We start from the raw sequence: 54061 nt of genomic DNA, 5'->3' as shown, positions 1-54061 counted from the left end.
GGGGAAAACCGCGCGCCCGCCCTCATTGTATGCCGGTCGGTTCAGGCGGCGATCTGGCCGAAGGGATCAAGCACGAACTTCTGTGCCGCCCCCTTGTCGAAGCTGTCATAGCCCTGCGGGGCATCCTCCAGCGAGATGATCTTGGCGTTGACGATGTCGGCGATGGGCAGCCGATCATGCAGGATGGCCATCAGCAATTGGCGATTGTAGCGCAGCACCGGCGTCTGCCCGGTGTGGAAGGACTGCGCCTTCGCCCAGCCGAGCCCGAAGCGCATGGAGAGGCTGCCCCGCTTCGCCGCCGGATCCACCGCGCCGGGATCATCGGTGACATAGAGGCCCGGAATGCCGACGGATCCGGCGGCCCGGGTGATCTCCATCATCTGGTTCAACACCGAGGCCGGCTGCTCGCCGCCGGAATGCCCGCGCGCCTCGAACCCCACCGCATCGATGGCGGCATCCACCTCATCGGTATCGATGATCTGGGCGATGAGATCGCCGAGGCGATCGCTCTTGGTCAGGTCGACCGGTTCGAAACCCACCTTCTTGGCATGGGCCAGACGCTCGGGATTGAAATCCCCCACCATGACCACCGCCGCCCCCAGGATGCGCGCGGATGCAGCGGCCGCCAGCCCCACCGGCCCGGCGCCGGCCACATAGACCGTGGAGCCCACCCCCACGCCCGCCTTCACCGCCCCATGAAACCCCGTGGGCAGAATGTCGGAGAGCATGGTGATGTCGCGGATCTTGGCCATGGTGCGGTCGCGGTCCGGCAGCTTCAGCAAGTTGAAGTCCGCATAGGGCACCAGCACATATTTGGCCTGCCCGCCGATCCAGCCGCCCATGTCCACATAGCCGAACGCGCCGCCGGCCCGCGAGGGATTGACCGTCAGGCACACGCCGGTGTCCTGCGACCGGCAGGTCCGGCAGCGGCCGCAGGCCACGTTGAACGGCACCGAGACCAGATCGCCCACCTGCAGCATCTCAACATCGGCGCCCTTTTCGATCACCTCGCCGGTGATCTCATGGCCCAGCACCAGGCCGGCCTGCGCGGTGGTGCGGCCGCGCACCATGTGTTGATCGGACCCACAAATATTGGTGGTGAGAACCTTTAAAATGACTCCATGATCAATACGACGTCCATCGGGTGCCTCGAACTTGGGATCGGGGATGTTTTGAACCTCGACCTTGCCCGGTCCGAGATAAACCACGCCTCTGTTTCCTGACATGTCAGTCCTCCCGTCGGCCGGTTATGGCCGCCGGATCCAGGCTCCGGCGGCTGCGCCAGCCCGGCCGCTGGCGATGGGTGCGACATGGGCGGCCGCGAGCAGGCACGGGGCCGCTCTGCGCCGGGCGAGGCCCGGCGGGCCAGATCACCTCATGTCGAAAATGGTCATGTCGCGTCAGGAGCCGCCGCGGCGATGCGCCGGCCGTCACATCGTGCCCCGAAACCTCTCAGGGCGCGGAAATACGGCATGCATCTGGCCGGGCGGCCAGAATGCTTTCTCTGCACTTATATTGCCATGCCCGACAAAGCATTTCGTCAGTGTTCGCAGGTGCAAGACCGGGTCTATAACCCCATTGAGTATGTATCTTGAGGCCACCCGCGACCACAGACCCTGAGTTGATCGGAAAAACTATTTCCAGAATCACGTGCCCCAGGGGGACACCATCGCGTGCATCACCGTCGCACGCCTGAGAGGCACAGTGTTCGTGACCATTTGCGATCCATCGCTCTCGGGGCGAACACCGCGGCAGAGCGGTAGACACATGCGGGACAATGGCAGGCGATACAACTTTAGCGGGATTTTCCGGCCGCTTTCGCATCTGCGAGCATGCCAAGACGCGCCGCGGCATGCCGCATGGCAAAACGGGGTTTCAGGACGCCGGCGCGTCCGCCTGCGGGCGCTCCACCGGCACCACGTCCACGCCCACCGCCAGAACCTGGTCGCCGGACGAGACCACCACCCCATCCACCGGGGAGACGTCCGCATAATCGCGGCCGACCGCCAGGATCACATGGTCCTCGCAGGCGGCGATGGCGTTGGTGGGATCCAGCCCGATCCAGCCCACCTCCTCGCCGCACCACACTTCCACCCAGGCATGGGTGGCGTCCGCGCCTTCCAGGCGGGGCTGGCCGGCGGGGGGCACGGTGCGCAGATAGCCGGACACATAGCGCGCCGGCAGGCCGAGGCCGCGCAACCCGGCGATCATCACATGGGCGAAATCCTGGCACACGCCGTGGCGGGCGGCGAAGGATTCGCTCGGCAGCGTCGAGACGCTGGTGGCATCGGGATCATAGGTGAAATCCGTATGGACCCGGCGCATCACATCCATGGCGGCCACCAGGATGGGCTGGTCGCCGGCGCAGGAACTGGCGGTCCATTCGGTGATGGCGGGATCCAGCGGCACGCTGCGGCTGGCGAACAGGCCGTGCACCGGGGACGCGGGGCCGAGATCCATGCTGGCCACCGCGGTGGCGCGCACCAGTTCTACCACCGGCGTCGCCTCAGGGTCCGGCAGCGGGCTGACGGTCACGTCGACGCGGCTGCGGGTGGAGATGGTCAATTGGTCATGGGGCGCATCCACCACCAGCCAGGCCACGCCATTGCCGAAGAAGTCCCGGCCGCGCTCGATCTCGCTGGGGATGGGATCGATGTCCAGCACATGGGCGATCACATGCTGGTGGCCCTTGCGGTCCACCGGCGACATGCGCAGCACCTGCTTGGCCGCGCGCACCTGGCCCGCATAGCTGTAGGTGGTGATCTGGCGGATATCGTAAAGCATGGCGGCCTCAGGAGACGCCGGGCCAGGAGACGGCCTGTTCCGGCCCCTGGATGAAATAATGCGCGCTGATCTCGTCCGACAGCCGCAGCAGGTCGCCCTCCATGGCCTCGAAATCCTTCAGCTCGAATGAATCCGCGGTGCGGGCGATGAGATCGGACAGGATGCGCGCCACCAGCCGCTCCGACAGCGAGGGCGGCGCATCGGGGTCGCGGCCCGGCAGCACCCGCAGATGGTCGGCGATGCGCTGGATCTGGAACATCAGCGAGCGCGGATTGTCCGGGTCCAGCAGCACCAGATCCAGCACCGGCCCGCGTGCCTCCATCATCACATAGCGGGTGCGATAGGTGATCTGACTGTCCGCCAGTTGCAGCAGCACGTTGAGCGCCCCGCGCGGCGCTTCCGGCTCGGCGAAGGTGCGGGCGAAGCGCAAAAGGGCCACCGAGCGCTCAATGCGCCGGCCGATCTCTAGGAAGCGCCAGCCGGCGAGGCGGTTCATGTTCTCGCTGGCCAACCCTGAGAAGGCCGCAACGATGCGCAGCCCGGCATCGGCGCGCTCATGGGCATCGGCCTCGGAGGCGGCGGCGGGGATGGCGGCGGTGAGGCAGCTTTCCAGGTCCAGCAGCGCCCGCCAGGCATCGGGCGAGAAGCGGTCGCGGATCACCGAGGCGGCGGTGCGGGCATTGCGCACCAGTTGCGGCAGCGCCCCCGGCAGATCGGCGCGGGTCAAAGCGGCGATGGCATAGCGGCCGGGATTGGCGCGGGCGAGGTCGCGCGGCATCGCCCCCCAGCCGGACAGGAGGCTGAGCAGGCGCGTCACCAGCGGGCCGGCGGACGGCTCCACTTCCGACAGGCGCCCCACCAGGCCCCGCACCACCCGCAAGGTTTCCTCGCACCGCTCCACATAGCGGCCGAGCCAGAACAGATTGTCCGCCGCCCGGCTGGGCAAGGTGCCCGAGGACCGGCGAATGCGCACATTCTCCGGGCTGGGCATCAAGGTGGCGGAGGACACGGCCGTATCGGCCAGCACCCACACATCGGCGGAGCGGTCGCCGCGCTGGATGGAGAAGGCGCGGGCATCCAGGCTTTCGGAGATGCGGCAGAAGCCACCGGGCATCACCGTCCAGCCCTCGTCGGTGGCGGCCAGGAACACCCGCAAGGTGAAGGGGCGCGGCACCAGCCGGTCACCGCTCCACACCGGCATGGTGGACAGGCGGGCGATGTCCTGGCCCACCAGATCGGCACCGCGCCGGGCCATGATGGAGGCGAGGCGTCGCCGCTCGGTGACGCCCAGATCCGCGCCCACCACGGAATTGCGCCGCGACAGCCCGGCCACCGGCGCCCCGAAGGCGGAGGTGATGACCAGATCGTCGAGATTCTCCATCACCTCGGTGCGCTCGGCCTCCTGGCCGCACCACCAGGTGCCCACATGTGGCAGGATCAGCGAACGGCCCAGGATATGGGTAGCGAGGCGCGGCAGGAAGGCCATCAGCGCGGGCGCTTCCACCAGGCCCGAGCCCAAGGCATTGGCCATGGCCACCCCGCCCTCGCGCACCGCCTGCACCAGTCCCGGCACGCCGAGGCGGGAATGGGCGTTCAGCTCCAGCGGATCGGCGAAGTCCGCGTCGAGGCGGCGCAGCAGCACGTCCACCCGCTTCAGCCCGGCCACGGTGCGCACGTTCACCACGTCGCCGCGCACGGTGAGATCGCCGCCCTCCACCAGCAGGAAGCCGAGATAGCGGGCCAGCAGCGCGTGCTCGAAATAGGTTTCGTTCAGGGAGCCCGGCGTCAGCAGGCCGATGCGGCCCTCGCCGGTGGAATCCAGCTTGAGCAGCGAGGTGCGGAAGGTCTGGAAGAAGGAGGCGAGCCGCTCCATGCGCAGGCTGCGCGAGATGTCCGGCAAAGCGCGGGTCACCGCCAGCCGGTTCTCCAGCGCATAGCCGACGCCGGACGGCGCCTGGGTGCGATCGGACAGCACCCACCAGCGGCCATCGGGGCCGCGGCCCACGTCCGCCGCATAGAAGCGCAGGAACCGCCCGCCGCGGGGCTTCACCCCCACCATGGGGCGCAGGAATTCCGGGCTGCCCGCCACCGCCGCCGCCGGCAAGGCGCCATTGGCCACCAAGGTCGCGGGGCCATAGAGGTCCGCCAGCAGGGCTTCCAGCAGTTCCGCCCGCTCCACCAGCCCCTTGGCCAGTTGCGACCAGTCAGATTTCTCCAGCAGCAAAGGAATGTGGCTGAGCGCCCACGGCCGCTCGTCGCCGCCGGCATCGTCATAGACCCGGTAGAACACGCCGGATTCGCGCAGATAGCGGTCGGCGGAGGAGAAGCGGCGGCGCAGTTCCTCGGGGCCCAGTTCCGCCAAGGCGGCCAGGAAGCCGGCCCAGTGGGCGCGGGGTTGCCCCTCCGCATCCATCATCTCGTCGCGGACACCGGGCAGCGTCTGGTAGCCGCCGAGAACGCTCTCGACCGCCGCCTGCTCGAATTCCACGCTGCGGCTTTCCGCTTCGGACACGCGACCGTTTCCCTTCCCTCACACTGCGCCAGCCGGGATTGCGCCCAACGCCAGGATTTCGAGTCGTCAAGCGCGGCGGCGGCCGGGGCGCGCCGATGCTTCGCAGCACCAGCCCACCACATGCCGACCCACAACACTGATGCGTCCCGCTTGCCTGAGGCTGCGGATGGGGCTCACGGTGCCACAGATGCGGACCTTAACGCGAATAGCCGTGTGACCCAGCGCTAAAGATGCACTGCACGCGCTTTTTCGTCCGTCCGCACCATCCTGCTGCGGCGCAACACCCATCGGCGCGCGCCGCGGCGCTCCCCGCGCCGGGACAAGGCAGGCTCGCTCAGGCCCCAGGGCACCGGACAAGCGGCGCCCCGGGATCTGTGTTCGGCGCCAATCCAGCGGCGTCCCGCCGGCCTAAAGGCCCATGGGGCGACGCAGATCGAGCGTGGTGGGGAACTCGTCCGGGGCCGTCTCCATGGGCACATGGGCGACACCGGGGGTGTGGCCATGCGCCTGGAAGCGGGCGAGGCGGCGGGCTTCCGCCTCGTAGGAATTGACCGGATAGGTCTCGTAATTGCGCCCGGCCGGATGGGCCACATGATAGATGCAGCCGCCGCGCGAGCGCCCGTTCCAGGTGTCCACCAGATCGAACACCAGCGGGGTGTGCACCGGAATGGTGGGGTGCAGGCCTTCCGGCGGCTGCCACGCCTTGTAGCGCACGCCGCCGACGAAGGTGCCGTTGCGCCCGGTGGGCGAGAGCGGCACGCGCCGGCCATTGCAGGAGAGCACATAGCGGCCGGGCACGAAGCCCTCCACCTTCACCTGCACCCGCTCCACGGATGAGTCCACATAGCGGACGGTGCCGCCGATGGCCCCTTCCTCGCCCAGCACATGCCAGGGCTCCAGCGCCTGACGGACCTCGATGTCCACGCCCGCCCGCTGCACCTGGCCGAACGCCGGGAAGCGGAACTCGAACTGGGCCTGGAACCACAGCGGGTCAAAATCGTAGCCGGCCTCGCGCAATTCGGAGAGCACGTCGAGGAAATCCGCCCAGCAATAATGCGGCAGCATGAAGCGGTCGTTCAGCTCCGTGCCCCAGCGCACGCAGCCGCCGGTGAGCGGCTTGCGCCAGAGCGCGGCGATGAGCGCGCGCAGCAGCAGTTGCTGGGCCAGACTCATGCGCCAGTCCGGCGGCATCTCGAAGCAGCGGAATTCCACCAGCCCCAGGCGGCCGGTGGGGCCATCGGGGGAATAGAGCTTGTCGATGGAGATTTCGGTGCGGTGGGTGTTGCCGGTCACATCCATGAGGATGTTGCGCAGCAGCCGGTCCACCAGCCACGGCGGCGGCGCCATTTCAGTGCCCGGCAGCGGGAACTTCGACAGCGCGATCTCCAGCTCATACAGGCTGTCGTGGCGGGCTTCGTCGATGCGCGGGTGCTGCGAGGTCGGGCCGATGAACAGGCCGGAGAACAGATAGGACAGCGAAGGATGGCGCTGCCAGAACAGGATCAGGCTTTTCAGCAGATCCGGGCGGCGCAGGAACGGGCTGTCGGCGGGGGTGGTGCCACCCACCACCACATGGTTGCCGCCGCCGGTGCCGGAATGGCGCCCGTCGATCATGAACTTCTCGGTGCCGAGACGGGCGAGGCGCGCGTCCTCATAGACCGCGCGCGTGACCTCGACGCAGCCCTTCCAATCGGCGGAGGGGTGAATGTTCACCTCCAGCACGCCGGGATCGGCCGCCACCTTGATGACTTCCAGGCGATAATCGAACGGCGGCGGATAGCCTTCCAGATGCACCGGCATCTTCAGCTCGGCTGCCACCGCTTCGATAGCGGTCACGAGATCGAGGAAGGCTTCCAGCGTCTCCAGCGGCGGCAGGAAGATGCACAGCTTGCCGTCGCGGGCCTCCACCGCCAGAGCGGTGCGCACAAAGAACGGGCCGACCTGCGGCGCGCTGGACATATAGTCCTGCGCGATGCGCCGTGCCCGCTCGGCGGCGGGAATGACGCCGCTGGCCCCATCGCGGCGATAGCCCTGGGCCATCTCGTCCGGATCGGGCAGCGGATCGCGCACCTCCAGCGGGTCCGCCGGCAAGGTGTGGGGATAGATGGTCGGCGCCAGGAACGGCAGCGACGCCAGAGGCAGGCGGAAGCCGATGGGGCTGTCGCCGGGCACCAGGAACAGATGGCCGCGACGGAACGCCCACAGTTCACTCAGCCAGCCGCCGCCGCCGGGGCCGGCCACATGCTGGAGCGGGAACACATAGCCGCGGGCGACGCCCAGGCCCTCGGAGAAGGCGCGCGCCATGGCCTGGCGGGCCACCGGATCATCGATGCGCGGATCACCGGGCTCGAGGTTTTCCGGCAGGTTGGCTTCCTTGAGCAGGAAGTGGGCAATGTCCTCATAGGCCGGCAGCACGACGTGCGGCGCGAGGCCCAGGCGCTCGGCCAGCGCGTGGCTGAAGCGCTCCGCATCCGCTGCGGTGGCGGTGTGGTGGCCGGTCTCGGAGGCGATCAGGCTGACGTCGTTCCAGATCGGCTTGCCGTCCTTGCGCCAGAACAGGCCGAACGACCAGCGCGGCAGGCTTTCGCCCGGATACCATTTGCCCTGGGCATAATGCAGCAGGCCGCCGGGGGCGAAACGCTGGTGCAGGCGGCGGATCATGTCGTCCGCGCGCACCCTTTTCTGCGGGCCGAGCGCCGCCGTGTTCCATTCCGGCGACTGATAGTCGTCGATGGACACGAAGGTGGGCTCGCCGCCCATGGTCAGGCGCACGTCATGGGCCTTGAGGTCCGCGTCCACCTTCTCGCCCAAGGCATCCAGGGCCGCCCAGCTCTCATCCGAGAACGGCAGCGTCACGCGCGGGGCTTCCGCCACGCGGGTGACTTTCATGTCGAAGCCGAATTCCACCTCGGCGGGTTCCACCAGCCCGGTGATGGGGGCGGCGGAGCGATAATGCGGGGTGGCGGCCAGGGGAATATGGCCTTCGCCGCACAGCAGGCCGGAGGTGGCGTCGAGGCCGATCCAGCCGGCGCCGGGCAGATAGACTTCGGCCCAGGCGTGCAGATCGGTGAAGTCCACGTCCGTGCCCGAGGGGCCATCCAGGGACTTCACGTCGGGCTTGAGCTGAATGAGATAGCCGGAGACGAAGCGGGCGGCGAGGCCGAGGCGACGCAGCACCTGCACCAGCAGCCAGCCGCTGTCGCGGCAGGAGCCGAGCGCGCTGCCCAGGGTCTCGTCCGGCGTCTGCACGCCGGGCTCCATGCGGATCACATAGCCCACGTCGCCCTGGATCTTCTGGTTCAGCGCCACCAGGAAGTCGACCATCCGGGTCTTCTCGCGCGGCACGCTCTCCACGAACGCGTCCAGCAGCGGGCCGGCGTCGTCCAGCTCCAGATACGGGGTCAGCTCGGCCTTCACCTCCGGGGCATAGGTGAAGGGGAAGTGCTCGGCATATTCCTCGATGAAGAAATCGAACGGATTGATGACCGACATGCTGGCCAGCAGATCCACCTCGATCTTGAATTCGGTGGTCTTCTCCGGAAACACCAGCCGGGCCTGCCAGTTTCCGAACGGGTCCTGTTGCCAGTTCAGGAAGTGCTCGGCCGGGGAAACCTTCAGCGCATAGGCGGGAATGGCGGTGCGGGTGTGGGGGGCCGGGCGCAGCCGGATCAGCTGCGGCCCGAGGGCCACCGGCTTGTCATAGGTGTAGCTGGTAACGTGGTGCAGGCTGGCAAGAATGGACATAAGGGATCACCGAGGTCGGCGGGCAGGCGTCGCCCAAGGTTAAACAAGGGGTTGCGTCCGAGGAAGCGCGACTTTGCGGCGATCCGTGCCGCTTTGTGAGGCAAATAAGCAACGGCGCCGCGCGGTGCGCGACGCCGTCGGGATCATGCGGAGGCCGGGTGGCCGGTGCCGGGGGCCGCGCCCTCGCCCTCGGGCTTGGGTCCGCCTTCGGCCTTCGGCTTGGCCTTCTTCAGGTGCTTCTCCTCGAACCGCTGGAGGATGGTGAAGAAGGAGGGCACGAACAGCACCGCCAGGCAGGTGGAGGCCAGCATGCCGCTGACCACCGCGATGCCGATGGACTTGCGCGAGTTGGCGCCGGCGCCGGTGGCGAACACCAGCGGCAGCACGCCCAGGATGAAGGCGAACGAGGTCATCAGGATCGGGCGGAACCGCAGCCGGGCGGCTTCCACCGCCGCCTCCATGATGTCCATGCCCTCCATGCGCTTCTCGCGGGCATATTCCACGATCAGGATGGCGTTCTTGGACGCCAGCGCGATCAGCAGGATCAGGCCGATCTGGGTATAGAGGTTGTTGGACACCCCCAATGCCAGCAGCGTGCCCACCGTGCCCAGCAGGGCCATGGGCACCGCCAGGATCACCGACATGGGCTGGATCCAGCTCTCATACTGGCCGGCGAGCACGAAATAGACCAGCAGGATGGCCATGGCGAACACGAAGTACATCTGCGAGCCCACCGCCTTCTCCTGGAACGACATGGCGGTCCATTCGAAGCCGGTGCCCGGCGGCAGGGTCTGGGCGGCGATCTGCTCCATCAGGGTCAGGGCCTGGCCGGAGGAGAAGCCCGGCGCGCTGGCACCCACCACCGTGGCGGAGGGATAGAGATTGTACAGCGAGATCAGGGGCGGCCCCTGCATCTGCTTCACGTCCACCAGCGTGCCCAGCGGGATCATGTTGCCCTGGGGGGTGCGGACCTTCAAATTCATCAGGTCCGCCGGGGTCACCCGCGAGCCGGCATCGGCCTGCACATAGACCTGGAACACATTGCCGAACTTGTTGATCTGGGTGACGTAGGTGGAGCCCACATAAGACGAGATGGTGGTGAACACCTGGCCCACGGTGACGCCGAGTGTTTCCGCCTTGATGCGGTTCACATCCACCTGCAATTGCGGCGAGCCGGCGCGGAACGGGGTGCTGACATGGGTCAGGGCCGACTGGGCGGTCGCCTTCTCCACCAGGGCATTGGTCACCCGCTCCAGCATCACATAGTCAAAATTGCCGCCGCGCAATTGCGGCTGCATGGTGAAGCCGGAGGCGTTGCCGATGCCCTGGATGGCGGGGGGCACCAGCACCGCGGTCTTGGCTTCCTGGATGCCGGCCAGTTCCTTGGTCAGGTTCTCGTAGATGGCCAGCAGGCCCTGGCCCTTGGTGGCGTAGCGGATCGACCAGTCGTCCAGGGTCACATAGGCGACGCCGGCATTGGACAGGGTCGAGCTGTTGTCCAGCACCGAAATGCCGGTGATGGCCAGCACGGTCTTCACGCCGGGCACCTTGCGCGCCGCATCCGTCACCTGCTCCATCACCTTCATGGTGCGGTCGGTGGACGACGCGTCCGGCAATTGCGCCGCGATCATCACATAGCCCTGGTCCTCAATGGGCAGGAACGAGGTGGGCAGGCGGGTCAGACCATAGCCGGCGATGGCGATCAGGATCAGCGCCACCACGCACATCAGGCCGGAATGGTGCACCATGGCGCTGATGAGCCCGGTGTATTTGTGCTCGCAGGCGTCATAGACCTTGTTGAAGCCGCGATAGAAGACGTTGCGCTTTTCCGGCGGCACCGGCTTGCGCAGCCACAAGGCGCACTGGGTGGGCTTGAGCGTCGCCGCATTGATGGCGGAGATGAAGGCGGTCGCGGCGATCACCAGCGCGAACTGCTTGAACATCTGGCCGGTGAGGCCCGGCAGGAACGCCGCCGGCAGGAACACCGACATCAGCACCAAGGTGATGCCCATCACCGGGCCGAACAGCTCGTCCATGGCCTTTTCGGCCGCGGGCTGTCCTTCCATGCCGTCCTCGATGTGGCGCGACACGCCCTCCACGATGACGATGGCGTCGTCCACCACGATGCCGATGGCCAGGATGATGGCGAACAGCGTGGAGATGTTGATGGTGAAGCCCATGGCCGACATGGCGGCAAAGGCGCCGATGATGGTCACCGGCACGGTGGTGGCCGGCACCAGCGTGGCGCGCCAATCCTGCAGGAAGGCCAGGATCACCACCAGCACCAGGATCGCCGCCTCGAACAGGGTCTTGTAGACCTCGTCGATGGAGGCGGTCACGAACCAGGTGGTGTTGAAGGGAATGTCGTAGGTCAGCCCTTCGGGGAAGCCCTTCTTCAGCTCCTCCATCTTGGCGGCCACCGCCGCCGAGACGTCCAGCGCATTGGCGGCGGGCAGCTGGAAGATGGCGATGCCGGCCGCGGGCTTGTTGTCCTGGGTGAAATACTTGCTGTAGCTCTGCGCCCCCAGCTCCACCCGGCCGATGTCCCGCACCCGTGTGATGCGGCCGCCGTCGGTATTGTCCACCTTGACGATGATGTTCTCGTAGTCGGTGACGTCGTTCAGCCGGCCCTGGATGTTGACCGTATATTGGAAGCTGGAATTGTTGGGCGCCGGCGGCATGCCCAGCTGGCCGGGGGTGACTTCCTGGCTCTGCTTCTGGATGGCATTGATCACATCGGTGGGGTTGAGCCCCACCGCCTGCATCTTGTCCGGGTCCATCCAGATGCGCATGGCGTAGGAGCCGGCGCCGAACACCGCGACGCTGCCCACGCCGGGCAGGCGGGCCAACTCGTTCTGGATGTTGATGACGCCGTAATTGTTCAGATACAGGCCGTCATAGCGCCCGTCCGGCGAATTGAGGGTCACGAACTCCAGGATGGAGGTGCCCTTCTGGATCACCGTCACGCCCTGGGTCTGCACCGATTCCGGCAGCGAGGACAGGGCGATGGACACCCGGTTCTGCACCAGCACCTGGGCCATGTTGGGGTCGGTCCCGATGGCGAAGGTGACCACCAGGGTGTAGGTGCCGTCGCTGGCGGACCAGGACTGCATGTAGAGCATGCCCTCGACGCCGTTGACCTGCTGTTCGATGGGCAGGGCCACCGTGTCCACCATGGTCTTGGCGGAGGCGCCGGGATAGGAGGCGGTCACCGAGACCGTGGGCGGCACCACATTGGGATATTGCGCCACCGGCAAGGTGTAGAGCGCCACCGCCCCGATCAGCACGAAGACAAGGGCGAGCACATTCGAGAGCACCGGCCGCTCGATAAAGAAGCGCGAAATCATGATCGCCGCCTATGGTTCGAGGGACGCGGGCTCAGTTCTTCGTCGCGGCGGGCGTCGCCGCCGGCTTGGGCGCGGGCGCCCCGGCCTTCGGCGGTTCCGATGGGGTCACAATGGGCATGGTGCCGACGGTGGTGACCACCTTGGAGCCGGGGATCGCGCGCTGGAGGCCATTGACGATGATCTTGTCACCGGCCTTCAGGCCCGATTCGATCACGCGCAGCCCGTCGGTCTGCAACTGACCCTGGGTGACCGTGGTCTGCGAGACCACATTGTCCGCCCCCACCGTCAGCACATAGGGACCGAGCTGGTTCACGCCGATGGTGGTTTCACTCACCAGCACCGAAGGCAGCGCCTTGCCCAGCGGCAGGCGCACGCGGGCGAACAGGCCGGGCAGCAGGTCGTTGTTCGCATTGTCGAAGATGGCCCGCACCGTCAGCGTGCCCAGATTGGGGTCAACCTGCGGCGCCACATAGTCGAGGTGACCCTTGTGGGGGAAGCCGGTTTCGGTCTGCAACCCGATCTCCACCGGGATCTGGCCTGCGCCGATGTTGCGGGAGACCTGCATCAGCGACAGGCCATCCTTGGCGAGGCCCTCCTTGATGCGCAGCACCTGCTGCTCGCTGAGCGAGAACCACACATAGAGCGGGTTCACCTCGACGATGGTGGCGAGCTTGGTGGGGCTGCCGTAGCCCACCAGGGCGCCAATGTCCTGGAGATGGGCGGTCACCACGCCGTCGAACGGCGCACGGACCTCGGTATAGCCGAGGTTGATCTGCGCCAGCACCAGGCTGGCCTGGGCGTTCTGCACGTCGGCGATGGCGCCGTCACGCTTGGCACGGGCCTGGTCGAGGGTGGCCTGGGAGGCGAAATCCTGCTTGGCCAGCTGGTTCTGCCGGTTGAACTCGGCTTCCGCCTGCACCTGGGAGGCCTGTTTGGCGGCGAGCGTCGCCTTGGCCTGGTCCACGTCGGCCTTGTACTGGTCCTGCTCGATCACGAACAGCACGTCGCCCTTCTTGGCGAGGGCGCCGTCCTTGTAATTGATGGCGGTCAGGAAGCCCTGCACGCGGGCATTCAGGTCGACGGTGTTGATCGAGGCGGTGTTGCCGGTCAGATCGAGGTAGCGCGTCACCGGCTGCTCGACCACCGGCGCGATGGTCACCGTGGGCGGCGGGGGCGCCACATATTCATTCTTCTCGCCACACCCGGCTAACGCCAGGGCCGCCAGAGCGGGCCACAGCAGACGCACGGAGCGACCGCGAAACACTTGCTGGCAACCACTCGCAACCCGCGCCAAACCGGTCATTACCGTCCCCCGACGTCAAAGTCGCCGGATACTACGCACCGGCCTGAGGCCTGTCCATGACCGCCCGGCCCGCCGCTGGCAAGGCCCTTGCGGCAGCAAATGATCCATTTCGGCGGCAGACCGCGTCGGCGGGGCGCGGCACGAGGCTACCGAAGTCAAGCTATGCCATGGGAAAGTGCCGGTTGCGGGATTTCCCCACCTTCCTCTCATTGACAAGGCGCCGACCCGTTCATAAGTCTCCGCTTGGTGCATCGGGCGGATCGGCGCGGCGTTTTTCGGCCGGGTGTGGCCTTATCGCCGCAGCCAGTGCCTGGAATATCCCGCGGACTTGCTGACGCCGTATTGCGCGTCGATGAGGACGCTTTTCCCGGAGGGTCCGGCGGCCGTCTCCGCCCTCCGCTGATTGAAGACGGCGACGGATAAGAGACGCGACTATGCTTGGTGGACTCGCCCGCAAGATTTTCGGCTCCGCGAATGATCGCCGGGTCCGCGGCTATCGGCCCACCGTTGAGGCGATCAACGCCTTGGAAGGTGAGGTCTCGGCTCTCACGGACGATCAGCTGCGCGACCGGACAGCCCAATTTCGTGCCCAGATCGCGGCGGGCAAAAGCCTGGATGACCTGTTGGTCCCGGCCTTCGCCACCGTGCGCGAAGCGGCCAAGCGCGTGCTGGGCCTGCGCCCGTTCGATACCCAATTGATCGGCGGCATGGTGCTCCATGACGGCGGCATCGCCGAGATGAAGACCGGCGAAGGCAAGACCCTGGTCGGCACCCTGCCCGTCTATCTCAACGCGCTCGCCGGCAAGGGCGTGCATGTGGTGACGGTGAACGACTACCTCGCCAAGCGCGACGCCGAATGGATGGCGCGGGTCTACCGCTTCCTCGGCCTCTCCACCGGCATCATCATCCACGGCCTGGACGACGACCAGCGCCGGGACGCCTATGCCTGCGACGTGACCTACGCCACCAATAACGAGCTGGGCTTCGACTATCTGCGCGACAATATGAAATACGAGCGCGCCCAGATGGTGCAGCGTCCGCATTTCTACGCCATCGTCGACGAGGTCGACTCGATCCTGGTGGACGAGGCCCGCACCCCGCTGATCATCTCCGGCCCGCTGGACGATCGCTCGGACTTCTACAACACCATCGACAAATATATCCCGCGCCTCGACAAGACCGACTTCGACGTGGACGAGAAGCAGCGCTCGGTGGCCATGACCGAGGCCGGCATGGAGAAGATGGAGCAGATGCTCCAGGAAGCCGGGCTGCTGAAGACCGGCTCGCTGTACGACATCGAGAATGTCTCGGTGGTGCACCACGTCAACCAGGCCCTGCGCGCGCACTCGCTGTTCCAGCGCGACAAGGACTATATCGTCCGCAACGACGAAGTGGTGATCATCGACGAGTTCACCGGCCGCATGATGCCGGGCCGGCGCTATTCCGAAGGCCTGCACCAGGCCCTGGAAGCCAAGGAGCGGGTGAGCGTCCAGCCGGAAAACCAGACGCTGGCCTCCATCACCTTCCAGAATTATTTCCGCCTCTATGAGAAGCTCGGCGGCATGACCGGCACCGCCTCCACCGAGGCGGAAGAATTCTCCGACATCTACAAGCTGGACGTGGTGGAGGTTCCCACCAACCGCAAGATCCAGCGCATCGACGATGACGACGAGGTCTACCGCTCCACCCGCGAGAAGTATGACGCCATCGTCAAGCTGATCGAGGAGTGCGCGGAGCGCAACCAGCCGGTGCTGGTGGGCACCACCTCCATCGAGAAGTCCGAGCTTCTGGCCGAACGGCTGAAGGATGCCGGCTTCCGCCAGCTGGACTATTCCGACCCCACCGCCTTCACCAGCCATAAGGGCGGCAAGAGCTTCGCGGTGCTCAATGCCCGCTATCACGAGCAGGAAGCCTATATCGTCTCCCAGGCCGGCGTGCCCGGCGCGGTGACCATCGCCACCAACATGGCCGGCCGCGGCACCGACATTCAGCTGGGCGGCAATGTGGACATGCGCATCGCCCAGGAACTGGCGGACCTGCCCGAGGGGCCGGAGCGCCAGGCGGCGGAAACCAAGATCCGCGCCGAGATCGAGGAACTGAAGCAGAAGGCCCTCGCCGCCGGCGGCCTGTTCGTGCTCGGCACCGAGCGCCACGAGAGCCGGCGCATCGACAACCAGCTGCGCGGCCGCTCCGGCCGCCAGGGCGATCCCGGCCACTCCAAGTTCTTCCTGTCGCTGGAAGACGATCTGATGCGCATCTTCGGGTCGAACCGGCTCGAAGGCATGCTGCAGAAGCTCGGCCTGAAGGAAGGCGAGGCCATCATCCATCCTTGGATCAACAAGGCCCTGGAGAAGGCGCAGCAGAAGGTCGAAGCGCGCAATTACGACATCCGCAAGAACCTGCTGAAATATGACGACGTGCTGAACGACCAGCGCAAGGTGGTGTTCGAGCAGCGCGTCGAGCTGATGAATGACGACGACGTGGCCGAGACCGTCGAGGACATGCGCCACGACGTCATCACCGATCTGGTGGCCAAGTACATTCCGCCGAACGCCTATCCCGAACAGTGGGACATGAAGGGCCTGGACTTCGCCGTGCGCGACGTCCTCACCCTCGACCTGCCGGTGGTGGAGTGGGCCAAGGAAGACGGCATCGCCGGCCCCGAGGTCACCGAGCGCATCATCCAGCGCGCCGACGAATGGATGGCCGCCAAGAGCGCCCAGTATGGGCCGGACCTCATGCGCTATGTGGAGAAGTCGATCCTGCTGCAGACGCTGGATCACCTCTGGCGCGAGCATATCGCCATGCTCGACCATCTGCGCCAGGTGGTGGGCCTGCGCGGCTACGGCCAGCGCGATCCGCTGAACGAATACAAGTCCGAGGCCTTCCAGCTGTTTGCCGCCATGCTCGGCCGGCTGCGCGAGATCGTCACCGCCCAGCTCATGCGGGTGGAAATCGTCTCGACGCCGCAGCCGGCGGAACTGCCGCCCATGGAAGCCCACCATATCGACGCCACCACCGGCGAGGATGAGATGGCCCTTGCCGGGCCGGCCCCCATGACCCTGCTGTCGGACCTGTCGGCGGGCGGCGGCGAGGTGGCCGCGGCCAACCGCAATCCCGATGACCCCAGCACCTGGGGCAAGGTCGGCCGCAACGAGAACTGCCCCTGCGGTTCCGGCAAGAAGTTCAAGCACTGCCACGGCCGCTTCGCCTGAGGCGGTTGGGCTGAAGGGGTTCCGGCCCCTGACGCGCAAGGCGAGACACGCAAGGCCTCAGGCCGAGCGGACGAGACGAAAAAGCCCCACGCGGATCGCTCCGCGTGGGGCTTTCGTTTGTCCGGCTGGCTCTGAACGGTGCGCGGGATCAGCCCCTGGGATCAGCCCCCAGGTCCAGGGCCTGGCGCTCATAGAGCCGGCGATAGATGCCGCCCTCGATCCGCACCAGATCCGCGTGCTGCCCCTCCTCCGCGATCCGCCCCCGGTCGAACACCAGCAGCCGGTCCAGCGCCCGCACCGTGGACAGCCGGTGGGCGATCACCAAAGTGGTGCGGCCCACCATCAGCCGCTCCATGGCCTCCTGGATCTGCGCCTCGGATTCCGAATCCAGGCTGGAGGTGGCCTCGTCCAGGATCAGGATGCGCGCCTCCGAGAGGAACGCCCGCGCGATGGCCACCCGCTGGCGTTCACCGCCGGACAGCTTCACCCCGCGCTCGCCCACCAGCGTGGCATAGCCGCGCGGCAGCCGGGCGATGAAGCCGTCCGCATTGGCCAGCGCCGCCGCCTGCTCGATCTCCGCGCGGCTGGCCTCGGGGCGGGCATAGGCGATGTTCTCCGCCAGGGTGCGGTGAAACAGGATCGGCTCCTGCTGCACCACCGCGATCTGCCGGCGCAGGCTGCCCTGCGTCACCTCGCGCACGTCCTGCCCATCCACCAGCACCCGGCCGCCGGTGACATCGTGCAGCCGCTGGATCAGCTTCACGAAGGTGGTCTTGCCGGAACCGGACGGCCCCACCAGCCCCACCCGCTGCCCGGCCGGAATTGTCAGCGACAGAGTGTCGTACAGCGGTGTCGCATGACCGGAATAGTGGAATGATACACGGTCGAACGTGATGTTTCCCGCGTCAATCCGTGCGGAACTTGCGTGCGGACGGTCGGAAATGCCAACCGGGGTGAGATGGATCTCGGCCAGTTCCTGCATGTCATTCACCGACCGCTGCAGGTTGTGCACATGCATGCCCACCTCTCGAAGGTAACCATGCACCACAAAATAAGTGGTGAGCACATAAGCCACTTCTCCCGGTGTCGCCCGCCCCTGCCACCACAGGATCAGCCCGGTGCCGATGATGGCGGTGCGCAGCACCAGCAACGCGAACAGCTGCGCCGTTCCGCTCCAGGTGGCGGCCATCCAGGTGCGCCGGGTCCGGACGTTCCATTTGCCCAGAACCCCTTGTAATCGCGCCTCTTCCCGCCCCTCGGCGCCGAAGCCCTTGACCACCGCATTGCAGCCGATGGCATCGGCCAGGGTGCCGCCCACCCGTGTGTCCCAGGCATTGGAAAGGCGTGCTGCCGGAGCCACATAGGCCACCGACAGCCCCACCGTCATGCCCACGAACACCACCGCCCCAACGGCCACCACCGCCCCCATCACCGGCCACTGCAGCCCCAGCAGCACCGCGGATCCCACCAGCACCATCACCGATGGCAGCAGGGCCACCAGCAAGGTGTCGTTGAGCAGATCCAGCGACCACATCCCGCGCGAGATCTTGCGCACGGTGGAACCGGCAAAGGCGTTGGCATGCCAGTCGGATGAGAAATGCTGAACCCGCGCAAAGGCTTGCTGGGCAATGTCCGACATCATCCGCAAGGTGAGCCGGACGATGCCCACGAACGCCCCATGCCGCAGCGCCACCATCAGCACGCCCAGCCCGAGAATGACCGCGAACGCTTCCACCGCGGTGGTCCGGGCCAACAGCCGCTCCGCCATCCCCGGCGTGGCTTCGGCGCGCGCCAGCGCATCCACCAGCCGCCCGGCGAACAGCGGCACCAGCACTTCGCACAGCGTGGACACCGAGATGGCGCCCATGATGGCAGCGATCAGCCCCGGCCGATGGCGCCAATGGCCCCAGAGGAAGACAAAAACCATCCTGAACACGCCGGGGCGCTTATGGGTACGATGCAGAGACATGGACCTATCCGGCAGCGCACAAGCGGGCGCCGGCCTTCTGTAGTTTGGGAATTTGGCTGAGGGCCGGCCCGTGCCGGAACCCTGATGCGCGCCCTCAGGCGCAAGCGGACGGCGAAAGGCGCGCCCGCGCCGGCAACCCTAGCGGCTGCCGGACGATATCCCCGAAAGGGGCATGACATAGAACATTAGCCCCTCCGTCGCGGGTTGATCAGAGGCCTTCAATAGCCCTGCGTGGCACGATTGGTCAACCCGCAGCGGCTTCCAATGCGCTTGCAGCATCCGCCAGGGCGCGGAAGGCCACGGCTGCGCCCGACTTGGCTCCGCGCGACCGCGGCGCGCCCAGAGGCGCGCAAACGTCCGCGGCGGCGCCCAGGCCGCACGCCCCACGCGCGCCGCTCTTTTCACGGCGCTCCAAATGAAAAAGCCCGGCGCAGGCCATCTGCGCCGGGCTCTGAAAGCCGAAAAATCAAGCCGGGATCAGTTTCCGAACGTGCCCGGCGTGACGATGGGCACCGCGCCCATCAACACCGACGCCTGCGCCGCGCCGGTATCGGCGCTGGCGGTCTGGGTGGGCTTCTGGACAACGGCCCCGTCCGTTCCGCGCGGACCGGACGGGGCCGGCGTGGCGGAGAGCATCGCCGTCGCCGGCTTGGAGGCATAGAGGCTGGTGCCTGCCGCAACCGCGGTGGCCGTACGTGGCGTAGGGGCTGCCGCGGCAGAGGGGGCGCTCGACGTGGCGGCGGAAACCGCTTGCGCGGCAGGCGCCTGGGGCGCCGCCCCGGCGAACCCGAGCATCTTCCCGAAGGACAAACCGGTGTCCGCATTGGCGACACGGGCCTCGCCCGAACCGGAAGCCGCAGCCTGCACCGGCTGGTCCGGCGCTCCCGGCCGGGTAGCCAAGGTCGCGGGCTTCTGCGCCAACGCCGGATTGGACAGCGCGACTTCCTCATCGGTCTTCGGCGGCCGGGCGTGGGGGGGGATGGTGCCCGGCAAAGGCGCGGAGGCCAAAGCGATGCGATCACCCGCGGTTTCCGGCTGGAACTTCGCCAGGAACACCGGGTTCATGCCGCCGTCCTTGCCGGTGCGGATCGGCGCCAGCGGCGTGCTGGGGGCGAGCGCTGCGGCCTTGGCATCGTCGCTGCGCTGCTTGGCGCTAACGGCGCTGGCGATGACGTCGGGGACGGTATAGTTCGGACAGGCCAGGGACGGCTCAAACGCCTGGCCCGCCGGGGGCTGCGCGTCGAACACATATTGGCGCCCGCACACATTCACCTTCGGCTCCAGGTGCGTGACCTCGAAATGGTCATAGCCCTGCTTGAGGTTGCGCCAGAAGGCCATGTTGGGATTGTTGCGGTGGCGCGCCATGTTTTCCGGTGTCATGCGGAACGGCATGGCCTGAATCTGGAACGAGCGCTGCCCACCCGCCAGCGATTCCCGCGCCAGTGCGTAGATTTCGGCAATCTGCTCATCGGTCATGGCATAGCAGCCGGACGACGAGCAATCGCCGTGAATCATCAGGAAATCACCGGTGCGCCCGTAGGATTTGTCAAAGGCGTTGGGGAAGCCGGTGTTGATGGCCAGATAGTAATTGGAGTTCGGGTTCAGCAACCCAGGGGTGATGTTATAGAACCCCTCCGGCGCCTGCCGGTCGCCCACCTTGACCTTGGGTCCAAGTTCGCCCGACCAGCGGCAGATGGGATAGGTCTTGAGCAAGGCATAGGTGCCGCTGCCGGTGGTCTTCCAGACCTCAAGCTCGGCTTCCTCCTTGAACACCCGCACCAGGATCGGGCTTTGCGGCGCCATATCCTTCTCGGACATGATGCTCAGAATCTTCGCGCTCAGCGGCTGCCGCGAACGTGCCGAGGTATCGTCGTTCTGTCCATTGCAGCCGGCGAGGGCAAGCGACGCCGTTACAGCCAAGGCCGCAAGCCGCGCGCGGGAGAACATCTTCATCGGACGGGTCAACACGGAACTCCTGGGTCCGAACCGGACGCGGTGAGTGAGTGTTTTAGGCTCTCTACCCTTGCCGGCGGGTTACCGCAAGATGGCGAAAACACGGAAGAAACCTCACCCTGAACCGCACAGGATGGGCCAATTGCGGCCAAGATGAGATGGTTCCTTGCGTCAGGCTGGCGTTAACCACGAATGTCGCTAACGACGCCTCAAACCTTGAGCGTGCGGCCAATGGCCAGGAATTTGGCGCGCCGGGCCTTCTTCACCGCATCCGCATCCAGACCCGCCAGGGACTCGAACGCTTCGGCAATGGCGTCACCGGTGGCTTCGATCGCCGCCGCGGGATCGCGATGGGCGCCGCCCAAGGGCTCGCGCACGATGCCGTCCACCACCCCGAACCGCACCAGATCCTGGGCGGTGATCTTCATGTTGGTGGCCGCTTCCTGCGCCTTGGAGGTATCGCGCCAGAGAATCGAGGCGGCCCCTTCCGGCGAGATCACGCTGTAGATGGCGTGCTCCAGCATCAGCACCTTGTTGGTGGCGGCGATGGCGATGGCCCCGCCGGAGCCGCCCTCACCGATCACCACGGCGACATTGGCGGCGCCCAGGGCCAGGCAGGCATCGGTGGAGCGGGCGATGGCTTCCGCCTGCCCGCGCTCTTCCGCGCCGATGCCGGGATAGGCGCCGGCGGTATCCACCAGCGAGATCATGGGCAGGCCGAAGCGGTCCGCCAGTTCCATCAGCCGGGCGGCCTTGCGGTAGCCCTCCGGCCGCGCCATGCCGAAATTGTGCCGGATGCGGGTCTCGGTGGTGGAGCCCTTCTCGTGGCCGATGACGCAGACCGCCTCACCGCGGAACCGGGCAAAACCGCCGATGATGGCTTCATCCTCGCCATATTTGCGGTCGCCGGCCAGCGGCGTGAAATCGGTGAACAGGCCCTTGGCGAAATCGCCGAAATGCGGCCGCGCCGGATGGCGGGCCACCAGGGTTTTCTGCCACGGCGTGAGATTGGCATAGAGCTGGGTCAATGCCTCGCCGGCCTTGGCCTCCAGGCGCAGGACTTCCTCACCGATCCCCACCCCGTCGGGCGAAGAGAGGGCACGCAGTTCTTCCACCTTCGCCTCGAGCTCGGCCACCGGCTTCTCGAAGTCCAAATAGCTACGCATGCACGCCCATGGGTTTGAGGATCGTTCTGCCCCACCGTGGGGCGGGCGGAAGCTGCCCCCCACTGTGCGGGGAGTCAAGCTGAAGGACACCCTGCCCGTCTGCCAGCCCTTCTTATGTGGGGGACGCGGTGGCAGAATCGAGACCCGGGAGCGACACATCATGCCGCAGGCCGGCCGCGTCCGCGCATCGGGCGAGGACTCCGGCACCAGCGAGGCCTTCCGCACCGACCGGGTGCCCGTCGGTTGCGCACCGGGCGCTCGGGCATCGCCACCCATCATCGGCCTTGTTTGCGGGTGGCCTCCCCGGCTATTGCTGCGCAGCGATGTTGCAATCGCCCGGACGGCGCCCGTCTCTTTTCAGGCGAGCACCCCGGTGGCGAGCCAGACGAGGATCCTTCTGCCCATGCGCGCCCTTCTTGATGTCATCCTGCTCGTGCTGCAGCTTTACGTTTGGGTGCTGATCGCCTCGGCCGTGCTGTCCTGGCTGATCGCCTTCAATGTGGTGAACGCCTACAACCCTGTGGTGCGCACCATTGGCGACATCGTGTTCCGGCTGACCGAACCGGTGCTGAAGCCCATCCGCTCCGTCCTGCCCAGCCTGGGCGGCATCGATCTCTCGCCGATGGTTCTGATCCTGCTCATCTTCTTCATCGAGCGGGTGATCGGCCTCTACATCTACCCCTACGTGTTCTGAGCCCCATGGCCTTCTGGCGCGAGATACCAGACGCGCTGGAGGTCAGCGTCCGGGCCACGCCCAAGGGCGGTCGGGACGCCTTGGACGGCACGGTGATGCTGTCCGATGGACGCGAGGTGCTGAAGATCCGTGTGCGGGCGGCCCCCGAGGATGGGGCCGCCACAGCGGCGGTGATCAAGGTGCTGGCCGCGGCAGCGGGCATCGCGCCCTCCGCTGTGCGCCTGACCTCCGGCGCCACGGCGCGGCTGAAGGTGTTTCGTCTTGTGGGCGACATCGCCGCCATGCGCACCGCGCTGGACCGTGCGTTGACACCTGCCGAGCGGACGAAGTCCTGAGCGGGTCCTTCTCGAAAATTGCCCGCGCCCCATCCCGAGGGCAGACGCCTCCGTCGCAAGACGGCTCAAGGCCGCCGACGGGGCGAGATCGCGCCTGATCCGAAGGCGGGGACGAGGGGGGCAGCATGCGCCGCCCCCTCCATCGCACCTGAAGCTCAGGCGACCTTGCGGTCAGGCACACCCGGCAGGGCCGCCCGCATGCCCGGCGTGTGGCGGGTGTCCACCATCTTGTTGTCGACCCCGTTCTCGTCGAGGAAGGTCTTCATCTCGCGATAGGTCGTGGCCCAGGCCCGATTGAACTTGTTGAACAGGCCCTGGTCCCAATAATCCTCCAGCTGGAACTCCTTCTTGGAAAACACGTCGTAGCTGGGGATCTGGTAGGTCTCGGCGAACTCCACCGTGCGGCTGTCATAGGTGAAGTAGATTGACGGCGTGCCGTTGGAGAGCGCCATCAGATTGCCGTGCAGCCGATAGCCCAGCACCAGATCCTTCTGCTGCACCAGCGCCTCATAGTCCGCCACCACGTCGGAATAGAACAGGCGCTCGCGGTAAAGCCGCTCGATCTCGTCGTCCATGTACCAGTCGGAGACCCATTTGTTGGCCTTCAGGGCGGCGATGGCTTCTTCCCGCTGCTCGGCGGTGCCGAACACGATCTTCTTTTCCTCCACCTCGCCCTGGGCCATCAGCACCACATCGAAGCGGCTGGCGCATTCCTTCACCAGGTCGCGGTGGAAGGTGAGGTAGCGCTTGATGTCCTGGGCATAGGCTGGCGAGACCTCGCGGCGACAGGTGATGCCCACCTGCTTGATCTCCTCCAGTGGCGGAAGGGTGATGGCAAGATTCGGATCATTGCGGCGGAAGGCGGTGGGGCAGCCGACGATGCGGATGTTGCGGATGCCGATGTCCCACAGCACCTGCGCCGAATAGGCCCCGCGCACGCCGATGGAGACGGATGAGTCCGCCATCATGTGCAGGACCGTTTTGGTCTCCTCGGACAATTCCATATTGCCCTTCACCGGGGCCTGGGCGCCGATGCCGAAGGCGATCACCGGCAGCTTGAGGCGCTTGAGCACCTCGATGGTATGCTGCCACTTCATATGGTTGTGCACGTAGTTCGAACCGCGCAGGAACACATAGTCATATTCTTCCCGCAGGCGATCGATGTCGTCCATGTTGGGACTGGCGATGGGCAGCACGCCGAGCTTGTCGAAATTCATCAACTTCAGCGATGAATCATAGACGAAGGCGTCGCCGATGTTGTGGTAGTGGTCGATGCTGCGCTGGACATCCTTGTAATTATACCAGCGGACGCAGTCGTGGTCGTAGACTTCTCCCGACGGGATCATGACGAGTACGCGGGCCATTCGTGCCTCCCTCTGGATTCCGAGGTGTCAAACCTCAGGCGGTGCGCGCCACGGCCTCGGGGGCCGGAGCGCTGGGGATGTCCGGTCGCTGCGAACGCAGGCGCCGGTAGAGATCGAGATGGGTGCGGGCAAAGCCCAGATGGGTGTCGGGTGCCCGGATGCCGCCGCGCAGGCGATCCCACAGCGTGTCGTCGGTCAGCGCCTCCACCAGGCGGTCGGCCAGATCCTCGGCGCTGCCGACGCGGAAATGCAGGCCGTCCACGCCGTCGCGGATCTTCTCCGCCATGCCGCCGATGTTGGAGGCGATGATCGGGCGGCCATGGAAGAACGCCTCCTGAATCACCACCGGCGAGTTCTCCCACCACACCGAGGGCATGATCATCCAGTCGACGGAGCGCATCAGCCGCGGCATCTCCGCATTCTGATAGGAGCCGTAGAAGCGCACCCGGTCGCCAGCCTTTTCCACCAGGGCGGCGATCTTGGCCTGGTAGGCGGGCGGCTGGCGCTCCAGATTGCCGCCGAAGATCATCATGCGGGCGTCCTCGCCCCACACGCTCTCCGGCACCCGGCCCACAGCATCCAGCAGCACGTCGGCGCCCTTGTAGGGGGTCATCTGGCCGAAATAGGCAAAGCTGCCCCGCCGCTTGGCCGGCCCCGTGAGCGGCCTTGGCGGCGCGGTCTCGGCAATGTCGAGGCCGTTCTCGATCACCGACATGCGGCTGCCGTCCAGCCCCCATTCGATGAAGCGCTGGGCCAGGAAATGGCTCGGCGAGACATAGTGGTCCGCCAGTTCCAGCATGGACTGCACGAACCGCTCCCGTTGCAGGAAGCGCGCGGGAGAGATGTCCGGGAAACAGGCATGGCACTCGGTAGGCGACGCCCGCTGGCACAGCTTCATGCCCGCCGTCTTCACCATCTGCCCGTGGTGGTGGCACAAGGACAGGAATTCGTGGAACGTCACCACGATCCGGGTGTCCGGCAGGGCGTCGCGCACCGCGAATAGCGTTTCCAGGCCGAGCCCCAGGATATGGTGGAAGTGCACCACATCCGGGCGCACATCGGTGACGAAGCGCAGGAAGTCGCGGCGGATATCGTCGGTGTTGCGGTTCGACAGCAGGAAGTGGTCGTAATCGTCGGCGTGATAGAGGATCTCGTCATCGCTCTGCCGCAGGCTCATGAGCGCGGAGGCGCCATGGCGCGGCACCGGGCTGGCGACCCGCGCCAGATAACGGGACGACACCCCGCCCACCGCGTTCAGCCCCTTATGCAGATTGTGCGAGGCCACTTCCGCCCCGCCGAGCGAATAGCTGGGATGGGCGTGGGAGATCACCAGTACCCGCAGATCGTCCGCGGCGGCTGCGCGCGCCACCGGGATCGAAGGCAAGGGAGACGAGGGCAAGGGTGAGGAGGGGTTGGGCTGTGCGTTCATGGTCATCAGCTCCGCATGTTCGCCACCGCGAGGGACCAGCGCCGGTCAAAAGCCCAGCGATCCACCCGGCGCACCAGACCGTGCCAGGACGCCGCCGCCGGCCCCGCCGCGCCTTCGCTGGTCTCGTCGGCACACACCATTTCCACGTCCGGCACCCACACCGAGGGCGTGCCTCCGAGGCGCAGCTTCAGGGCCAGGTCCAGCCGCTTCTCGGCGATGCCCAGATAGCCACGGGTAAAGCCCTCCACGGCCTCGAAGGCGGTCCGGGGCAAGATGCAGCACTCCACCGTGCCGGCGGTCACCTCGGTGGGTTCGGCGCCGTCCACGGCGGCCCGGGGATAGCCCACCAACCGATCGTTCAGGCGACGGCCGGTTCCGTCCCCATCCAGCATGGTGCCGGCCCAGCGGATGGAATCGTCCTCGAACAGCAAGGTGGGCGACACCAGGCATTTGCCGCCGCGGGCGCGATAGGCCCGCTCCAGGCGCGGCAGCCAGCCGGTGGCGCGCGGCAGCACATGGGCGCACATCAGCAGTAGATGCTCGGCGGTGCTTGCCCGCACCCCGGCTTCCAGGGCATCGCACACGTCCTCGGCGCCATCCGCGCGCACCAGCCGCAGCCGCAGGCCATAGAACTCCGCCAGCCGGCGCACCTCGGCGGCCACCTCGTCGAAGCCGTCCTCCCGCACCGCCACGATGATCGGCAAGGCGCGGGTGGCCGGCTCCAGCGCCAGCAAGGCCAGCAGGACGCCCACCTGCGCCGCGCCCTCATCGACCCCCACCACGATCACCAGCGGCGCGCCGCCATCAAAGCCGACCGCGTCGCTCACCACCCGGCCGCTCGCCACCCGCCGTTCCAGGGACTGCACCATGGGGCCGAGCTGGCGCTCCACCACATGGGCCGCAGCCACCGAGCGAGGCTCCAGAGCCGACGACAAGCGCGCCAGCACCTGGCGCGGTGCGGCGCGGGTCAGCGGCAAGGGGCGATAGGCCGGGCCGCTGTCCAGCGTGAGTTCCAGATAGGCCGCATCCCGCGCGCTGCCGGCGACCCGCGGCGCAAACGCCAGGAAGCCGTGGGCATGGCGGTTGGGATCCAGCGCCGCGAACAGCGGATCGGCCAGGAAGGCGCGGGTGACATCCGGGCGCGGCTGGCGGGTCCAGCCCTCGTCGATGCGCACCCCGGCCTTGCCCACCTTCAGCGCGACGCCGCGCACGTGGTCCTCGCAGTCCGCCAGCCAGCCGGACACCAACACGCCGCCGCCATCCACCATCAGGGCGAAATCGATGCCAAGGCGCACGGGGATCTTCAGTTCGCTCACGGTGTCGCGGCCGTCGAAGCGGTTGCCCGCGTCCTTCAGCTTGGCGAGCACGTCGGTCGGCGCGGTGAGGCGTGGCAGCACGGCCCGCACATGGGCCGGAACGTCGCGGATCTCCAGCACCACCCGGCGCTCGTAAACGGCAATGGCCCGCCATCCGTCCCGCGCCCGAAACAGGATCTTTTGCAGCTTCCCGGTATCAAGCTTGTCCTGCGCACTCATCAGGCCGGCAAAGCCCCGGCTGCGCCCGGCGAGGTCCTCGCGCGGGAAGGACGCGTTATCCAACTCCGCCAGCGCCGGCTCGGCGCCGATGGCCAGCACCCGCGCCCGGCCCGGCACCAGATCCGCGGCCCAGCCCTGGAGGAAGATATCGCCATCCTCATTGGCCCCGAGCACTTCCACAAAGCCGTCGGGGCGCGCCACCGCCTGGGCCATGGCCGCCACTGCCCGCAGCCGCCGGGCGGTAGGCTTGCCGGACAACAACGCCTCGACGATGCCGTCCACCACCGTGGCAGCGGCGGGCCCGGCATCCTCCGCCACCGCCTGCAACACCGCCTCCATGGTCAGGGGGCGGCGCGCCAGGGCGTAGCGCGCCGGGTGGCCGGCCCGGCGAAAGGTAATGGAGGTCAGGCGCCCGCGCCCCAAGGCCGCCAGAGGCACCAGAGCGGCAAAGCCCGAGCGGATTTCGCTCGGCGCATCCGGGCGACGCCAGCACACCGCAGCCGCCTGTGCCGTGGCACTGGGATCGCCATTCAGCAAGGCCTGCACCGTCGCAGGCAGGTCGCCGACGCCGGCGATGAGGGCAAGCCCCTCATCGACTGCGGCGACCAGAGCCGTCTCCCCATCCAGCGGCAAGCCGTAGGGCTCGGCAGCAGCGGAACGCTCCGCGGTGCGATCGGGGGAATGGGGATCCTGCATGGGGCGGTCCTCAGATTTTCAGGCCGATGGCCAAGGCAAGGCCAAGGCCCACCCCGATGAGCACCGCGAGCGCGAAGAACTGCGGCTTGATCTCGTTGCGGCCCTGCTCCCCCAGTGCCTGAAGGCGATTGTCGAAGCCGGCGAGCGTGGTGTCGAAGCGGGTCAGGAAGATCTCCATCTGATCCAGCCGGATCTCCAGATCGCTTTGGCCGGCGCGAACTGTTCCCAGCGCTTGCTCCAGCCGCGCCTCATGGTCCGACATGGCATCAAGGCGCTGCGCCGTTTCCTTCAGGCTTGTGCCGGTGTCGCGCTGGCCCAGTTGCAATTGCCGCTGCGCGGCCACGAGCAGATCCAGGCGATCCAGCACCCGCGCCATGGGCGCGGCCACCGCCGCCTCCGCCGCTTTCTCATCCGCGGAGGGACGGCGCAGAACCAGTTCCGCCGCCGGGTCCACCGTCACCGCGATGACAGTCAGGCGCTCCGGGGATTGCAGCGCCTTGGGGGGCAGGTCGAGGGTGAAAGCGTGATGCCCGTCGCCGATGCCATTGCGGCGCAGGTCCACGCGCGGCTTGTCGGCGATGCCCGTGGCAACTTCCACCCCATCCAGCAGGACGCGCACCAGCAGCCTGGCTTCCGGCCGATTGCGATCCCACACCCAACCGAACAGCTGGCCATTGTCCACCGCATCCACCCGCCCGGCGAGGGCACTCGCCTCACCGGCCGCAGGCGCAGCGGGTGCCGGCTGCGGGCTGTTCGATGCCACAGACGCTGGTGCAGGTGCGGACTTGACCGCCGCCTTGGGGGCCGCTTTCGGTGTCGCATCAGCCGCAGTTGCAACAGCGGCCGGCTTGCGCGCCACAGCTGCGGCGACGGGGGGCGACGCTTTCGGAACCACTTGGGCGGCCGCTTGGGCCGCCGTCGCGGCTGCCGATACGTCATTTGCCGCTGTCGGGTGGGTGGCGTGCGCAAGCGTCATGCGGGCCTCCTCAGGCTGCGACGATGGATGAGCGCGCGCCGCTCGACGGTGCGGCCATGGCCGCGGTCGGTGTGGGGAGCGGCGCCGCAGCGTTTGACTTCAGGCCGAGCAGGCGCAGATAGCGGGCGGCCACGGCGTCGATGGAGGGTGGCGGCAACGTCGCAACCGACAGGCGCCGCCACAAAGCGGGATCTTCGGCGCAACGGCGCATGATGCCGGCAAGATCCGCGGCATCGCCCGGCAAGGCATGCAGGCCATCCACCCCATCGCGCACCGCCTCGGCCATGCCGCCGATGCCGCTGGTGATGACCGGGCGCCGGTGCATCTGCGCTTCCTGGATCACCAGCGGCGCATTCTCCCACCACACCGAGGGCATCACCACCCAATCCACCGCCGCCATGAGTTGCCCGACCTCATGGCGCTCGTAGGCGCCGAGCCGCAGCACATGGGAATCCGTATCGGCGAACAGCCGATCGATCTCGGCGGTGAAGGTCTCGTTCTGGTAGAGCGCGGCACCATGGACCCGCAGCTCGAAGTCGACGCCGCAGGCAATCAGGCGGCGGGCCGCATCCAGCAGCACCTTCATCCCCTTCCAGGGATTGATATTGCCGAAATAGCCGAACGACGCGCGCCGGCCCTCGTGCGGGGTCCGGAACGGCGCTGCCGATGTCAGCGGGCGCCCGTTGGCGATCACCTCGATCTTCGCCGCATCCAGGCCCCAATCCACATAACGCGCCTTGAGGAAGCGGCTGGGGGCGACGAACTGGTCCACATAGGCCAGGTGCGTCTTCAGATGGTGCTCGCGCAGCAGGAAGCGATCGGCGGCTATCTCGGGAAAGCAGCGATGGCAGGCGTCTGGTCCCGAGGCCAGGCACCGTTGCCCGTCCTTGGTGCGCGCCATCAATCCGTCATGGGCGCAGATGGAATAGTAATCATGCAATGTCATCACGATGCGCGCTTGGGGCAGGATGCGCCGGACCAGTGCCGGAAACTCGGCGCCGATCAGCAGCAGGTGGTGCAGGTGGACGATGTCCGGACGGAAGTCCTCCAGCAGCGCCACCAGATCCGGCACCACGCCATAGAGGTCGATCTGGCTCATGTTGAACCGATCGAAATGACCGGACCACAGCAGGATCTCGTCCTTGGCCTTGCCCACGGTCTGGAACGACGTGCCCGGACGTGCCTCCCGGTGCAGCGTGTTGGTGGCGCCCAGGAACAGCGCCTGCGATCCGGCCCGTTGATAGGCTTTGAACAGATCGTGGGCGAAGATCTCGGTGCCGCCGGGATGCAGATCGGGATGATTGTGCGCAACGACGAGAATGCGAGGGCTCATGGGCGGCCTCCCCGCTTCATGGCGACGAACACATCCTGGTAGTGCTCCGCCGACACACCCCGCCAATGGCCGAGGCTCTTCAGTCCAATGTCGAAGCCTGAGGTGTGCAACAGCTCATCAATGAAGCCGTCGTCGAAACCCACCGCTGCCAACGGCGCCTGCGGGTTGGCGAACCAACATGGCCCCTCCCCGTCTCGCGCGAAGCCCAAGCGCGCATCGCGCCCTTCGGTGGTACGGGCCCGCTCGTCCAGCACGAAGGCGGTGAGAAACAGCTTACCGCTGGGCGCCAGGACGCGCGAAATCTCGCGCAGGTAGGTGGCAAGCTCATCGGCGGGCAGATGGGTCGCCACCGACACCATCACGACGAAATCGAAACTCGCATCGGCGTATGGCAGCGACATCTCGACGCCGGAAACGACGCCGCCAGGATTGTAGAGCGCATGGGCCACATCGAGCTTCTGAAAACGGAAGCGCGGATAGGCCGCCGTGATGGTCGTGGTGCACCACATCACCCCGTCGAGAACGGGGTCGAAGCCCTCGTAGCTGCCGCGCTCGGGATGCAGATATTGGGTGAGCGGCACGGCCATGCGACCGATTCCGCTGCCCACATCCAGCACCCGATGGCTGCGGCGCAGGCCCCCCAAGGTCACAAAATGGCGGAGGAATTCGGCGCCGATGGCCTGGAAGTCGCCGTCACCCACAAAGATGCTGTCGGCGGGCGGCTGCGGCAGGAAGCGGTTCTGGGCGATGTGCTCCAGCAGCCACTCGGTTTCCGCTGGAAGGCGGGCCGCTGGGACGTTCTGCGACGGGACGGCGTGCACATTCATGCGGCGCTCCTGGTGTGGGAGGAGGCGGCCATCAGCGCGCCCATGGTGTCGCTCCAGCGCTGCGCATGGAGCCAAGCATTGTAGGCGGAGGCGGTGCCCCGCGCGTGATCGGGACTCACCTGCATGGAGCGCCGCTCCAGATGATAGAGCTCGGCCTGGGGCACGTAGCGGATATCGAGGCCCGTCGCCCGCACCTTCAGGCACAGGTCGCTGTCCTCATAATCGCCGATCACATAATCCTCGGTGAAGCCGCCCACGGCCTCGAACACCGCCCGGCGCATCAGCACGCAGGCGCCGGTGACCGCCGGGACAGAGCGGGCCAGACAGGCCGCGGGATAATCGCGCGGCATGCCCTTATGGAAATGGTGGTTCAGCCATTGGCCGCGCGCGCCACGGGCGAAGTACATGCCCGCGTGCTGGAGCGAGCCGTCATCGAACAGCAGCTTCGGCCCGACCGCCCCGACGCCATCGGTGGCCAGCGCGGCACATAGGGGCGAGAGCCATCCGGCCGCCACCGGGATCACATCGGAATTCACCTGGGCAATGACCGTGCCCCGTGCCTCCCACGCCCCCGCATTGCTGGCGGCGGCAAAGCCGGCGTTGCGGGCCATCACCACCAGCACCAGGGGGATGCCGTAGAGGATGTGCAGCCCGCGCAGCAGATGCTCGAGGCCATCCGCCTGCTCGGGGGAATCCAGCACATAGATGATTTCCGCATCCCGGCGCAGGGCTGGATCGGCGGCGAAGGCGCCCAGCTGGAACCGGAGAAACTCCAGCACCCGATACAGCGGCACGACGATGGACACCGCGGGCGCCGCCACACGCTCCCCGATGGTGACAACCCGCGGCGCGGCGAGGGCGGCCAGCAGGTCGCGCTGGATTGCCGCCAAGGCCGGCCCCAGACACTGGGCAAGCGCAGTCTCGGTGAGGAATTGCGGCGGGATCGCTTTCAGCGCCCGCGACCGCTTCTCCGCCAGGTCCACCGGCTGCGGCGGGGGCACCAGAATGTGCCGCTCCCCGGACTTCAGATTGACGGCGAACCGGGGCTGAAGCAGCGGCACGGCGCGCGCTGTACCGGCCAACGCGGCAAAGCCGGAGACGGACACCGCCTCATCCCCCTGCCCGACCACGCCGGAGAAATCATGGCGGGTCGGAGACAGCGCCACCGCCGCGTCGCCATCCAGCAGATCGAGACCGGCGATCATGTTCAGCGGATCCCTGACCCAGCCTCCCACCAGCATGCCGGCCGTGGTGGCCAGCGCCAGATCCAGTTCAGCGGACGGCAGATGAGGCCCGCCGTTCAGGGCCCGCGGCTGAAGCGGACAGTGGAGTTGCAGTTCGACCGCGGCGGCGTGGGCAGCCGGCGCGCCCTGCGCGGCCAGGGCAACGGCATATTCGCGCAGCACCGGGTCCGGCTTGCCCTGCGCTCGCCACCAGCGCGCCAGCGACGGCAGGCTCGCCGGCACCTCCAACTGGCGCACCGCCAGCCACTTCGGCCCGCCCATGAGCACCAGGGTGCCCGGCTCCGCATCCACGGCCTCCAAAGCCAGATATAGGCGTCGCTGTCCGCGCGTATCCGGTGCCCCGATCAAGGGCACGCCGCCAATGCGGGCGAAACTGCCCGGCGCGATGCGATGCAGGGCTGAAGGGGCGTCGACCCCGGCGGGAAGTCCGCCCTCCACCAATGCGGTGCGCCCGTCGAGCTTTGCCACGGCCCGCACCACGGCCGCCTTGCCGATACTGGCGGCGGCCAGAGCATAGACCAAGCGGGCAAAGGAGCGGCTGTTGCGCAGGCGAAAGATGCTGGCCCAGGTGTCGAGGAATGTGGTGAGAAGAGACACCCGCGCGGCCGCGGTCAATCCTTTGAGCAACCACTCAACATTGGCTGTTGGCAGGTCAGCGGCCGGATCAACCTCGACCTCCAGGCTCTGGCCGACAACGCCGGCGAACAGGGCGAGCGATACCGGCGTCTCGGGTCTGCGGAAGGCGAACAGCAGCCGGGTGCCGCCATCCTCCCGCTGCAACCGCAAGGTCCCCACGGGCGCCAAGGGCGGACCGGACACCGGCTCCAGCCGTCCCCCGCTCCAGACCCGGCTTTCAGCGTCCCACGCCAGCATCACGATGCTGCCGCCAAGGGCGAAAAACTGCGGTCCGTCCGACGGCACGGGTGCCGAGGAGATGATGACCGGGGTGAAGACCTCGCGGGCAGGCTCGAGCATGGGCTGTCACCTTGGCTGTGGGCTTGAGGCAGCGATTTCGCGGCCGTCGCCCGGAGGCGAGGCCATGAAAATATCCGGGAAGGAGGCACCCGCGAGATGGTCTCGCGGGCACCGGCCGACCGACTGGCGGGGGACACCGGTCGGGCAGCAACCGCCGGCGGCACAACGGCCGCCGGGGGCTTCCTCAGTGGACGAGGAAGTAGGTGGAGGGATGATCCTGGACGTCTTCCACGCTCACATTGTGCAATGTGACCGTGTCACCGTTGCCGAGATCGATGACGGTGTTGCCACCCACATCGGTCGCGCGCGCCGCCACATCGTCGGCACTGGTGATATCGGTGCCGTTGATGCCCTTGCTGATCTCGAGCAGGTCGCTGCCGGCCCGGAAGTCCAGCACAACATCATTGCCGCCACCACCGGAGAAGAAGAAGACGTCGTTGCCGGACCCGCCGGAGAGAATGTCGTCTCCCGCGCCGCCGGCCAGCAGGTCGCTCCCCGAGCCGCCGGAGAGGAAATCCGCACCGGCGCCGCCGAGCAGGACATCGTCGCCGGCGCCCCCGAGCACATGGTCGTCGCCGAGACCACCATCGAGGTAGTCGCTGCCGGAATCCCCCGACAGCAAGTCATGTCCGGCGCCGCCGAAGAGTTGATCCTCTCCTGCGCCGCCAAAGAGCGTATCGTCGCCATCTTCGCCAAACAGGCTGTCACTCCCGCTTTGGCCGAAGACCAGATCGTGTCCAGCGCCGGCAAACACGCTGTCATCCCCGCCGTGAGCAAGGATGGCATCGTGGAACCGGCTTCCCAGAAGCGCGTCGTCGTAGGCACTTCCTTCAATGGTCGCCATGGCCGTCTCCATCATTCCAAAGGGCACACCACTGGCTCGGCTTGCCGAAGCAGCAGCAACGCTCTGGATCAGGTTACAGAGGCAGATTTCCAGGACAGACGAGTCTTCGTCCTGGTCCACCCCATGGGCGGACGCGCTCAACTTCACGTCCGACAATGACGCAACTGCAACACGAATAATTGCAGCTTCGACGCAGTGCATCATACGCAACGTCAGGCCCTCAAGAAAGGGCAAAAAGCGTTTTCTTTAAGGAATATTATGGCCTTAGACTTAGCTGTTACGACTTATTCGAATGCAGTTCTGCATGTATGTGAAAATAAACCGCTTCGAATTTCATTCTTTTTTTTGGCGCACTGCATGCCAGCGGCGCCAGACGCGCCGGGAATGCTGCCATGCATCAATGTGGAACGGGCGCAGGAACAGACAGGGCTCAGCTCTCGCGGAAGGCCCGATTGAAGCTCTCAAAGACGGGGCCGAGCAGATAGTCGATGGCGCGCCGCGGCTTCTTCAGCACCAGCAGTTCGGCCGGCATGCCCGGATAGAGGCTGATGGTGGGATGCTGCTTCATGATCGCCGGATCAATCTCCGCGCGAATGAGGTAATAGGCATTTTGTGTTGCCGGATCCACGGTCTGGTCCGCGGCCACATAGGTCAACTTGCCCTCCAGGGGCGCCAGCACCCGATGGTCATAGGCCGTGAGGCGCACCTGCGTCTTGCCGCCCACCTGGACGGCAACAATCTCGCGGGTGCCGATACGGGCCTCCACCACCATGGGCTCTTTCTCCGGAACGATATCCATGATGGGCTGGCCTGCGGGAATGGCGCCACCGGGGGTGCGGACCTGGATATTCACCACCGCCCCATCCTGTGGCGAGCGTACGGTCAGGCGGTCGAGCACGTCCTTGGCGGAGGTGATCTGGCCTTCCACCTCGTTCAGCTGGAGCTGCGCGTCCTGCAACTGGGTTGCCACATCGCTCTGCCAATCAAAATCGATACTGGCGAGGGCGGCTTCGGCGCTGGCCTTGGCCTTCTCCGAGCGCGCTTTCTGGGCGGAATAGTCGCCCGCGCGGCCCACCAGCTCCGACAGGCGCGCCTCCTGCTCAAGCAGTTGCGCGCGGCCGAAAAACCCCCTCTCGGTGAGTTCCCGCATGCCCACCAGACGCTGGCCGATGAAATCCCGCTGCTTCTGCGCGGCGTCGATCAACGCCGACAGGGACTCCGCTTCGGCAACGCGCTGCTCGATCTCCTTGTGCTGGATCTCCACCTTGCTGGCATAGGCTTCGTGTCGGCGCAGAAACAGGCGCTTCTCCGCCGTGAGCACGTCCACGGCAATGGGGTTTGCGGGATCGAGAACCGGCTCCGGAAAGCTCACGCTCTCGGCGCCGGCCTGTTCCGCGCGCAGGCGCGCGAGCTTCGCCAGCAAGCCAATGCGCCGGCCGCGATACTGGCCCAGATCAGAGCGCGCGCGGGTGTCGTCCAGTTGGGCGAGGGGCTGGTTGGTGCGCACCACGTCCCCTTCCTGCACCAGCAGGCTTTTGAGGATGCCGCCCTCGAAATGACTGACAGTCTTGCGCTTGGAATCCACAATTACCGTGCCGGTGGCGACAGAGGCGGAATCCAGGTCCGCCGAGAAGGCCCATCCCAGAAAGCCACCGAAGCCCAGCACCACGGCCACCGTTCCGGCAATCACCGGCCCCCGCAGGCTGGAGGTGCTCTCCGCCTCGTCGCGTTCCAGCACCTGATACCAAGCCTCTGCGGCGCCGCGCTGCGGTTCCAGCACCTGCGCGGGACGCGCCGGACCTTGTGTCCCGCGTTCAGAATCAAGCGGGGACGGCGGCACGGGGCGCGGAGAGGGGACGGTGGGAACGGCGCGGATCGGCTCGACGCTATCCGTCATGCGGCATCTCCCGTGGAGCGGGCAGCCTTGCGGCCCCCCCGCGGCGTGATGGTCGCCACCACCGACGTGCGCTCGCCGAACTGCGCGATGCGGCCCTCCTGGAGGACCAGCAATTTGTCCGCGCACTCCATGATCGCCGGGCGGTGGGCGATCACCACCACGGTGGCGCCGTCGTCGCGCATGGCCCGCATGGCATTCATCAGCGCCGCCTCGCCCTCCGCATCCAGATTGGCATTGGGCTCATCCAGGACCAGCAGGCGGGGCCGCCCATAGAGCGCGCGAGCCAGCGCGATGCGCTGCTTCTGGCCGCCAGACAAGGTGAAGCGCCCGTCCCCCACCGGCGTGTCATAGCCGAGCGGCAGGCGCCCGATCATCTCATGCACGCCCGCCATGCGCGCGGCTTCAATGACCTGGCGCGGATCGGGCTCGCGCATGCGCGCGATATTGTCGCGGATGGTGCCATCCAGCAGCGAGACGGACTGCGGCAGATATCCCACCATGTCGCCGAACGAGCCACGCTCCCACAGATACACATTGTGCCCGTCGAGATAGATCCCGCCTGCGGTGGGCCGCGCCGCGCCCACCATCAGCCGGGCCAGCGTGGACTTGCCAGCGGCAGACGGCCCCACCACGCCGAGGATCTGCCCGGCCTCCAGCTTGAAGCCGATGCCCTTGAGAACCGGCAGGTCGCTGCCCTGCGGCACGTAGATGAGACGGTCCACCTCAAGCGTGCCGTGGCACGGCGGGGTGGGGATGCTGTCCCGGCTGGAGCGATGGCTTTCCAGCAGTTCGCGGATCCGCTGCCAGGCCGTAGAGGCGGCGATCCAGGATCGCCAATTGTCGGTCAGGCTATCAAAGGGGGCCAGCAGACGGGCCATGATGATGGTAGCGCCGATCATCGAGCCCGGCGAGGCGGTGCCTTCGATCACCATGGTCGCGCCCAGCGACAAGGCGCCGATCTGCATCATCAGGCGGAGCACGCGCGTCGCCGCATGGGTGCCACGGCTGCGCCCGTTGGCGAGGTTCGACAGGTCCGCCGCATGGATCTGGCTGGCCCGCCACCGCCGCGCCAGAGCGGGAAGCATGCCCATGGCTTCGATGGCCTCGGAGTGGCGCAGGCTGGAACTGATGCGGGAGATGTTTTCGATATGCGCCTGGCTGGCCTCTTTTGTGACCTGGCGGGTGAACATGTCTGAAAACAGCCCAAGCGCCACCAAAATACCAGCGCAGACAATGGCAAGGAGCCCGTAATACGGGTGGAGAGCGAACAGAACCACCAGGAATATGGGACACCACATGCCATCCAGCGGCGCAGCCACCGCGCTGGAGGTTAGAAATGTGCGCAGATCTGCAAGGTCCCGCAGCACCTGCGAGGCCTTGACGGCGCCATGGTCCACCGAGGCCGCCAGAGCCGCCTCAAGGGTCGGCAAGTTGAGCCGCCGTACCAGAGTGCCGGCCATCGCCTGAAAGGTCAGCGCGCGAATATATTCCAGGATGCCGTAGAGGATCAGCCCCCCACCAGCCAGGAGCGCCAACATGGTCAATGTGTCGTAGCTTCGGGAATTCACAACTCGATCATGTACTTGCAGCATGAACAAGGGGACCGTCAGTTGCAGCAGGGTGATGAAGCCGCTCAGCGCCGCGGCAAAGACCAGCCCTGCGACGAAGGTTCGCCTGCCATTCTTGATCAGGGTTCGCGTGTCGAGCTGCTTTGCCGGCATTGCATACCCACCTTCTTACCGACCATCGTAAAATTATTGGCCGAAATTCGAAACACCTTCAAAATCGCAACAAACGTGCGTATCATCGCCACATTAAGCCGCGAGAGATGCACCCTTGCTATCACTATTCATCTGATGTTTGGAGAGATGATGGCATAAACTTCAGAAAAATCGATCAGCCACGACGCTGATACACGGCACGATGGGAGGTTAGTTCGAAATTCGAGATAAATTCGAACGAAAGGTTTGTCGCAATGACTCAGAAACATGATCGGACATTAATCGCAGAGACGGCGGTGGACTCCCCCTCCCGGTGGAGCGACCTCGTGCCTGAGACGATGCCTTACGCCCCTGCGTCGAGCGACCGGGCCGAGCCCGCGCCATCTCCCTCCGAGGGCGCTGTCGCCGCCGACATGATCACCCACCTGGAACTGGTGCGGGTGATCGAGCGTGTGCATCGACGCTATTGCGACCTGCTGCGGGTGGAACTGCTGCGCCTCGGGATCGACGACATCAGCCCGCCCCAGGTGATGCTGCTGTTCACCATCGGCGAGGACGAACTGTCGGTGCGCGATCTGCTCGAACGCGGCCACTATCTGGGCTCCAACGCGTCCTACAACCTCAAGCAGCTGCTGGACGCCAGCTACATCCAACGCACGGCCTCGGCCCGCGATCGCCGCTCGGCCCGCATCCGCCTGGACGCCAAGGGTCGTCATTTGTGCGACCAGATCCGCGTCGTTGACGAGACCTACCACCGCCTGGTGGCCCGAGACGCCGACGAGGAGCGGGACCTCGGCATCGCCTTCACCATGCTGCGGCGTATGGAACTGGTCTGGACCAATGCCATGCGTTACGGCGACGCCTGACCGCGCGCCCGCCCCCATCCGGGGCGGGCCGGCTTGAGCCCGGCATGCAGCCAAGGCTCCATTTTCGGTACCGAAGGACCCGCATGCGGATCGTTCTCGTCCATCGCCGGGGTCCCGGCCAATTCCTGCATCTCGCCCCCCGCCTCGCCAGCGAAGGCTGGGAGGTCACCCTCGTCTGCGAGACCAGCGATCGCGCGCTCCCGGGCGTGCGCACCGTGCGTCACCGGGCGGAACCCGCGCTCTATCGCCGCGCGGATGCCACCCCCCATCTCGCCACGCCGGAACAGCATGTGCGCATCGGCTACCGCGTGGCAGAGACCCTGGAGGCACTGGCGCGGATTGACGGCGCTCCGGAACTGCTGATGGGTCATATGGGCTGGGGCGGACTGATCTTTGCCAAGGACGTGCGGCCCCACACCCCGCTCATCGGCTATTGCGAATATTATCATCGCGCCGAAGGCGGCGATGCCGGCTTCGATCCCGCCGAGACCGTCACCCTGGACGACCGCCAGCGGCTGCGGCTGCGCAACAGCTCGCAATTGCTGACCCTGGATGCCATGGACGGCGGCATCAGCCCGACACTCTGGCAGAAGAGCCGCTATCCCGCAGCCTATCAGTCCCGCATCGCGCAATGCCATGATGGCATCGACCTGCGCATTTTTCATCCCGAGCCCCGCGCCCGCTTCCGCCTGCCCGACGGCCGCACCCTGGCGCCGGGCGACCCGGTGGTCACCTATGCGGCCCGGGACCTCGAACCCTATCGCGGCTTTCCGCAATTCCTGCGCGCCGCCACGCGGGTGGCGCGCACGCGCCCGGATGCGCTGTTCGTCGTCGCCGGCGGGGACGGGGTCAGCTATGGGCGCGCCCCAGCCGACGGCCGCAATTGGCGCGAGGTCATGATGGCCGAGACCGGGCTGGATCCGGCGCGCGTCGTCTTTCTCGGCACCCTCCCCCACGCGGCATTGTTGAGACTGTTTCAGGTCTCCGCGGCGCATGTCTATCTCACCTATCCTTTCGTCCTGTCCTGGTCGGTGCTGGAGGCCATGGCCTGCGGCGCCCTGGTGATCGGCTCCGCCACCGCCCCGGTGGAAGAAGTGATCCGGGATGGCGAGAACGGACTCCTCGCCCCCTTCTTCGACGAGGCCGTGCTCGCGGATCGCATCTCCGAGGCGCTGGAGGGCGGCGCCCATCTGGCCGCGCTGCGGACACGGGCGAGGCGCACCATTCTGGAGACCTACGATCTGGAGCGCTGCCTCACCCGGCAACAGGCGCTGATCGGCAGCCTCGTCGGACGACGCGCGTCGCCACAGCGCTCGCGCGCCGGGGCAGCCTGAGAACCGCGACCGCACGCCATCGGTAAATATAGTCGCAAATCCAAAGTATTTTTTTAATATTGCGCGCCGCAACACGGCCATACATGATGCCGATACTGCGTCTCATCTGATTGACGCTGCGTACCGACACCACGCTTTCGCACAACACCCAGTTCGCCAGACGCTCAGTGGATGCCCGGATCGCCGGCATGCAGGCGTCGCTTTGCCCATGTGCGCGGAGGACTTTCCCATGCTCTCAAGCCAGTCCCATGGATCCTCGTCCAGCCCTCGCCGCCCCAGGATCGGCGTGCTCATGCCCGCGGGCAAGGTGGTGGATCACGACCGCGTCGTCACCCACACCTATGGTGATCCCGAGAAGGCCACCAAGCTGTTCACCAATATCGGCGACTGCTTTGTGTTCGAATCCTCTCTGCGGATCCTGGACTACGCGGAAGTCCAGCCGATCTATGCCGGCGAGAACACGGTGCCCACGGATGCCTATGTGGAAAAGCTGAACCAGCTGGATTTCCTGTTCCTGCGCGGCTCCAACTACATCAACACCAATGGCAAATGGGACGCCATTACGGCCCTGTTGGAGCGCACCAAGGTGCCGGTCATGGCCTTCGGCATCGGCGTGCAGACGCCGGACAATTCCGAGGACTATGTCAACGAATCCACCAAGCGCTTCCTGCAATTGGTGGCCGACCGCTCCACCTCCCTCGCCATTCGCGGCAACCTGTCGCAAAAGGCGTTGAAATCCATCGGCATCAACAAGGTGCGGGTCATCGGCTGCCCCACCGCGTTCCGCCACCGCAAGCCGACCATCGCCATCAAGCGCGTCGGCAGCAGCGACATTGACAAGCTGGGCTTCACGTTGCGCCGCAAGACCCACGGCAGCCAGACCCTCCAGCGCTATATGCTCCGCACCCTGGCAGAACAGTTCCCCACCCGCATCTTCTGTGCCGGAGAGTTGGAGGAAAAGCAGATCTACTATGCCAACCGGGGCGAGTTGCCTCAATCGGAAGCGGCATTGTCGGCGGCAATCGCCACGCTGACCGCGGAAAACTGGTTCTACGGCCCCAGCGATCCGCTCATCGGCATGTACAAATCCTCTTTGGCGGTGTTCGAGGCAGTCCAGGATTTCGAGGCCGGCCTGAAGGAGATGGACGCGGTGACCGGCTTCCGCCTGCACGGCAACCTGCTGGCCCTCGCCAACAGCGTCCCCGCGCTCTACGTGACCTATGACACCCGCACCCGCGAGTTCGTCCAGACGCTGGGGATCCCCTCGATCGATATTCGCCAGATGGACCGCTTCTCCTTCCGCGAGGCGTGGGATCGCGCCGACTTCTCCACCTTCGAGAAGGCCTATGCGCTGCGCTTCAAGGAATTGCGGGCCTTTCTGGACGAAAACGGCATGGCCCATCGGCTGGAGCACACCGCACCGGTTCTGGTGGCGGCGGAGTGACCCGCTGACAATTCCGGCGGCGCGTTCCGCCTCTCCGTGTCTGCGCCCGTCTGGGGCATGGGCGCGCCCCCGCAGCGGGCCTCTGGGTGCTGCCATCGCGCGATGGGCGCGGTGGTCCCGGACATGGGCGGCGCGACCGATGCCGGTGGCGCAGTCGGTCCTCGCTGCGCTCCTCTGCGCCGTCTCCGCCCTGGTGCCGGCCCATGCGCTGGAGCTTGCGGTGGCGGGCGGCGAGAGCATCATCTTCGATCAACGCACGCAGGCGTGCGACGCCTCCGACCTGCCCGATGCGCCAGCGCGGGCCTTTCGGAACGCGCAGGGGCAGATGGTGCTGTTCGCGCCGAACTTCCGCAACCGCGCCTTCGTCGGGCCGGACCTGCGGCACCTCGCCCGCGACTGCACCGTGCGCTTCGCGGCCAAGGGCGCCAGGGACCCGGCCATGCTGGATGACCGCACCTGGCTGCACGCCTTCCACACCACCGATGGCACTCACGTCTTCGCCTTCGCCAGCGCCAGCTTCATTCCCTATCGCCATGGCGAACCCTGCGCGGCCGGGGCCGAGCGCACCGCCTGCTGGCGCAACGGCATCGTGGCGCTACGCTCCAGCGACGGCGGCCGTTCTTTTGCCGACAGCGCGCCTCCGCCGGGTCACGTGGTGATGCCGCCGGACACCTATACGCCGGACGTGAAGAACCCGCCCGGCTACATCTCCGCCACCAACATCGTCCCGTTCCAGGGCGACCTCTACTCCATCGTCTGGCGCCGTGACGCCGATGCGCGGCAATCACGCAACTGCCTGGTGCGCGCGAAAGGCGGCAATGTGGACCATTGGGAGGTGTGGACCGGCGCGGGTTTCACACCATTGGCCGACCTTGCCTCCAGCGGGTGGAAGGTGGCGCAAACCGATTGCGCGGCGATTGGTGCACGGGGCCTGCCCGCCATCCGCGGTCTGGTGCTGCACGCGGCCAGCAACACCTTCGTCGCCGTATTCCAGCAGCGTCGTCGCAGCTTAGGCGGCGCGCTGGAGGAAGGCTTCTTCACGGCCACGTCCAAGGACCTGATCACCTGGTCCGCGCCGCGCCTGCTGGCATCCCTGCCGCTGCGCGCCGGCCCTGGCGACACCGGCACGTTCGTGGGCTACCCGTCGCTGATCGACGGCAGCAGCCCGGATCGCGATTTCGGCACCATCGATGCCAGTGCAGATCTGGTGTTCGTCCGGTTCCTGATGGAGCAGAAAGGCGGGCGCCCGGTGCGGGTGCGCGAACTGGTGGCCTTGCCCCTGAAGGTCACCCCCTAACAGAAAGCCGCCGCGCAGGCGGACCCGCGCGGCGGAGCGTGGAAGCCCGATCGCTTCAGGCGGACAGGAATTCCTGCCGCATGGGCGTGAACACGTCCACCAGCACGCCGGGCTCGATGCAGATGGCGCCATGGTGCACACCGCCGGGCACATAGAAGCTGTCGCCGGCCTTCAGGCGTGCGGTCTTGCCGTCAATGGTGATGTCGAACACCCCGCTCTCGACGCTGGTGATCTGCACATGGGGGTGGCTGTGCGGCACGCCGCCGGGGCCCGGCTGCTTAAAGTGCACCCGCACCATCATGATCTCGTCATTGTAGGTGAGGATCTGGCGACTGACGATGTCGTCCAGATGCTCCATCTCCGCCTTGTCCGCGAACGCGAACACGTCGCCCTTGTGGGACATGATCTCTCTCCTCGGCCTCAGCGGGCCAGCCAGCCGCCGTCCACCGGCAGCACGATGCCATGCACATAGTCCGAAGCGGGGGCGGCGAGAAAGACCGCGGCGCCACCGAGTTCGGATGGCTTGCCCCAATGGCCCGCAGGAATGCGAGCGAGAATATCGGCGGAGCGCTTGGGATCCTCGCGCAGGGCCTGGGTGTTGTTGGTGACGAAATAGCCCGGCGCGATGGCATTCACATTGATGCCCTTGGCCGCCCATTCGCAGGCCAGAAGCCGCGTCAGCCCCGCAAGGCCGCTCTTGCTCGCCGTATAGGACGGGATGCGGATGCCGCCCTGGAACGACAGCAGCGAGGCGATGTTGATCACCTTTCCGCCCTTGCCGTCCGCCAGCATGGTCCGCGCCACCGCCTGGGTGAGGAAGAAGGTGCTCTTGAGGTTCACATCCATCACCGCATCCCAGTCCTCCTCGGTGAAATCCAGGGAGTCGGCGCGGCGGATGATGCCCGCATTGTTCACCAATATATCGATGCGCCCGCTGGCGCTCGCCTCGGTGACGATGCGGGAGATCGGCTCCAGGGTGGCCAGATCCGCCCGCACTTCGGTAAAGGGCACGCCGGCTGTCCGCACCAGTTCGCCGGTCTCATCCATGGCCGATCGGCCCACCGCAACGATGGCCGCACCCGCCTGGGCCAGAGCGACAGCGACGCCCTGCCCCAGGCCGGTATTGGCGCCGGTCACGACGGCGCGCTTGCCGGAGAGATCAAAAGGAGTGTGCATACCCATCACCGCAACGTATCCATGGCCACCATGTCCATGTCCGTATAGTCGATATTGTCGCCGCCCATACCCCAGATGAAGGTGTAGGCGCGGGTGCCGACGCCGGAATGGATGGACCATGGCGGCGAGAGGATCGCCTGCCCGTCCGCCACCACCAGATGGCGGGTCTGGTCCGGCTCGCCCATGAGGTGGATCACCCGGGCATCGGCGGCCACGTCGAAATACAGATAGACCTCCGAGCGACGGTCATGGACGTGGCAGGGCATGGTGTTCCACATGTTGCCCTCGGCCAGCTGGGTCATGCCCATCACCAACTGGCACGACTTCACCACGTCCGGATGGATCATCTGGTAGATGGTGCGCTTGTTGGCGGTGGCCTGGTCGCCCAGGGGCATGGCCTTGGCCTCGGAGATCTTCACCACCTTGGTCTCATAGCGCGCATGGGCCGGGGTGGAGAGCAGATAGAACTTCGCCGGATGATCGGGATCGTCCGACAGGAAGCGCACGTCCTTGGTGCCCTGCGCCACATAGAGGGCATCGCGATGACCCAGCTCATAGGTCACCCCGTCCGCCTCCACCTTGCCCGGCGCGCCGATGTTGAACACGCCCAGTTCGCGGCGATCGAGGAAGTTCGGCGAGCCGATGGTGGCCTTGTCGCTCTCCAGCTTGAGCGGCGCGCTCTGCGGCGTGGCGCCGCCAATGACGAAGCGCTCGATATGGCTGTAGGTGAGCAGCACCTTTCCGGGCTCAAACAGCCGCTCCACCAGGAAGTGGCGGCGCAGTTCCTCGGTGTCGAAGCCGCGGACGGCTTCCGGGTGGCTCACCTGGCGCACGTCGATGATCATGATGAAAACCTCAAGTGGAAGGGACTGGGCGCGTGGGCGCGCCCGAACAGAGAAGCGTTCAGCGGAAGACCGCCGGCAGCCACAGCGAGATGGCGGGGATGTAGGTGACCAGCATCAGCACGAAGATGGTGGCGCCGAAGAAGGGCCAGATGGTCTTCATGGCTTCGCCGATGGAGATCTTGCCCACCGCGCATCCCACGAACAACACCGAGCCCACCGGCGGCGTATTCAGGCCGATGCCTGCATTCAGGATCAGGATCACCCCGAAATGCACCGGATCGATGCCGAAGGCTTTGACCAGGGGCAGGAAGATCGGGGTGCAGATGATGATCATGGGCGCCATGTCCATGAAGGTGCCGAGGATCAGCAGCAGGATGTTGATCAGCAGCAGGATCACGTAGGGATTGGACGACAGCGACTGCATGAGGTCGATGGTGGTCTTCGGCACTTGCAGGAAGGCCATCAGCCAGCCAAACGCACCCGCCGTGCCGATCACCAGCAGCACCATGGCGGTGGTCCGCACCGAGCCCAGGGTGGCGTGGACGAAGCCGTTCCAATCCATCTCGCGATAGACCAGCACCGTCACCAGCAAGGCGTAAATCACGGCGATGCAAGAGCTTTCCGTCGCCGTGAAGATCCCCGAGCGCACGCCGCCGAAAATGATGCCGATCAACAGAATGCCGGGTGCGGCTGCCAGAACGGCCGTCAGCACCCCCATCCAGCCGGGAAAGACGCCGGCTGGGTAGCCCCGCCGGCGGGCAACCACATAGGCGGTGATCATCATCGCCGCGGCCAGCAGCAGGCCGGGAATGATACCGGCGGTGAACAAATCGGCGATGGAGATGGTGCCGCCAGCGGCCAGGGAATAGATGATCATGTTGTGGGACGGCGGGATCATCAATGCGATGATCGCGGAATTCACCGTCACGTTCACCGCGTAATCCTTGGCATATCCGCGCTTTTCCATCTGCGGAATCATGATGCCGCCGATGGCGGAGGCGTCCGCCACCGCGGAGCCGGAGATGCCGCCGAACAAGGTGGAGGCCACCACATTCACCTGCCCCAGGCCGCCGCGCAGATGGCCGACCATCGCCGCCGCCATGCTGATGAGGCGATCGGCGATGCCGCCGCGCATCATCAGGTCGCCGGCGAAGATGAAGAAGGGAATGGCCAGCATGGAAAAGGCGTTCATGCCGGAATTGAGCTGCTGGAACACCACGATGGGCGGCAGGTCCAGATAGAGCACGGTGGCCAGCGAGGCGAGGCCGAGGCAGAACGCCACCGGCGTTCCCAGCAGCAGCAGCAGGGCGAAGACCCCGAACAGGACGGCGATGGCCATGACAGGTCCCTTCCGCTCAATCGACGGAGTGAGATGGGGACAGCGGCACGGCCGCAACCCGATCGGTGGTAAGGTCGGTGAGCAGCTTTTCCAGCGAGAACAGGGCGATCAGCGCGCCGCCGCCCACCAGGGGCAGATAGTCCACCCCCTGCGGCAGATTCACGCCCGCCATCTTCGCACTCCAGGTGCCCGCGGCGAGATCCCAGCCGTACCAGGCCATGGCGGAGCCAAAGCCCATCACCAGCAGATGGGTGAACACCTCCATCGCACGCCGGACCGGCGGGCTGGCATAATGCAGGCCGATCTCGAAGCCGAGATGGTCGCCTTCCCGCACCCCGACCGCAGCCCCCAGCAGGATGAACCAGCTCATGAGCAGTAGGGAGAGCGGCTCGGTCCAGCTGGGAGAATCGTTGAGGACGTAACGGCCGATCACCTGCCAGAAAACCGCGGCCGTCATGGCGATCAAGCCCGCGCCGGAAATCCATAACGCCAGGTTGGCGAGAACACGCACCACGCGGCGCAGCGGGAGCAGGGCAGGAATAGCGCCCATGACGTCAGATCTCCCAAGTACATCGTTTGCCACCACGGGATTCCCGGATGCAGGGCCGTCTCCCGCACGGTGAAGTCCGCACCAGAGCACAAGCCGGATTGGGTGTGTGACCGCCCGTCGCCATCCTCAGGATCGCGACGGGCTGGGATTGCATCGGCACGCGGCCGGACCATCGGCCGGGTTCATGGGGCGCCGCAGTTGCGCAGGATCGCCCCACGCGTTCACTGGGTGGCTTTGATCTTGGCCACCAGGTCCTTCATCTTGTCGGTGGTGACGAACTTTTCGTAGACCGGCTTCATGGCATCGATGAAGGGCTGCTTGTCCACCGTGTTGATGATGGCGCCGCCCTTGATGACCTTTTCCTTGGCATCCAGGTCTCGCTTCGCCCACAGTTCGCGCATCTTCAGGGTCGCGGCGAGGCCGGCTTCCTTGAACATCTTCTGATCGTCCGCCGACAGCTTGTCCCAGGCACGCTTCGAGATGACGAAGACTTCCGGCGCCATGGAATGCTCGGTGAGCGAATAATATTTCGCCACTTCGTAATGCTTGACTGATTCATAGGACGGGTAGTTGTTTTCCGCTCCGTCCACCACGCCGGTCTGCAAGCCGGAATAGAGCTCGCCGAACGGCATCGGCGTGGCATTTGCGCCCAGTGCGTTGATCAAAGCGATGAACAGGTCCGACTGCTGCACCCGGATTTTCAGCCCCTTCATGTCGGCCAGGGTGTTGATCGGACGCTTGGAATTGTACATGGAGCGGGCGCCGCTATCGAAGAAGCCCAGCACCACCATGCCGTGGGGTTCGAACGCCTTGCCGATCTCGGCCCCCAGCGGGCCATCCACCACATGATACATGTGCTCCACCGAGCGGAACAGGAACGGCAGGCCGAGCACGGCGGTCTCGGGAATCAGATTGTTGAACGGCGCGGTATTGACCCGGTTCAGGTCGATGACGCCGAAACGGGTCTGCTCGATGGTGTCCTTTTCCTGGCCCAGCTGGCCGGAATTGAACACCTGGACCTTGATACGGCCGTTGGTCTTCTGCTCTACCACCTGGCCGAAGTATTTGACGGCCTCGACGGTGGGGTAGCCGTCCGGATGGATGTCGGCGGAACGGAGCGTGATGGTCTGTGCTTGAGCCAGCGACAGAGGGGCGGCGACCAGCGCGGCGGCCAGCGCAAGCGCGTGACGTCGGGTCAACATTGGCGTTCTCCCTGAACGAGCGGTGTTTTTGGGACCGGCCCGGAAGGCCTGTTTTTATGGGACCGTCACGGCGCCGGGACAAACGCGGCGCATGCGGACCTGCATCTTGTATGGTAGTATTTCGACGCTGGCAACAGGAGTAAGGGCGTGGACGCCATCATATCGCCGTCGCAGGGCTCGGCGGCCCAACGGATCGAAGCCCACCTGCGGCGGGCCATCGTCTCCATGGAGCTGCCGCCGGGCACGCGGCTGTCCGAGCAGGAGATCGCGGCCACCCACGGGGTCTCGCGCCAGCCGGTGCGGGAGGCGCTGATCGGGCTGGCCCGCACGCGCCTCGTGGACATCCAGCCCCAGCGCGGCACGGTGGTGGTGAAGATTTCCACCCGCAAGATGATGGAGGCTCGCTTCGTGCGCGAGGCCATCGAGACGGCGGTCGCGCGCCGCGCCGCCGAGAGCTTCACCCCCGCCGTGCGGGTGCGAATCGACGATCTGCTGGACCTTCAGGACAAAGCGGCAGGCCGCAACGACCACGGCACCTTCCAGCGCTATGACGAGTTGTTCCATATCGCTTTGGCCGAAGGCGCCGGCTGCGGGCTCGCCTGGGAGGCCATCAGCGATATCAAGGCGCATATGGACCGCGCCTGCCACCTCACCCTCACCAGCAGCGCCACCATGCTGGAACTGGTGGTGCAGCACCGGGCCATCGTCGCCGCCGTGGATGCGGCCGATCCGGAAGGCGCGGCGGAGGCCATGCGCCTCCATCTGAGCCAGATTTTGCGCGCCTTGCCCAAGGTGGAAACGGAGCACCCCGACCTGTTCGAATAGGAGCGCCCCGCTCGTCACATCACGGCGCCGATCTGCCAGGGCACGAATTCCGCATCCCCATAGCCCAGCGCTTCGGATTTGGTCGGGGCGCCCGACGCCGTGCGCAGCACCGCGTCGAAGATCTCCTGCCCCTTCTGCTCCAGCGACACGCCGTCGAGCACATCGCCGCAATTGATGTCCATGTCCTCTTCCATGCGGCGATAGATGTCGGAATTGGTGGCCAGCTTCAGGGATGGGGTCGGCTTGCAGCCGAAGGCGGAGCCGCGTCCGGTGGTGAAGCAGATCAGGTTCGCCCCGCCCGCCACCTGCCCGGTGGCCGCCACCGGATCATAGCCGGGCGTGTCCATGTAGACGAAGCCGCGCGCGGTCACCGGCTCGGCATATTCATAGACCGCGCGCAAGGTGGAGGCCCCGCCCTTGGCCGCCGCGCCCAGGGACTTCTCCAGAATGGTGGTCAGGCCGCCCGCCTTGTTGCCCGGCGAGGGATTGTTGTTCATCTCGCCCGCATTGCGGCTGGTGTACTCTTCCCACCACTTGATCCGCGCCACCAGTTTTTCGCCCACGTCACGATTGGCCGCGCGGCGGGTGAGCAGGTGCTCGGCGCCGTAGATTTCCGGCGTCTCCGACAGGATCGAGGTGCCGCCGTTGCGCACCAGGAGATCGGAGGCGACGCCCAGCGCCGGATTGGCGGTCAAAGCACTATAGCCGTCGGAACCGCCGCATTGCAGCGCCAGCACCAGTTCCGAGGCCGGGCGGGTCTGGCGCCTGATGGCGCCGGCGGACGGGAGCATCTCGCGCAAGGCGCCGGTGATGTGCTCCACGGTCTTGCGGGTGCCGCCCTCGTCCTGGATGGTCAGGGTGCGGAAGGTGTCGGTCTCGTTGACCCCGTAATCGGACTTGAAGCGGGCGATCTGGAACATCTCGCAGCCCAGGCCCACCATCACCACGGCGGCGAAATTGGGATGGGTGGCATAGCCCCAGAGGGTGCGCGAGAGCACGTCGAAGCCCTCGCCCTTGGAGGCCATGCCGCAGCCGGTGCCGTGGGTGATGGGCACGATGCCGTCGATGCCGGGATATTGATCGAGAATGCCGGAGCGCTCCAGCGCCTGGGCGGCGAACTTCGCCACCGAGGCCGAGCAGTTCACGCTGGTGAGGATGCCGAGATAATTGCGGGTGCCCGTGCGGCCGTTGGAGCGGCGGAAGCCCTCGAAGGTGGCGCGCTCGGCTTCCGGCAGCAGGTCGTCGTCCTTGGCATCCACCGCATAGGCATAGTCGCGGGAGAAATCGTGCAGCACCACATTGTGCTCATGCACATGGTCGCCCGGCGCGATGTCGGCGGCGGCAAAGCCGATGATCTGCCCCAGCTTGAGCACCGGGGCGCCGGCGGGAATGAGCACCAGGGCAAACTTGTGGCCGCGCGGAATGCGCGCCGCGGCAACGACCCCGCCCACCTGCGTGCCTTGCGCCACCGTATCCAGCGCCACCGCCACATTGTCCGCGGCGGACAGATGCAGCACCCGCGGAACGGACCCTGCGGCAGCCCCTGCGGCATGCCCTTCCGTCAGTGACACAGCCATGGCGATCTCCCTTTTCGTTCTCGTTGACGGCTTTGATATGCTAATATATTAGCGACCTGAGCCGTGCAATAGAACACAGCCAAACAGGAGACGCAGGGTGGTCATGGAGCGTGGATTCTCGCTTCGGAACGGCGGCACGGAGCTTGGCGCCTTCGCCAAGGGCGTGCGCGCGATCCCGGCGTCCGCGCGCATTCATGCGGCCCTGCGCGAGCAGATCATCGGCATGGAAATCCCCCCCGGCGCGGCGCTGCAGGAAAAGCAGATCGCACTCGCCTGCGGGGTCAGCCGCACCCCGGTGCGCGAGGCGCTGCTGAAGCTGGCCGACGAGCGCCTCGTGGACATCTTCCCGCAATACGGCACCTTCGTCTCGCGGATTTCCATTCCCGCCATGCGCGATGCCATGATGATCCGCGTGGCGCTGGAACGGGCGGCGGTGCGCGCGGCGGCGGCAGCGGTGGCCCAGGACGCCGCCTTGATCGCGGTCTTGCGCCGCCTGCTGGCGGAACAGCGTGCCGCCCATGATGCCGGGCTGATCGCCACCTTCTTCGCCGCGGACGAAGCGTTCCACCAGGCCATCGCCGAGATTGCCGGACACCCCAATCTGTGGCGGGTGGTGCGGCAGGAAAAGGCCCATGTGGACCGCTGCCGCATTCTGACCCTGCCGGTGCCCGGCCGTCGCCTGTTCGTGATGTCCGACCACAGCGCCATCATCGAGGCCATCGCGGCGGGCGATCCCGATGCGGCGGAAGCCGCGATGCAGGCCCATCTCGACCAGGTGCTGCCCACGGTGTCGGCGCTGGTGGAGGCCAGGCCGGATTATTTCGAAGCGGTGGGCGCGCCGCCCCTGCACCGCCCTCACCCCGCTGAACCGCCGGACACCACACGCACGCCCCGTGCCCCCGCGGTCCATGCGCAGGCGGACACCGCCGCCCCCGCCTTGATCCCATCCGTGGACGATGCGGCAGGCGCCCCGCGCCCACGCCGCGTGCCGTCCACCAAGCCCTCTCGGAAACGGACCTGACACCGCCCATGGCCAGCGCCCTCCTCCATCCCGACCGCCTGTTCCCCGCCGACCCCGCCACCCGCGCGGTCGCCCGGCGCCTCTATGAGCGCGTGGAGAAGCTGCCGCTGGTCTCGCCCCATGGGCATACCGACCCGCGCTGGTATGCGGAAAACGCCCATTTCACCGACCCGGCGAAGCTGTTCGTGGTGCCGGACCACTATATTTTCCGCATGCTCTACAGCCAGGGCATCCCGCTGGAGAAGCTGGGCGTGCCCCGCCGCGACGGCGGCCCCACCGAGCAGGACGGCCGGGCGATCTGGCGGCTGTTCGCGGCCAATTATCACCTCTTCCGTGGCACCCCCACCCGGGTGTGGCTGGACCACGCATTGGCCACCCTGTTCGACATCGACCAGCGCCTCGACGCCAAGAATGCCGACGCGCTCTATGACGTGATCGCCGCCAAGCTGGCCACCGACGCCTTCCGCCCGCGCGCCTTGTTCGAGCGCTTCAACATCGAGGTCATCGCCACCACCGAGAGCCCGCTGGACGAGCTGAAGTGGCACCAGATGATCCGCTCGTCCGGCTGGACCGGCCGCGTGGTCACCGCCTATCGGCCCGACCCGGTGGTGGACCCGGACTTCGAGGGCTTCCGCGACAATCTCGTGCGCTTCGGCGAACTGACCGGCGAGGACACCTTCTCCTGGCTCGGCTATCTGGAGGCCCATCGCAAGCGGCGCGCCTTCTTCAAGAGCTTCGGCGCCACCTCCACCGATCACGGCCACCCCACCGCGCGCACCGCGGACCTGCCGTTTGCCGAGGCGGAAGCCCTGTTCGGGCGGGTGGCCGGCGGCGGCGAGGTTTCGGCGGCGGATGCGGAACTGTTCCGCGCCCAGATGCTCACCGAGATGGCCAAGCTCTCCCTGGAGGACGGCCTGGTGATGCAGATCCATCCCGGCTCGGTGCGCAACCACAATGGCGGCATCCTGGCCCGCCACGGCCGCGACATGGGCGCGGACATTCCCAGCCGCACCGACTATGTTCATGCCCTGAAGCCGCTGCTGGATCGGTTCGGCAATGAGCCGGGCCTCACCATCATCCTCTTCACCCTGGACGAGACCAGCTATTCGCGGGAACTGGCCCCGCTCGCCGGTCATTATCCTGTGCTGCGGCTGGGCCCGTCCTGGTGGTTCTTCGACAGCCCGGAGGGCATGAAGAGGTTCCGCGAGCTGACCACCGAGACCGCCGGCTTCTACAACACCGTCGGCTTCAATGACGACACCCGCGCCTTCCCCTCCATCCCCGCCCGCCATGACGTGGCGCGCCGGGTGGATTGCAGCTTCCTCGCCGAACTGGTGACCACCCACCGGCTCGACGAGGACGAAGCCCACGACGTGGCCCACGACCTCGCCTACAGGCTCGCCAAGAAGGCCTATCGGCTCTGACTCCATGGGACGCCACGGGGCGTCCGGGAAACGTTCAAGAACGCCAAGGAGGAACCCATGACCTTTTCCAACGTCACCCGACGCGCCTTCGTCGGCGGTGCGGTCGGCGCGGCCGGCCTTGCCGCGCTCGGCGGCCGCGCCCATGCCGCACTGACCTTGCCCAAGTCGCCCATCACGCTGAATGTGGTGGATGTGGCCGGCAATCTGGCCCTGACCCAGAAGCCGATCGAAAACTACCGCAAGGCCAAGCCGAACCTGGTGTCGAAGATCTCCTTCACCAAGGCCCCGGCCCCCGAACTGCCCAGCAAGATCAAGGCGCAGCAGGATGCCGGCCGGGTGGACATCGACATCGTGCTCACCGGCACCGACGCCATGGCCGCCGGCATCGACCAGAAGCTCTGGGTGGACCTGCTGCCCACTTATGCCGCGGCGCTGCCCAAGCTGGACAGCATCTATCAGGAGCCCGCCGCCCGCATGCAGACGCTGGCCAGCGGCCAGGGCGTGGTGGTGACCTATTATCCCTCCGGCCCGCTGTTGGAATACATGCCGGACCGGGTGAAGGTGGCGCCGAACACGGCGGAAGACCTGCTGGCCTGGACCCGCGCCAACAAGAACAAGTTCGCCTATGCCCGCCCGGCCAATTCCGGCCCCGGCCGCACCTGGCTGATGGGCTTGCCTTATATCCTCAAGGACAGCGACCCCAAGGATCCGGTCAAGGGCTGGGACAAGACATGGGCCTATCTGAAGGCCCTGGGCGAGAACATCGAATATTACCCCTCCGGCACCACCCCGACCATGAAGGAACTGGGCGAAGGCACCCGCGACCTCATCGTCTCCACCACCGGCTGGGACATCAACCCGCGCGTGTTGGGCATCGTGCCGAAGGAAGCCCAGGTCACCGCCATCAAGGGCTTCCACTGGGTCGCGGATGCGCACTATGTGTGCATTCCCAAGGGCTTGTCCGACGAGAAGCTGGCGGTGGTGCTGGATCTGGTCTCCTTCATGCTGACGCCCGAGCAGCAGGCCTACACCTATGACGAGGGCTATTTCTATCCGGGCCCGGCGGTGAAGGACGTGCCCTTGTCGCTTGCCCCGGCAGAGAGCCAGGCGGCCATCAAGGAATTCGGCCGGCCGGAATATGCGGCGATGATCGCCGACAATCCGGTGGAGCTGCCCCTGATGCCGGACAAAATGGTCCAGGCCTTCCGCATCTGGGACGAGCAGATCGGCGGCGCCAAGAAGAAGTAGGCCCATCAGGTCGGACGTTTTTGTGCGCCGCCTGCGGGCGGCGCACCTCT

General features: G+C 66.5%; 38 protein-coding genes. 12 read left to right on the top strand and 26 right to left on the bottom strand.

The features are described from left to right. Positions 1-41: 41 nt before the first annotated feature. The 6 genes from fdhA to AAG816_RS20945 form a co-directional block, all read right to left on the bottom strand. On the bottom strand, positions 42-1226 hold the full coding sequence (gene fdhA / locus AAG816_RS20970; RefSeq protein ID WP_341991629.1) for a formaldehyde dehydrogenase, glutathione-independent: 1185 nt from the start codon (positions 1224-1226) through the stop codon (positions 42-44). 649 nt (positions 1227-1875) lie between these two features. Beyond that, entirely contained in the window at positions 1876-2784 is a 909-nt protein-coding gene (locus AAG816_RS20965) for a transglutaminase family protein (protein ID WP_341991628.1), read from the bottom strand. A 7-nt stretch (positions 2785-2791) separates the two neighbouring features. Next, positions 2792-5296, bottom strand: coding sequence for a circularly permuted type 2 ATP-grasp protein (locus tag AAG816_RS20960; RefSeq protein ID WP_341991627.1), 2505 nt, complete (start codon positions 5294-5296; stop codon positions 2792-2794). 408 nt (positions 5297-5704) lie between these two features. Next, positions 5705-9040 (bottom strand): transglutaminase family protein, encoded by a 3336-nt coding sequence (locus AAG816_RS20955; protein WP_341991626.1) that lies wholly within the window; start codon positions 9038-9040, stop codon positions 5705-5707. A gap of 143 nt (positions 9041-9183) precedes the next feature. Next, positions 9184-12387 (bottom strand): efflux RND transporter permease subunit, encoded by a 3204-nt coding sequence (locus AAG816_RS20950; RefSeq protein ID WP_341991625.1) that lies wholly within the window; start codon positions 12385-12387, stop codon positions 9184-9186. A gap of 31 nt (positions 12388-12418) precedes the next feature. Further along, positions 12419-13633, bottom strand: a complete 1215-nt coding sequence (locus AAG816_RS20945; protein WP_341991624.1) for an efflux RND transporter periplasmic adaptor subunit — start codon at positions 13631-13633, stop codon at positions 12419-12421. Positions 13634-14124: 491 nt separating this feature from the next. Here AAG816_RS20945 and secA point away from each other — a divergent pair, with 491 nt between their 5' ends. Further along, positions 14125-16905, top strand: coding sequence for a preprotein translocase subunit SecA (gene secA, locus AAG816_RS20940; protein WP_341991623.1), 2781 nt, complete (start codon positions 14125-14127; stop codon positions 16903-16905). 148 nt (positions 16906-17053) lie between these two features. Here the strand turns inward: secA and AAG816_RS20935 are convergent, their stop codons facing one another. The 3 genes from AAG816_RS20935 to AAG816_RS20925 form a co-directional block, all read right to left on the bottom strand. Further along, the gene (locus AAG816_RS20935) at positions 17054-18874 is read right to left on the bottom strand and encodes an ABC transporter ATP-binding protein (RefSeq protein ID WP_341991622.1); all 1821 of its coding nucleotides are present in this window, start codon (positions 18872-18874) and stop codon (positions 17054-17056) included. A 477-nt stretch (positions 18875-19351) separates the two neighbouring features. Beyond that, positions 19352-20692 carry a murein L,D-transpeptidase family protein gene (locus AAG816_RS20930; protein ID WP_341991621.1) on the bottom strand — a complete coding sequence of 447 codons (1341 nt, stop codon included), beginning with the start codon at positions 20690-20692 and terminating at the stop codon, positions 19352-19354. Positions 20693-21036: 344 nt separating this feature from the next. Continuing rightward, entirely contained in the window at positions 21037-21993 is a 957-nt protein-coding gene (locus AAG816_RS20925) for an acetyl-CoA carboxylase carboxyltransferase subunit alpha (protein WP_341991620.1), read from the bottom strand. A gap of 403 nt (positions 21994-22396) precedes the next feature. On the opposite strand from AAG816_RS20925, the gene AAG816_RS20920 reads away from it, so the two are divergent. Then, positions 22397-22687, top strand: a complete 291-nt coding sequence (locus AAG816_RS20920) for a YggT family protein (protein WP_341991631.1) — start codon at positions 22397-22399, stop codon at positions 22685-22687. Between the two features lie 5 nt (positions 22688-22692). Then, complete coding sequence (locus tag AAG816_RS20915; RefSeq protein WP_341991619.1) at positions 22693-23022, top strand: DUF167 family protein; 330 nt, start codon at positions 22693-22695, stop codon at positions 23020-23022. Between the two features lie 155 nt (positions 23023-23177). Here the strand turns inward: AAG816_RS20915 and AAG816_RS20910 are convergent, their stop codons facing one another. The 10 genes from AAG816_RS20910 to AAG816_RS20865 form a co-directional block, all read right to left on the bottom strand. Continuing rightward, positions 23178-24386: a polysaccharide pyruvyl transferase family protein gene (locus tag AAG816_RS20910; RefSeq protein WP_341991618.1), complete on the bottom strand. Its 1209-nt coding sequence runs from the start codon at positions 24384-24386 to the stop codon at positions 23178-23180. Positions 24387-24420: 34 nt separating this feature from the next. Next, positions 24421-25815, bottom strand: a complete 1395-nt coding sequence (locus tag AAG816_RS20905; RefSeq protein WP_341991617.1) for a glycosyltransferase family 4 protein — start codon at positions 25813-25815, stop codon at positions 24421-24423. Between the two features lie 5 nt (positions 25816-25820). Beyond that, positions 25821-28046: a hypothetical protein gene (locus tag AAG816_RS20900; RefSeq protein WP_341991616.1), complete on the bottom strand. Its 2226-nt coding sequence runs from the start codon at positions 28044-28046 to the stop codon at positions 25821-25823. Between the two features lie 10 nt (positions 28047-28056). Continuing rightward, a complete protein-coding gene (locus AAG816_RS20895; RefSeq protein WP_341991615.1) occupies positions 28057-28809 on the bottom strand; it encodes a hypothetical protein in 753 nt (250 codons plus the stop codon). 223 nt (positions 28810-29032) lie between these two features. Continuing rightward, on the bottom strand, positions 29033-30355 hold the full coding sequence (locus tag AAG816_RS20890; RefSeq protein ID WP_341991614.1) for a glycosyltransferase family 4 protein: 1323 nt from the start codon (positions 30353-30355) through the stop codon (positions 29033-29035). Further along, positions 30352-31182: a class I SAM-dependent methyltransferase gene (locus tag AAG816_RS20885; RefSeq protein WP_341991613.1), complete on the bottom strand. Its 831-nt coding sequence runs from the start codon at positions 31180-31182 to the stop codon at positions 30352-30354. The genes AAG816_RS20890 and AAG816_RS20885 overlap by 4 nt, the downstream gene beginning before the upstream one ends. Further along, positions 31179-33401: a glycosyltransferase gene (locus tag AAG816_RS20880; RefSeq protein ID WP_341991612.1), complete on the bottom strand. Its 2223-nt coding sequence runs from the start codon at positions 33399-33401 to the stop codon at positions 31179-31181. The genes AAG816_RS20885 and AAG816_RS20880 overlap by 4 nt, the downstream gene beginning before the upstream one ends. 184 nt (positions 33402-33585) lie before the next feature. Further along, entirely contained in the window at positions 33586-34245 is a 660-nt protein-coding gene (locus tag AAG816_RS20875; protein WP_341991611.1) for a calcium-binding protein, read from the bottom strand. 430 nt (positions 34246-34675) lie between these two features. Beyond that, positions 34676-36142: an HlyD family type I secretion periplasmic adaptor subunit gene (locus AAG816_RS20870; RefSeq protein ID WP_341991610.1), complete on the bottom strand. Its 1467-nt coding sequence runs from the start codon at positions 36140-36142 to the stop codon at positions 34676-34678. Further along, positions 36139-37779 carry a type I secretion system permease/ATPase gene (locus tag AAG816_RS20865; protein ID WP_341991630.1) on the bottom strand — a complete coding sequence of 547 codons (1641 nt, stop codon included), beginning with the start codon at positions 37777-37779 and terminating at the stop codon, positions 36139-36141. The genes AAG816_RS20870 and AAG816_RS20865 overlap by 4 nt, the downstream gene beginning before the upstream one ends. Here AAG816_RS20865 and AAG816_RS20860 point away from each other — a divergent pair. The 5 genes from AAG816_RS20860 to AAG816_RS20840 all read left to right on the top strand — a co-directional run bounded on the left by AAG816_RS20860 (position 37720) and on the right by AAG816_RS20840 (position 42804). Beyond that, positions 37720-38022: a hypothetical protein gene (locus tag AAG816_RS20860; protein WP_341991632.1), complete on the top strand. Its 303-nt coding sequence runs from the start codon at positions 37720-37722 to the stop codon at positions 38020-38022. The two genes, AAG816_RS20865 and AAG816_RS20860, sit on opposite strands and share 60 nt — an antisense overlap. A 167-nt stretch (positions 38023-38189) precedes the next feature. Continuing rightward, positions 38190-38729, top strand: coding sequence for a MarR family transcriptional regulator (locus tag AAG816_RS20855; protein WP_341991609.1), 540 nt, complete (start codon positions 38190-38192; stop codon positions 38727-38729). An 83-nt stretch (positions 38730-38812) separates the two neighbouring features. After that, positions 38813-40063 (top strand): glycosyltransferase family 4 protein, encoded by a 1251-nt coding sequence (locus tag AAG816_RS20850; RefSeq protein WP_341991608.1) that lies wholly within the window; start codon positions 38813-38815, stop codon positions 40061-40063. A 292-nt stretch (positions 40064-40355) separates the two neighbouring features. After that, positions 40356-41507, top strand: a complete 1152-nt coding sequence (locus AAG816_RS20845; protein ID WP_341991607.1) for a polysaccharide pyruvyl transferase family protein — start codon at positions 40356-40358, stop codon at positions 41505-41507. 139 nt (positions 41508-41646) lie between these two features. Then, on the top strand, positions 41647-42804 hold the full coding sequence (locus AAG816_RS20840; RefSeq protein ID WP_341991606.1) for a hypothetical protein: 1158 nt from the start codon (positions 41647-41649) through the stop codon (positions 42802-42804). Positions 42805-42859: 55 nt separating this feature from the next. Here the strand turns inward: AAG816_RS20840 and AAG816_RS20835 are convergent, their stop codons facing one another. From AAG816_RS20835 to AAG816_RS20810, 6 genes are all read right to left on the bottom strand, one after another. Beyond that, positions 42860-43207: a cupin domain-containing protein gene (locus AAG816_RS20835; protein ID WP_341991605.1), complete on the bottom strand. Its 348-nt coding sequence runs from the start codon at positions 43205-43207 to the stop codon at positions 42860-42862. Between the two features lie 17 nt (positions 43208-43224). Continuing rightward, positions 43225-43980: a 2-dehydro-3-deoxy-D-gluconate 5-dehydrogenase KduD gene (gene kduD / locus AAG816_RS20830; RefSeq protein WP_341991604.1), complete on the bottom strand. Its 756-nt coding sequence runs from the start codon at positions 43978-43980 to the stop codon at positions 43225-43227. A gap of 5 nt (positions 43981-43985) precedes the next feature. Continuing rightward, positions 43986-44825 carry a 5-dehydro-4-deoxy-D-glucuronate isomerase gene (kduI, locus tag AAG816_RS20825; RefSeq protein WP_341991603.1) on the bottom strand — a complete coding sequence of 280 codons (840 nt, stop codon included), beginning with the start codon at positions 44823-44825 and terminating at the stop codon, positions 43986-43988. Between the two features lie 58 nt (positions 44826-44883). Continuing rightward, on the bottom strand, positions 44884-46164 hold the full coding sequence (locus AAG816_RS20820) for a TRAP transporter large permease (protein WP_341991602.1): 1281 nt from the start codon (positions 46162-46164) through the stop codon (positions 44884-44886). Between the two features lie 16 nt (positions 46165-46180). Continuing rightward, a complete protein-coding gene (locus AAG816_RS20815) occupies positions 46181-46714 on the bottom strand; it encodes a TRAP transporter small permease (protein ID WP_341991601.1) in 534 nt (177 codons plus the stop codon). A gap of 221 nt (positions 46715-46935) precedes the next feature. Further along, positions 46936-47916: a TRAP transporter substrate-binding protein gene (locus AAG816_RS20810; protein ID WP_341991600.1), complete on the bottom strand. Its 981-nt coding sequence runs from the start codon at positions 47914-47916 to the stop codon at positions 46936-46938. A gap of 147 nt (positions 47917-48063) precedes the next feature. Between AAG816_RS20810 and AAG816_RS20805 the strand changes: the two genes are divergently transcribed. Beyond that, positions 48064-48741 (top strand): GntR family transcriptional regulator, encoded by a 678-nt coding sequence (locus tag AAG816_RS20805; RefSeq protein ID WP_341991599.1) that lies wholly within the window; start codon positions 48064-48066, stop codon positions 48739-48741. 14 nt (positions 48742-48755) lie between these two features. Here AAG816_RS20805 and AAG816_RS20800 read toward each other — a convergent pair whose 3' ends face one another. After that, positions 48756-50318 carry an altronate dehydratase family protein gene (locus tag AAG816_RS20800; protein ID WP_341991598.1) on the bottom strand — a complete coding sequence of 521 codons (1563 nt, stop codon included), beginning with the start codon at positions 50316-50318 and terminating at the stop codon, positions 48756-48758. Between the two features lie 103 nt (positions 50319-50421). Here AAG816_RS20800 and AAG816_RS20795 point away from each other — a divergent pair, with 103 nt between their 5' ends. Genes AAG816_RS20795 through AAG816_RS20785 form a run of 3 tightly spaced genes read left to right on the top strand, consistent with a single transcriptional unit; the run spans position 50422 to position 54011 of the window. Next, positions 50422-51339: a GntR family transcriptional regulator gene (locus tag AAG816_RS20795; protein ID WP_341991597.1), complete on the top strand. Its 918-nt coding sequence runs from the start codon at positions 50422-50424 to the stop codon at positions 51337-51339. A gap of 8 nt (positions 51340-51347) precedes the next feature. Next, positions 51348-52763, top strand: coding sequence for a glucuronate isomerase (gene uxaC / locus AAG816_RS20790; RefSeq protein ID WP_341991596.1), 1416 nt, complete (start codon positions 51348-51350; stop codon positions 52761-52763). A gap of 57 nt (positions 52764-52820) precedes the next feature. Next, positions 52821-54011: an extracellular solute-binding protein gene (locus AAG816_RS20785; protein WP_341991595.1), complete on the top strand. Its 1191-nt coding sequence runs from the start codon at positions 52821-52823 to the stop codon at positions 54009-54011. Positions 54012-54061 lie beyond the last annotated feature (50 nt).

It is taken from the genome of Azorhizobium sp. AG788 (assembly GCF_943371865.1).
Classification (GTDB): Bacteria; Pseudomonadota; Alphaproteobacteria; order Rhizobiales; family Xanthobacteraceae; genus Azorhizobium.
Note: the sequence above shows the minus strand (reverse complement) of the source record. Positions and strands in the feature narration are given on the sequence as shown.

What these genes read in the sequence shown, in the direction of transcription:
- AAG816_RS20815 (WP_341991601.1), bottom strand. Translation starts at nt 46,714, where the DNA reads ATGGGCGCTATTCCTGCCCTGCTCCCGCTGCGCCGCGTGGTGCGTGTT.
- AAG816_RS20795 (WP_341991597.1), top strand. Translation starts at nt 50,422, where the DNA reads ATGGAGCGTGGATTCTCGCTTCGGAACGGCGGCACGGAGCTTGGCGCC.
- AAG816_RS20880 (WP_341991612.1), bottom strand. Translation starts at nt 33,401, where the DNA reads ATGCTCGAGCCTGCCCGCGAGGTCTTCACCCCGGTCATCATCTCCTCG.
- uxaC (WP_341991596.1), top strand. Translation starts at nt 51,348, where the DNA reads ATGGCCAGCGCCCTCCTCCATCCCGACCGCCTGTTCCCCGCCGACCCC.
- kduI (WP_341991603.1), bottom strand. Translation starts at nt 44,825, where the DNA reads ATGATCATCGACGTGCGCCAGGTGAGCCACCCGGAAGCCGTCCGCGGC.
- AAG816_RS20785 (WP_341991595.1), top strand. Translation starts at nt 52,821, where the DNA reads ATGACCTTTTCCAACGTCACCCGACGCGCCTTCGTCGGCGGTGCGGTC.
- AAG816_RS20810 (WP_341991600.1), bottom strand. Translation starts at nt 47,916, where the DNA reads ATGTTGACCCGACGTCACGCGCTTGCGCTGGCCGCCGCGCTGGTCGCC.
- AAG816_RS20875 (WP_341991611.1), bottom strand. Translation starts at nt 34,245, where the DNA reads ATGGCGACCATTGAAGGAAGTGCCTACGACGACGCGCTTCTGGGAAGC.
- AAG816_RS20955 (WP_341991626.1), bottom strand. Translation starts at nt 9,040, where the DNA reads ATGTCCATTCTTGCCAGCCTGCACCACGTTACCAGCTACACCTATGAC.
- AAG816_RS20820 (WP_341991602.1), bottom strand. Translation starts at nt 46,164, where the DNA reads ATGGCCATCGCCGTCCTGTTCGGGGTCTTCGCCCTGCTGCTGCTGCTG.
- AAG816_RS20930 (WP_341991621.1), bottom strand. Translation starts at nt 20,692, where the DNA reads ATGTCCGAGAAGGATATGGCGCCGCAAAGCCCGATCCTGGTGCGGGTG.
- AAG816_RS20910 (WP_341991618.1), bottom strand. Translation starts at nt 24,386, where the DNA reads ATGGCCCGCGTACTCGTCATGATCCCGTCGGGAGAAGTCTACGACCAC.
- AAG816_RS20950 (WP_341991625.1), bottom strand. Translation starts at nt 12,387, where the DNA reads ATGATTTCGCGCTTCTTTATCGAGCGGCCGGTGCTCTCGAATGTGCTC.
- secA (WP_341991623.1), top strand. Translation starts at nt 14,125, where the DNA reads ATGCTTGGTGGACTCGCCCGCAAGATTTTCGGCTCCGCGAATGATCGC.
- AAG816_RS20885 (WP_341991613.1), bottom strand. Translation starts at nt 31,182, where the DNA reads ATGAATGTGCACGCCGTCCCGTCGCAGAACGTCCCAGCGGCCCGCCTT.
- AAG816_RS20890 (WP_341991614.1), bottom strand. Translation starts at nt 30,355, where the DNA reads ATGAGCCCTCGCATTCTCGTCGTTGCGCACAATCATCCCGATCTGCAT.
- AAG816_RS20860 (WP_341991632.1), top strand. Translation starts at nt 37,720, where the DNA reads ATGTACTTGCAGCATGAACAAGGGGACCGTCAGTTGCAGCAGGGTGAT.
- AAG816_RS20900 (WP_341991616.1), bottom strand. Translation starts at nt 28,046, where the DNA reads ATGCAGGATCCCCATTCCCCCGATCGCACCGCGGAGCGTTCCGCTGCT.
- kduD (WP_341991604.1), bottom strand. Translation starts at nt 43,980, where the DNA reads ATGCACACTCCTTTTGATCTCTCCGGCAAGCGCGCCGTCGTGACCGGC.
- AAG816_RS20835 (WP_341991605.1), bottom strand. Translation starts at nt 43,207, where the DNA reads ATGTCCCACAAGGGCGACGTGTTCGCGTTCGCGGACAAGGCGGAGATG.
- AAG816_RS20840 (WP_341991606.1), top strand. Translation starts at nt 41,647, where the DNA reads ATGCCGGTGGCGCAGTCGGTCCTCGCTGCGCTCCTCTGCGCCGTCTCC.
- AAG816_RS20965 (WP_341991628.1), bottom strand. Translation starts at nt 2,784, where the DNA reads ATGCTTTACGATATCCGCCAGATCACCACCTACAGCTATGCGGGCCAG.
- AAG816_RS20845 (WP_341991607.1), top strand. Translation starts at nt 40,356, where the DNA reads ATGCCCGCGGGCAAGGTGGTGGATCACGACCGCGTCGTCACCCACACC.
- AAG816_RS20870 (WP_341991610.1), bottom strand. Translation starts at nt 36,142, where the DNA reads ATGACGGATAGCGTCGAGCCGATCCGCGCCGTTCCCACCGTCCCCTCT.
- AAG816_RS20800 (WP_341991598.1), bottom strand. Translation starts at nt 50,318, where the DNA reads ATGGCTGTGTCACTGACGGAAGGGCATGCCGCAGGGGCTGCCGCAGGG.
- AAG816_RS20935 (WP_341991622.1), bottom strand. Translation starts at nt 18,874, where the DNA reads ATGTCTCTGCATCGTACCCATAAGCGCCCCGGCGTGTTCAGGATGGTT.
- AAG816_RS20920 (WP_341991631.1), top strand. Translation starts at nt 22,397, where the DNA reads ATGCGCGCCCTTCTTGATGTCATCCTGCTCGTGCTGCAGCTTTACGTT.
- fdhA (WP_341991629.1), bottom strand. Translation starts at nt 1,226, where the DNA reads ATGTCAGGAAACAGAGGCGTGGTTTATCTCGGACCGGGCAAGGTCGAG.
- AAG816_RS20925 (WP_341991620.1), bottom strand. Translation starts at nt 21,993, where the DNA reads ATGCGTAGCTATTTGGACTTCGAGAAGCCGGTGGCCGAGCTCGAGGCG.
- AAG816_RS20850 (WP_341991608.1), top strand. Translation starts at nt 38,813, where the DNA reads ATGCGGATCGTTCTCGTCCATCGCCGGGGTCCCGGCCAATTCCTGCAT.
- AAG816_RS20905 (WP_341991617.1), bottom strand. Translation starts at nt 25,815, where the DNA reads ATGAACGCACAGCCCAACCCCTCCTCACCCTTGCCCTCGTCTCCCTTG.
- AAG816_RS20915 (WP_341991619.1), top strand. Translation starts at nt 22,693, where the DNA reads ATGGCCTTCTGGCGCGAGATACCAGACGCGCTGGAGGTCAGCGTCCGG.